Annotated in this window: 47 protein-coding genes (2 of these 47 running past the window's edge); 25 read left to right on the top strand and 22 right to left on the bottom strand. The window is 72.1% G+C overall.

What is annotated here, in order from left to right; genetic code table 11:
• From rhaI to ACGFZW_RS03730, 6 genes are all read left to right on the top strand, one after another.
• Window positions 1–868, top strand: partial view of an L-rhamnose isomerase gene (rhaI, locus tag ACGFZW_RS03755; protein WP_393891387.1) — the 3' portion only. Its footprint begins 329 nt before the window's first position; the window shows 868 of its 1,197 coding nt (coding positions 330–1,197); its start codon lies beyond the left edge, outside the window; it ends in the stop codon at window positions 866–868.
• Between the two features lie 44 nt (window positions 869–912).
• Window positions 913–3,000 (top strand): bifunctional aldolase/short-chain dehydrogenase, encoded by a 2,088-nt coding sequence (locus ACGFZW_RS03750; protein ID WP_393891386.1) that lies wholly within the window; start codon window positions 913–915, stop codon window positions 2,998–3,000.
• Between the two features lie 143 nt (window positions 3,001–3,143).
• Entirely contained in the window at window positions 3,144–4,535 is a 1,392-nt protein-coding gene (locus ACGFZW_RS03745; RefSeq protein WP_393891809.1) for a rhamnulokinase family protein, read from the top strand.
• A 55-nt stretch (window positions 4,536–4,590) separates the two neighbouring features.
• Window positions 4,591–5,346 carry a (Fe-S)-binding protein gene (locus tag ACGFZW_RS03740; protein ID WP_393891385.1) on the top strand — a complete coding sequence of 252 codons (756 nt, stop codon included), beginning with the start codon at window positions 4,591–4,593 and terminating at the stop codon, window positions 5,344–5,346.
• Window positions 5,343–6,833, top strand: coding sequence for a LutB/LldF family L-lactate oxidation iron-sulfur protein (locus ACGFZW_RS03735; RefSeq protein ID WP_393891384.1), 1,491 nt, complete (start codon window positions 5,343–5,345; stop codon window positions 6,831–6,833). The genes ACGFZW_RS03740 and ACGFZW_RS03735 overlap by 4 nt, the downstream gene beginning before the upstream one ends.
• On the top strand, window positions 6,830–7,474 hold the full coding sequence (locus tag ACGFZW_RS03730; protein WP_393891383.1) for a lactate utilization protein C: 645 nt from the start codon (window positions 6,830–6,832) through the stop codon (window positions 7,472–7,474). Before ACGFZW_RS03735 ends, ACGFZW_RS03730 begins: the two co-directional genes overlap by 4 nt.
• A gap of 37 nt (window positions 7,475–7,511) precedes the next feature.
• Here the strand turns inward: ACGFZW_RS03730 and ACGFZW_RS03725 are convergent, their stop codons facing one another.
• Both ACGFZW_RS03725 and ACGFZW_RS03720 read right to left on the bottom strand, forming a co-directional pair.
• Complete coding sequence (locus tag ACGFZW_RS03725; RefSeq protein WP_393891382.1) at window positions 7,512–8,534, bottom strand: LacI family DNA-binding transcriptional regulator; 1,023 nt, start codon at window positions 8,532–8,534, stop codon at window positions 7,512–7,514.
• A 226-nt stretch (window positions 8,535–8,760) separates the two neighbouring features.
• Window positions 8,761–10,041, bottom strand: coding sequence for a PAS domain-containing protein (locus ACGFZW_RS03720; RefSeq protein WP_393891381.1), 1,281 nt, complete (start codon window positions 10,039–10,041; stop codon window positions 8,761–8,763).
• A gap of 366 nt (window positions 10,042–10,407) precedes the next feature.
• Between ACGFZW_RS03720 and ACGFZW_RS03715 the strand changes: the two genes are divergently transcribed.
• The 5 genes from ACGFZW_RS03715 to ACGFZW_RS03695 all read left to right on the top strand — a co-directional run bounded on the left by ACGFZW_RS03715 (window position 10,408) and on the right by ACGFZW_RS03695 (window position 17,761).
• Entirely contained in the window at window positions 10,408–11,781 is a 1,374-nt protein-coding gene (locus ACGFZW_RS03715; protein ID WP_393891380.1) for an acetyl-CoA carboxylase biotin carboxylase subunit family protein, read from the top strand.
• A complete protein-coding gene (locus ACGFZW_RS03710; RefSeq protein WP_393891379.1) occupies window positions 11,778–13,790 on the top strand; it encodes a PEP/pyruvate-binding domain-containing protein in 2,013 nt (670 codons plus the stop codon). The genes ACGFZW_RS03715 and ACGFZW_RS03710 overlap by 4 nt, the downstream gene beginning before the upstream one ends.
• Window positions 13,790–15,127 carry an MFS transporter gene (locus ACGFZW_RS03705; RefSeq protein WP_393891808.1) on the top strand — a complete coding sequence of 446 codons (1,338 nt, stop codon included), beginning with the start codon at window positions 13,790–13,792 and terminating at the stop codon, window positions 15,125–15,127. Before ACGFZW_RS03710 ends, ACGFZW_RS03705 begins: the two co-directional genes overlap by 1 nt.
• Window positions 15,128–15,605: 478 nt before the next feature.
• Window positions 15,606–16,685: a sugar ABC transporter substrate-binding protein gene (locus ACGFZW_RS03700; RefSeq protein ID WP_393891378.1), complete on the top strand. Its 1,080-nt coding sequence runs from the start codon at window positions 15,606–15,608 to the stop codon at window positions 16,683–16,685.
• 158 nt (window positions 16,686–16,843) lie between these two features.
• Window positions 16,844–17,761, top strand: coding sequence for a virginiamycin B lyase (locus tag ACGFZW_RS03695; RefSeq protein WP_393891377.1), 918 nt, complete (start codon window positions 16,844–16,846; stop codon window positions 17,759–17,761).
• A gap of 98 nt (window positions 17,762–17,859) precedes the next feature.
• Here the strand turns inward: ACGFZW_RS03695 and ACGFZW_RS03690 are convergent, their stop codons facing one another.
• Window positions 17,860–21,081 (bottom strand): carboxyl transferase domain-containing protein, encoded by a 3,222-nt coding sequence (locus tag ACGFZW_RS03690; RefSeq protein ID WP_393891376.1) that lies wholly within the window; start codon window positions 21,079–21,081, stop codon window positions 17,860–17,862.
• Between the two features lie 95 nt (window positions 21,082–21,176).
• On the opposite strand from ACGFZW_RS03690, the gene ACGFZW_RS03685 reads away from it, so the two are divergent.
• Both ACGFZW_RS03685 and ACGFZW_RS03680 read left to right on the top strand, forming a co-directional pair.
• Window positions 21,177–21,809 (top strand): TetR/AcrR family transcriptional regulator, encoded by a 633-nt coding sequence (locus ACGFZW_RS03685; protein WP_393891375.1) that lies wholly within the window; start codon window positions 21,177–21,179, stop codon window positions 21,807–21,809.
• A gap of 2 nt (window positions 21,810–21,811) precedes the next feature.
• Window positions 21,812–23,473: an AMP-binding protein gene (locus ACGFZW_RS03680; protein ID WP_393891374.1), complete on the top strand. Its 1,662-nt coding sequence runs from the start codon at window positions 21,812–21,814 to the stop codon at window positions 23,471–23,473.
• Here the strand turns inward: ACGFZW_RS03680 and ACGFZW_RS03675 are convergent.
• Entirely contained in the window at window positions 23,421–24,149 is a 729-nt protein-coding gene (locus ACGFZW_RS03675) for an HAD family hydrolase (RefSeq protein WP_393891373.1), read from the bottom strand. The two genes, ACGFZW_RS03680 and ACGFZW_RS03675, sit on opposite strands and share 53 nt — an antisense overlap.
• Before the next feature lie 25 nt (window positions 24,150–24,174).
• A complete protein-coding gene (locus tag ACGFZW_RS03670) occupies window positions 24,175–24,654 on the bottom strand; it encodes an Lrp/AsnC family transcriptional regulator (protein WP_393891372.1) in 480 nt (159 codons plus the stop codon).
• A gap of 624 nt (window positions 24,655–25,278) precedes the next feature.
• Here ACGFZW_RS03670 and ACGFZW_RS03665 point away from each other — a divergent pair.
• The 3 genes from ACGFZW_RS03665 to ACGFZW_RS03655 all read left to right on the top strand — a co-directional run bounded on the left by ACGFZW_RS03665 (window position 25,279) and on the right by ACGFZW_RS03655 (window position 29,278).
• The gene (locus tag ACGFZW_RS03665; RefSeq protein WP_393891371.1) at window positions 25,279–26,352 is read left to right on the top strand and encodes a S1 family peptidase; all 1,074 of its coding nucleotides are present in this window, start codon (window positions 25,279–25,281) and stop codon (window positions 26,350–26,352) included.
• Window positions 26,353–26,609: 257 nt separating this feature from the next.
• Window positions 26,610–28,112 carry an FUSC family protein gene (locus ACGFZW_RS03660; protein WP_393891807.1) on the top strand — a complete coding sequence of 501 codons (1,503 nt, stop codon included), beginning with the start codon at window positions 26,610–26,612 and terminating at the stop codon, window positions 28,110–28,112.
• A 116-nt stretch (window positions 28,113–28,228) separates the two neighbouring features.
• A complete protein-coding gene (locus ACGFZW_RS03655) occupies window positions 28,229–29,278 on the top strand; it encodes a lactonase family protein (protein WP_393891370.1) in 1,050 nt (349 codons plus the stop codon).
• Window positions 29,279–29,329: 51 nt separating this feature from the next.
• Here ACGFZW_RS03655 and ACGFZW_RS03650 read toward each other — a convergent pair whose 3' ends face one another.
• The 7 genes from ACGFZW_RS03650 to ACGFZW_RS03620 form a co-directional block, all read right to left on the bottom strand.
• The gene (locus ACGFZW_RS03650; RefSeq protein WP_393891369.1) at window positions 29,330–29,698 is read right to left on the bottom strand and encodes a nuclear transport factor 2 family protein; all 369 of its coding nucleotides are present in this window, start codon (window positions 29,696–29,698) and stop codon (window positions 29,330–29,332) included.
• 321 nt (window positions 29,699–30,019) lie between these two features.
• Window positions 30,020–30,979, bottom strand: a complete 960-nt coding sequence (locus tag ACGFZW_RS03645; RefSeq protein WP_393891368.1) for a sirohydrochlorin chelatase — start codon at window positions 30,977–30,979, stop codon at window positions 30,020–30,022.
• A 98-nt stretch (window positions 30,980–31,077) separates the two neighbouring features.
• A complete protein-coding gene (locus ACGFZW_RS03640) occupies window positions 31,078–32,094 on the bottom strand; it encodes an N-acetylglucosamine kinase (RefSeq protein WP_393891367.1) in 1,017 nt (338 codons plus the stop codon).
• Window positions 32,075–33,151, bottom strand: a complete 1,077-nt coding sequence (locus ACGFZW_RS03635) for a phospholipid scramblase-related protein (RefSeq protein WP_393891366.1) — start codon at window positions 33,149–33,151, stop codon at window positions 32,075–32,077. Before ACGFZW_RS03635 ends, ACGFZW_RS03640 begins: the two co-directional genes overlap by 20 nt.
• 22 nt (window positions 33,152–33,173) lie before the next feature.
• Window positions 33,174–33,851, bottom strand: a complete 678-nt coding sequence (locus ACGFZW_RS03630) for a uracil-DNA glycosylase (RefSeq protein WP_393891365.1) — start codon at window positions 33,849–33,851, stop codon at window positions 33,174–33,176.
• 263 nt (window positions 33,852–34,114) lie between these two features.
• Complete coding sequence (locus ACGFZW_RS03625) at window positions 34,115–35,200, bottom strand: WD40/YVTN/BNR-like repeat-containing protein (protein ID WP_393891364.1); 1,086 nt, start codon at window positions 35,198–35,200, stop codon at window positions 34,115–34,117.
• A 90-nt stretch (window positions 35,201–35,290) separates the two neighbouring features.
• On the bottom strand, window positions 35,291–36,394 hold the full coding sequence (locus ACGFZW_RS03620) for an NADH:flavin oxidoreductase/NADH oxidase (protein ID WP_393891363.1): 1,104 nt from the start codon (window positions 36,392–36,394) through the stop codon (window positions 35,291–35,293).
• A 235-nt stretch (window positions 36,395–36,629) separates the two neighbouring features.
• On the opposite strand from ACGFZW_RS03620, the gene ACGFZW_RS03615 reads away from it, so the two are divergent.
• Both ACGFZW_RS03615 and ACGFZW_RS03610 read left to right on the top strand, forming a co-directional pair.
• The gene (locus tag ACGFZW_RS03615; protein WP_393891362.1) at window positions 36,630–37,115 is read left to right on the top strand and encodes a hypothetical protein; all 486 of its coding nucleotides are present in this window, start codon (window positions 36,630–36,632) and stop codon (window positions 37,113–37,115) included.
• A gap of 201 nt (window positions 37,116–37,316) precedes the next feature.
• Window positions 37,317–37,688 carry an ArsR/SmtB family transcription factor gene (locus tag ACGFZW_RS03610; RefSeq protein ID WP_393891361.1) on the top strand — a complete coding sequence of 124 codons (372 nt, stop codon included), beginning with the start codon at window positions 37,317–37,319 and terminating at the stop codon, window positions 37,686–37,688.
• 99 nt (window positions 37,689–37,787) lie between these two features.
• Here ACGFZW_RS03610 and ACGFZW_RS03605 read toward each other — a convergent pair whose 3' ends face one another.
• Window positions 37,788–39,272, bottom strand: a complete 1,485-nt coding sequence (locus ACGFZW_RS03605; protein WP_393891360.1) for an FAD-dependent oxidoreductase — start codon at window positions 39,270–39,272, stop codon at window positions 37,788–37,790.
• A gap of 187 nt (window positions 39,273–39,459) precedes the next feature.
• Here ACGFZW_RS03605 and ACGFZW_RS03600 point away from each other — a divergent pair, with 187 nt between their 5' ends.
• Window positions 39,460–40,650, top strand: coding sequence for a DUF6214 family protein (locus ACGFZW_RS03600; RefSeq protein WP_393891359.1), 1,191 nt, complete (start codon window positions 39,460–39,462; stop codon window positions 40,648–40,650).
• A 130-nt stretch (window positions 40,651–40,780) separates the two neighbouring features.
• Here the strand turns inward: ACGFZW_RS03600 and ACGFZW_RS03595 are convergent, their stop codons facing one another.
• A complete protein-coding gene (locus ACGFZW_RS03595; RefSeq protein WP_393891358.1) occupies window positions 40,781–41,443 on the bottom strand; it encodes a DUF305 domain-containing protein in 663 nt (220 codons plus the stop codon).
• 140 nt (window positions 41,444–41,583) lie between these two features.
• Between ACGFZW_RS03595 and ACGFZW_RS03590 the strand changes: the two genes are divergently transcribed.
• A complete protein-coding gene (locus ACGFZW_RS03590) occupies window positions 41,584–43,068 on the top strand; it encodes an LVIVD repeat-containing protein (protein WP_393891357.1) in 1,485 nt (494 codons plus the stop codon).
• Between the two features lie 33 nt (window positions 43,069–43,101).
• On the opposite strand, the gene ACGFZW_RS03585 is transcribed toward ACGFZW_RS03590, so the two are convergent.
• Complete coding sequence (locus ACGFZW_RS03585; protein ID WP_393891356.1) at window positions 43,102–43,749, bottom strand: TetR/AcrR family transcriptional regulator; 648 nt, start codon at window positions 43,747–43,749, stop codon at window positions 43,102–43,104.
• Window positions 43,750–44,197: 448 nt separating this feature from the next.
• On the opposite strand from ACGFZW_RS03585, the gene ACGFZW_RS03580 reads away from it, so the two are divergent.
• Together ACGFZW_RS03580 and ACGFZW_RS03575 are read left to right on the top strand one after the other, a co-directional pair.
• Complete coding sequence (locus ACGFZW_RS03580; protein ID WP_393891355.1) at window positions 44,198–44,791, top strand: TetR/AcrR family transcriptional regulator; 594 nt, start codon at window positions 44,198–44,200, stop codon at window positions 44,789–44,791.
• The gene (locus ACGFZW_RS03575; protein WP_393891354.1) at window positions 44,788–45,624 is read left to right on the top strand and encodes an alpha/beta fold hydrolase; all 837 of its coding nucleotides are present in this window, start codon (window positions 44,788–44,790) and stop codon (window positions 45,622–45,624) included. Before ACGFZW_RS03580 ends, ACGFZW_RS03575 begins: the two co-directional genes overlap by 4 nt.
• 58 nt (window positions 45,625–45,682) lie before the next feature.
• Here ACGFZW_RS03575 and ACGFZW_RS03570 read toward each other — a convergent pair whose 3' ends face one another.
• The 5 genes from ACGFZW_RS03570 to manD all read right to left on the bottom strand — a co-directional run bounded on the left by ACGFZW_RS03570 (window position 45,683) and on the right by manD (window position 52,220).
• Entirely contained in the window at window positions 45,683–46,816 is a 1,134-nt protein-coding gene (locus ACGFZW_RS03570; RefSeq protein ID WP_393891353.1) for a PP2C family protein-serine/threonine phosphatase, read from the bottom strand.
• A 131-nt stretch (window positions 46,817–46,947) separates the two neighbouring features.
• Entirely contained in the window at window positions 46,948–48,018 is a 1,071-nt protein-coding gene (locus ACGFZW_RS03565; RefSeq protein WP_393891352.1) for an L-idonate 5-dehydrogenase, read from the bottom strand.
• Window positions 48,015–49,412, bottom strand: a complete 1,398-nt coding sequence (locus ACGFZW_RS03560) for an MFS transporter (RefSeq protein ID WP_393891351.1) — start codon at window positions 49,410–49,412, stop codon at window positions 48,015–48,017. Before ACGFZW_RS03560 ends, ACGFZW_RS03565 begins: the two co-directional genes overlap by 4 nt.
• Before the next feature lie 109 nt (window positions 49,413–49,521).
• A complete protein-coding gene (locus ACGFZW_RS03555; RefSeq protein ID WP_393891350.1) occupies window positions 49,522–51,006 on the bottom strand; it encodes a mannitol dehydrogenase family protein in 1,485 nt (494 codons plus the stop codon).
• A gap of 5 nt (window positions 51,007–51,011) precedes the next feature.
• Window positions 51,012–52,220 (bottom strand): D-mannonate dehydratase ManD, encoded by a 1,209-nt coding sequence (gene manD, locus ACGFZW_RS03550; protein ID WP_393891349.1) that lies wholly within the window; start codon window positions 52,218–52,220, stop codon window positions 51,012–51,014.
• A gap of 176 nt (window positions 52,221–52,396) precedes the next feature.
• Between manD and ACGFZW_RS03545 the strand changes: the two genes are divergently transcribed.
• A complete protein-coding gene (locus ACGFZW_RS03545; protein ID WP_393891348.1) occupies window positions 52,397–53,110 on the top strand; it encodes a GntR family transcriptional regulator in 714 nt (237 codons plus the stop codon).
• A 103-nt stretch (window positions 53,111–53,213) separates the two neighbouring features.
• Here the strand turns inward: ACGFZW_RS03545 and ACGFZW_RS03540 are convergent, their stop codons facing one another.
• Window positions 53,214–53,834 carry an L-threonylcarbamoyladenylate synthase gene (locus tag ACGFZW_RS03540; RefSeq protein ID WP_393891347.1) on the bottom strand — a complete coding sequence of 207 codons (621 nt, stop codon included), beginning with the start codon at window positions 53,832–53,834 and terminating at the stop codon, window positions 53,214–53,216.
• Between the two features lie 270 nt (window positions 53,835–54,104).
• On the opposite strand from ACGFZW_RS03540, the gene ACGFZW_RS03535 reads away from it, so the two are divergent.
• Complete coding sequence (locus ACGFZW_RS03535) at window positions 54,105–54,368, top strand: UBP-type zinc finger domain-containing protein (protein ID WP_393891346.1); 264 nt, start codon at window positions 54,105–54,107, stop codon at window positions 54,366–54,368.
• Window positions 54,369–54,529: 161 nt separating this feature from the next.
• On the opposite strand, the gene ACGFZW_RS03530 is transcribed toward ACGFZW_RS03535, so the two are convergent.
• Window positions 54,530–56,752: an FUSC family protein gene (locus ACGFZW_RS03530; RefSeq protein WP_393891345.1), complete on the bottom strand. Its 2,223-nt coding sequence runs from the start codon at window positions 56,750–56,752 to the stop codon at window positions 54,530–54,532.
• Between the two features lie 528 nt (window positions 56,753–57,280).
• Here ACGFZW_RS03530 and ACGFZW_RS03525 point away from each other — a divergent pair.
• Window positions 57,281–57,671: the 5' portion of an Asp23/Gls24 family envelope stress response protein gene (locus ACGFZW_RS03525; RefSeq protein WP_393891344.1), read on the top strand. Its footprint extends 98 nt past the window's final position; only the first 391 of its 489 coding nucleotides appear in the window; it begins with the start codon at window positions 57,281–57,283; its stop codon lies beyond the right edge, outside the window.

Raw genomic sequence — 57,671 nt, 5'->3', positions numbered from 1 at the left:
CTACAAGCTGGGCAGTGTCACCAACCCGGACCCGGCGGTACGGCGCAAGGCGCTCGGCCATCTGCTGGAGTGCGTCGACATCATGGACGAGACGGGCTCCCGCGACCTGAAGCTCTGGTTCTCCGACGGCACCAACTATCCAGGCCAGGACGACATCCGCGACCGCCAGGACCGGCTGTCGGAAGCCCTGCAGGCCGTCTACGAGCGCCTCGGCGACCACCAGCGGATGGTCCTGGAGTACAAGTTCTTCGAGCCTGCCTTCTACGCGACCGACGTGCCCGACTGGGGCACGGCGTACGGGCACTGCCTCAAGCTCGGCGAGAAGGCGCAGGTGTGTGTGGACACCGGGCACCATGCGCCGGGCACCAACATCGAGTTCATCGTCGCGCTGCTGCTGCGCGAGCGGAAACTCGGTGCGTTCGACTTCAACTCCCGCTTCTTCGCGGACGACGACCTGATGGCGGGCGCGGCAGACCCGTTCCAGCTGTTCCGGATCATGTACGAGGTGCGGCGCGGGGGCGGTCTGGACGAGGGCTCGGGCATCGCGTTCATGCTCGACCAGTGCCACAACATCGAGGCGAAGATCCCCGCGGTCATCCGCTCGGTGATGAACGTCCAGGAGGCCACGGCCAAGGCGCTGCTCGTCGACCGTGACGCGCTCGCCGGTGCGCAGCGCTCCGGCGACGTCCTCGCGGCCAACGCCGTCCTGATGGACGCCTTCAACACCGACGTACGCCCGCTGCTCGCAGAGGTCCGCGAGGAGCAGGGCCTCGACCCCGATCCGGTCGCCGCCTACCACCGCTCGGGCTGGGCCGCGCACATCGCCGCCGAGCGTGCCGTCGGACAGCAGGCCGGCTGGGGCGCCTGACCCGCCCCCGTACGCACCTCTCTCTTCCCCTAAGGACTTTGCTCATGGCTTTCGCCCTCCACCCCCAAGACCCTCCGAAGGGCGCCGGTTCCGCGCGGATCCCCGAGCCGGCGGCCGCGTTGCTCGCGCGGGCGCACCGGCTCGGCGCCGATCCGCGCAACACCAACTACGCGGGCGGCAATGCCTCAGCGAAGGGCTCCGCAGTCGACCCGGTGACCGGCGGCGACATCGAGCTGATGTGGGTCAAGGGCTCGGGCGGTGACCTCGGCACGCTCACCGCCGACGGGCTCGCCGTGCTGCGTCTGGACCGGCTCCGCGCGCTGACGGAGGTGTATCCGGGTGTGGAGCGCGAGGACGAGATGGTCGCCGCCTTCGACTACTGCCTGCACGGCAAGGGGGGAGCGGCGCCGTCCATCGACACCGCGATGCACGGCCTGGTGGACGCGGCACACGTCGACCACCTGCACCCCGACTCGGGGATCGCCCTCGCCTGCGCAGCGGACGGCGAGAAGCTCACGGCCGAGTGCTTCGGCGACCGGGTTGCCTGGGTGCCGTGGCGGCGTCCGGGGTTCCAGCTCGGCCTGGACATCGCGGCGGTCAAGCGGGACAACCCGCAGGCCATCGGTTGTGTACTGGGCGGTCACGGCATCACTGCCTGGGGCGAGACCTCCGAGGAGTGCCAGCGCAACGCCCTGCACCTCATCCGTACTGCGGAGACGTTCCTCGCCGAGCGCGGGAAGGCCGAGCCGTTCGGTCCGCTGCTGGACGGGTACGCGCCCCTCGACGCCGAAGCGCGCCGGGAGCGGGCCGCGGCGCTCGCACCGGTGATCCGGGGGCTGGCATCCCAGGACCGGCCGCAGGTCGGCCACTTCGACGATTCCGAGGCGGTACTCGACTTCCTCGCGCGTGCCGAGCACCCCCGGCTCGCGGCCCTCGGTACGTCCTGCCCGGACCACTTCCTGCGGACGAAGGTCAGGCCGCTGGTCCTCGACCTGCCGCCGTCCGTGACGCTCGACGAGGCCGTCGCGCGCATCGAGGAGCTGCACGCCGGGTACCGCGAGGCGTACGCCGCCTACTACACCCGGCACGCCGAGCCCGACTCGCCGCCGATGCGCGGCGCGGACCCGGCGATCGTGCTCGTACCGGGCGTCGGGATGTTCTCCTTCGGCAAGGACAAGCAGACGGCGCGGGTGGCGGGGGAGTTCTACGTCAACGCCGTGAACGTGATGCGCGGCGCCGAGGCGGTCTCGACCTACGCGCCGATCGAGGAGTCCGAGAAGTTCCGCATCGAGTACTGGGCGCTGGAGGAGGCCAAGCTCCGTCGGATGCCCGAGCCGAGGCCGCTCGCCACCCGCGTGGCGCTGGTGACGGGCGGGGGCAGCGGCATCGGCAGGGCCGTCGCGCACCGTCTCGTCGCCGAGGGCGCATGCGTGGTGGTCGCGGACCTGAACGCCGACAGCGCGGCCGCCGTCGCCGAGGAGCTGGGCGGCGCGGACAAGGCGGTCCCGGTGACCGCGGACGTGACGTCCGAGGAGCAGATCGCCGAGGCGTTCCGGGCCGCGGCGCTGGCGTTCGGCGGTGTCGACCTGGTGGTCAACAACGCGGGCATCTCGCTGTCGAAACCGCTGCTGGAGACGACCGCGCGGGACTGGGACCTCCAGCACGACATCATGGCGCGCGGATCGTTCCTCGTCTCGCGCGAGGCGGCACGAATGATGCGGGCGCAGGGGCTCGGCGGTGACCTCGTCTACATCGCTTCCAAGAACGCGGTGTTCGCCGGCCCGAACAACATCGCCTACTCCGCGGCGAAGGCCGACCAGGCGCACCAAGTGCGACTGCTGGCAGTGGAGTTGGGGGAGGACGGGATCCGTGTGAACGGTGTCAATCCGGATGGCGTGGTGCGCGGCTCCGGGATCTTCGCGGGCGGCTGGGGAGCGCAGCGCGCGGCGACGTACGGCATCGAGGAGGACGAGCTCGGTGAGTTCTACGCCCGGCGGACCCTGCTCAAGCGCGAGGTCCTGCCGGAGCACGTCGCGAGCGCGGTGTTCGCCCTGACCGGCGGCGATCTGACGCACACGACCGGGCTGCACGTTCCCGTGGACGCGGGCGTCGCGGCGGCGTTCCTGCGCTGACACCGGCAGTTCCCCTGTCACGGCGGCCGCGTGCCACGGCGCGGCCGCCGTCCCGCCACGACGATTCCCGCGAGGACCCTGTGCCACCCACCGACTCCCTCCCGTTCGCCGCCGTCGACCTCGGCGCCTCCAGTGGGCGTGTGATGACGGTCCGGGCCGGCCCGGACGTCCTGGACCTGACGGAGGTCCACCGCTTCCCCAACCGCGCCGTGCGCACCGGCAGCACGCTGCACTGGGACGTGCTCGCGCTGTACGCGGGCGTCCTCGACGGGCTGCGGGCCGCCGGGCAGGTCGCCTCCGTCGGCATCGACAGCTGGGCCGTCGACTACGGCCTGCTCGACGCGGACGGGGCGCTGCTCGGCAACCCGGTGCACTACCGCGACAGCCGTACGGAACGCGCCGCGGAGAAGGTGTGGGCGCGGGTGCCGGCCGACGAGCTGTACGCGGCGACCGGCCTGCAGTACGCGCCCTTCAACACGCTGTACCAGCTGACGGCAGCTCGTGGAACTCCGCAACTCAACGCCGCCGAGCGCTTGTTGCTCATTCCCGACCTGCTGACGTACTGGCTGACCGGCCGCCCCGGCACCGAGCTCACCAACGCCTCCACCACGCAGTTGATCGATCCGCGCACCGGCGACTGGGCGTACGGCATCGCCGAGCGGCTGGGCATCGATCTCGGCCTGTTCGCGCCGCTGCGCCGCCCCGGCGATCCGGCGGGGGAGCTGCTGCCGCACGTGCTGGAGGAGACGCGGCTGACCGGCCCGGTGCCGGTGACCGCGGTGGGCTCGCACGACACCGCGTCCGCGGTGGCCGCCGTGCCCGCGGGGGCCACCGACCACTTCGCGTACATCTGCACCGGCACCTGGTCGCTCGCCGGCCTGGAGCTGGACGCGCCCGTCCTGAGCGAGGAGAGCCGCACCGCCAACTTCACCAACGAACTCGGCCTCGACCGCACCGTCCGCTACCTGCGCAACATCATGGGCCTGTGGCTTCTCCAGGAATGCCTGCGAGCCTGGGGCGGGCCGGACCTCGCCCCGCTGTTGCGGGAAGCGGCCGGGGCGCCGGCGCTGCGGTCGGTCGTCGACGCGGGCGACGCCGCCTTCCTCCCGCCGGGCCGGATGCCCGAGCGGATCGCCGCCGCCTGCCGGGCCACCGGCCAGCCGGTACCGGAGACCCGAGCCGCGACGGTCCGCTGCATCCTGGACTCGCTGGCGCTCGCCCACCGCCGCACCCTCGCCGACGCGGCCCGGCTCGCCGACCGCCCGGTCGACGTCGTGCACATCGTCGGCGGCGGCGCGCGCAATGCGCTGCTGTGCCAGCTGACGGCCGATGCCTGCGGGCTGCCGGTCGTCGCAGGCCCGGCGGAGGCCGCCGCGCTCGGCAACGTCCTCGTTCAGGCACGGGCGCACGGCCTGGTCGACGACCGGGCGGCGATGCGCGCACTCCTCGCGCGTACGCAGCCACTGGCACGGTACGAGCCGCAGGGCGACGCCGCCGCCTGGCGCGCGGCCGAGCGCAGGATCGAAGCGCGATGAGCCGCCCTGCCGCCCCGAACGAACCGAACGAACCGAACGAACCGAAGGGGCCGCGGTGCGTGCCGCCCTGTTTCTGACCTGTGTCAACGACACGTTGTATCCGGGAACGGGCCGGGCGGTGGTGAATCTGCTGTCCAGGCTCGGGGTCGAGGTGGAATTCCCGATGGGCCAGACCTGCTGCGGGCAGGCCCACTACAACACCGGCTACCGCCGCCAGGCGGAGCCGCTCGCCCGGCATTTCGCCGAGGTGTTCGCGGACCACGACGTGATCGTCACGCCCTCGGGATCGTGCGGTGCGACGGTGCGTGAGCTCTACCCGCGGATGGGGGAACGGGCCCGTGCGGAGGGACGCAGCGAGGACCTGGCGACGGCGCTCGCACCGGTGGTCCACAAGACGTACGAACTCACCGAGTTCCTGGTGGACGTGCTCGGCGTGACCGACGTCGGCGCCTGGTTCCCGCACACCGTGACCTACCATCCGACGTGCCACGGGCTGCGGTCCCTCGGGCTCGGCGACCGCCCGCGCCGGCTGCTCGAAGCCGTCCGCGGGCTCGAACTCGTGGAGCTGCCAGGCGCCGAGGAGTGCTGCGGATTCGGCGGCACCTTCGCCGTCAAGAACTCCGATGTCTCGGCCGCGATGGGCATCGACAAGGTGCGCAACGCCGAGTCGACCGGCGCGGGGGTCCTGTGCGCCGCGGACAACTCCTGCCTGATGCACCTCGGCGGCACCATGGCGCGGCTGTGTACGCCGCTGCGCCCGGTCCACCTCGCGGAGATCCTGGCGAGCACGGAAGAGGAGCCCCTGTCATGAGCGGCACGTATCTGGGCATGCCCGCCTTCCCCGACGCCGCGCGCGACGCCGTGCGCGACCGTACGCTGCGCGGCAATCTGCGGCACGCCACGCACACCATCCGCGACAAGCGCGCCCAGGCCGTCGCCGAGCTGACGGACTGGGCGGAGCTGCGCGAGGCGGGCAAGCAGATCAAGGACCACACCCTGGGCCATCTGGACCGCTACCTGGTGCAGTTGGAGGAGTCGGTCACCGCCGCGGGCGGCACCGTGCACTGGGCGGCCGACGCGGCCGAGGCCAACCGGATCGTGACCCGCCTGGTGCGCGAGACCGGCGAGACGGAGGTGGTCAAGGTCAAGTCGATGGCCACCCAGGAGACCGGTCTGAACGAGGCGCTTGAGGCCGAGGGCATCCGTGCCTACGAGACCGACCTCGCCGAACTCATCGTGCAGCTCGGCAAGGACCGGCCCTCGCACCTCCTCGTCCCGGCCATCCACCGCAACCGCGGCGAGATCCGCGACATCTTCCGCCGGGAGATGAGCGCGTGGGGCCGCCCGGCGCCCGAAGCGCTGACCGACAGCCCCGCCGACCTCGCCGAGGCCGCCCGGCTCCACCTCCGCGAGAAGTTCCTGCGGGCCAAGGTCGGCATCTCCGGTGCCAACTTCATGGTCGCCGAGACCGGCACCATGGTCGTCGTCGAGTCCGAGGGCAACGGCCGGATGTGCCTGACCCTGCCCGAGACGCTGATCTCCGTCGTCGGCATCGAGAAGACCGTGCCGACCTGGCGCGACCTGGAGGTGTTCCTCCAGACGCTGCCCCGCTCCTCGACGGCCGAGCGGATGAACCCCTACACCTCGATGTGGACCGGGACCACCGCCGCCGCGGAGGGGGACGGGCCGCGGGCCTTCCACCTCGTTCTCCTCGACAACGGGCGCACCGACACACTGGCCGACGAGGTCGGACGCCAGGCCCTGCGCTGCATCCGCTGCTCGGCGTGCCTCAATGTGTGTCCGGTGTACGAACGGGCGGGCGGGCACGCGTACGGCTCCGTCTACCCCGGCCCGATCGGTGCCATCCTCAGCCCTCAACTGCGCGGCACCCAGAGCGAGATCGATGCCTCGTTGCCGTACGCGTCCAGCCTCTGCGGAGCCTGCTACGAGGTCTGCCCCGTGGCCATCGACATCCCCGACGTCCTGGTGCACCTCCGCGAACGCGTGGTGCAGGGCGGCGAGGTCACCCGCCACGGGGCGAAGGTCACCTTGAAGCCCGCGAAGGGACACGCCGCCGAGCGTGCCGCGATGCGAGCCGCGCGCTGGGCCTTCAGCCATCCCGCGGCACTGCGGGCCGGCCAGCGGCTCGCCTCGCGCACCCGCCGCCTCCACCCCAGGACGCTACCGGGCCCCGGCCGGGCGTGGAGCGCGACCCGCGATCTGCCGCCGGTGCCCGCGGAGCCGTTCCGCGACTGGTGGCGACGCACCCGGCAGGCCGATGGGAAGGACAGCACATGAGCAGCAGGGAAAGGGTCCTCGGCCGGGTGCGCCGGGCGCTGGGCCCGGAGCGCGGACCGCAGGATCACACGTCGGCGGTGGAGCGCCGCTATCTGCGCGAGCACGGCACGCGCACCCCCGAGCAGACCGTCGCGCTGCTCGCCGAGAACCTGGCGGAATACCGGGCCGTGGTGCACCGTACGGACTCCCGCGGGCTGCCCGCGCTCCTGGCGCGGCTGCTCGCCGAGCGTGGTTCGCGGACGGTGGTGGTGCCGCCCGGTCTGCCGTCCGGATGGCTGCCCGAGGACGGCCCGACACGTGTCCACGACGCGGCGTCGCTCGCTCCCGCGCAGCTCGACGGCGCGGACAGCGTGGTGACGGGCTGCGCCGTGGCGATCGCCGAGACCGGCACACTCGTCCTGGACGGCGGCCCGGACCAGGGGCGGCGCCGGATCACGCTCGTCCCCGACCATCACGTCTGCGTGGTGCGGGCCCCGGGCCAGGTCGTCGCCTCGCTCCCGCTCGCGATGGAACTCCTCGACCCCAGGCGCCCCTTGACCTGGATCTCGGGCCCTTCGGCCACCAGCGACATCGAGCTGGACCGGGTCGAGGGGGTGCACGGCCCACGCACCCTGGAGGTGGTGCTGGTGGGCGGGGGCTGACCCGCCCGGAGGCTCTGCGGAGCCTGGCCGGAAGCGGTCAGTGCGGTGCCAGGCTGGAGCGCCGCACGACCAGTTCCGGCTGGAGAACCTCGCGCCGGTGCGCGTGGCCGCCCTCGTCCGCCGTCTCGATCTCCTCCAGGAGGAGTTCGGCCGCCATGGCGCCCATGGTGACGGCGGGCTGCCGTACGGACGTGAGCGGGACGGCCGCAGCTGCCGCGAACTCGATGTCGTCGTAGCCGACGATCGCGATGTCCTCGGGGACCCGGACTCCCGCCGCGTACATCTCCTGGAGGACGCCGAGCGCCAGCAGATCGTTGGCGCAGAAGACAGCGGTGGGCCGCTCGGTGAGGCCCAGGAGCCGGGCGCCCGCGTCCCGCCCGGCGGCCACGTCGAGACGCTTGCTGGGCAGCTCCCGCAGCGATTCGGCGGGGAGCCCGGCCTCCGCCAGGGCCTGGAGCGCGCCGGTGCGCCGGTCCTTGACCTGCTGGAGCGTGGACGGGCCGCTCACATAGGCGATGCTGCGGTGCCCCGCGGTGACCAGGTGGCGTACGGCGAGGGCGCCGCCGGTGACATCGTCGACGGAGACGGAGCATTCGGAGGTGCCCTCGGCGACCCGGTCGAGCAGCACGAAGGGGATGTCGTGCCGGCGGAAGGCCGCGATGTTGCGACCGGTCGCGTCGGCCGGGGTGAGGAGGACGCCGCGGACCCGCTGCTCGGCGAAGAGCGACAGGTACTCGGCCTCCTCTGTCGGGCTCTGGGCGCTGGTGCACACCATCACACCGAGCCCGGCCGCGCGCGCGGCCCGCTCCGCGCCGCGGGCGACATCGACGAAGAAGGGGTTGCCCATGTCGAGGACGAGCAGCCCCATGATGCGGCTGTGCCCCGCGCGCAGCTGTCGTGCGGACTCGCTGCGGACGTAGCCGAGGCGGTCGATGGCCGACAGGACCCGTTCCCGGGTGCCCGAGGCGACGGCCTCCGGGCGGTTGATGACATTCGAGACCGTGCCCACGGAAACCCCGGCGGCGCGGGCGACGTCCTTGATACCCACGGACGGTGCCATCGGGCGGAAACCTCCAGCGATGCGAGCTGCGTCGGGCACACGGGCACTGGTCCCACGGACCCTCGGAAGACCGGGCGGGCCACTCGCGTCCGTTGCGCCGTCCGTGCCCCTGCCCCGTCCCGGGTGAGTTTACGTGGGCCGAGGGCCGGCGGGAGCGCCGCCGCCCGTGCACCGTCCCCGCAGGTGAGCGGCGCTCCGCCCGGGAGCGGCCGGCCCGCAGCCGCGCTCAGGTGGGACTGAGGGGATGGGTGGCCGTGGCGGAGCGCGGCGGCCAGGCCTGGGGGGCGAGGATGCCCAGGACGTACGCGCGGGCGACCAGGGCGGGTCGGGTCGCCGCGCCGAGGAGATCGCGCAGGCGTCGCAGGTGGTAGTCGACGGTCTGCCGGGAGAGCCGCAGCGAGGTGGCGATCTCCCCGTTGCTGCGCCCCACGGCGAGCAGGGACAGGATGCGGATCTGGCTTGCCGTGAGCGGCGGTTGGATCTCGTGCGCGAGGCCCTGGTGGGTGACGACCGCCCAGACGTGTGCCGCGCGGGTGGACGTCCGGCCCACCGTCGTCAGATGCAGCCGGGCCCGCCGCTGCCGGCCGAGCGCGTCCAGGAACACCGCCGTGGTCTCGACCCTCCTGCTCCGGCGGGCTATCAGGTCGTTCCATCTGTGGTGCAGCAGGTCGAGCTCCGGGGCCGGGGCCAGCAGGGTGTCGGCGCGGCGGCCGATGAGGTCCGAGAGCCTGGTCTGGAGCAGTTCGGCGGCAGCGGCGCTCGCCTGTCTGATCCGTCCTCCGGCCGAGATCAGGGCGCAGGGCAGCCCGCTGTGGTCGCGCAGCGCGTGCAGGCTCTCCTCGGCCTCGCGGCGCTGGCGCAGCGCGCGGGTGGAGTCGGTGATGTCCACGTAGATGCCCGCCACGCAGGTCTGCGAGCCCTCCAGGACGGGGAAGCGGTGGCCCGCCGCGTGTCCGTCGGTGCCGTCCGAGCGGTGGTACGTCAGCGTGTGCCGCACCGGTCTGCCGTGGGCGAGGACCTCCCGGTCGAGCGCGAGGAACTGCACGGCGTCGTCGGGGGAGTCGAAGTCCTGGAGGTGCTTGCCGATGATGTCCGCGGGCGTGACGCCGTAGAGGTGCGCGTAGGCGTGGTTCGTCCACAGGTAGCGCCCGTTCCGGTCCCGGATGAAGGCCGCCGCGGGAGCCAGGTCGGCGAACGCGTCGTAGCGGCGCCGGGCGGCGGGCTCGGCGTCGACCTCCACCGCAAGTCCGCGGGTGCGGCCTCGGCCGGCGGCGCCGTCGAGGGGCCAGCTCACCTCGAAGACCCGATCGTCGAACCGGGCGTGCCACTGCCGGGGGCCCGCGGCGTTCGCCGCGAGATCGGGCCGCAGCGTGTCGAGGAACCGCTGTGCCGTCCGCGTGTCGCCGAAGGCGCCGCCGCCGCTGTCGATGACGTGCAGCTGCCCGTCGGTCTCCCACCAGGACACGGGGAGGTGCGTGAGCAGCGCTTTGAGACTGGTCTCGTCCACGAGGACCTTTCCATCAAGTTTCAACCGGTTGGCGCGATGTGACACCGCGATGCGTATCCCGTCCGGTTCCCGCGCAAGCCCGGTTCTCGGCCGACCTGGGAGGTCTGCGGCGGCGGCCCCGCGCCGACCTCCCTGCCATACGTCATCACGAATCCTTCACACCTGCCCAACGGCACCCACAACTCTGGCACTTGCCTGACCCTCTGCGGCCCGAAGCGGTTTCCGGGACGTCTCGGGGCTGCTTCGCTTGAGGGGTGGCAGGCGCCCGTTGGAGGCGCCCCTTCCGCCACCTTGACGCGCCGTCCGCCGGTGACGCCGTCCACCTTTGACGCCCCACCCCTTTTTCCGTGAAGGAGATGCATTTCTGTGAGCAAGGTGCTGTACGTGCATGCCAAGGGCGGCCCGCCCCTCGGCCATGCTCTGTCACGGGTCGCCGCGAGGTCGGCAGTGCACCTGCTGGCACTCAGCGCACTTCCTCCCACCCTGGCCGCGACCGCGCAGCGGCGCTGCGCCTCGGTCCTGGCTCCCACCGCACAGGAGCAGCACGACCTGGTGTCCCTGATCGTCGCCCGTGCCCAGGCCGTCGGCGCGGACGCGATCGTCACCTTCTCCGAGTACGCGGTCGTGGCCGTCGCCGAGGCGTGCGAGAAGCTCGGTCTCGCCGGCCCGGGCGCCTCCTGCGTCCTCGCCCGCGACAAGCGCATGATGCGGCGCACCTGGCGGGAAGCGGGCATATCCCAGCCCCGGTTCCGGCCGGTCGCCTGCGAACAGGACCTGCACGACGCGGCCTCCGCCCTCGACTTCCCGCTGCTGCTGAAGGCGGCCTGGAGCGCCGGCTCCACCGCCCACCAGATCATCCGCTCCCCGCGGGAGGTCCGAGCGGCCTGGGAGCGGTCGCGTGCGGTGATGGCCGAATCCGCTCAGCTGGGCTACGCCGAACTCCATGTGGCAGGCGCCGGCGCGGACTTCCTCGTCGAGGAGATCGTGACGGGCTCCGCCGAGGACTGGTTCGACGAGCCCGGGTGGGGCGACTACGTGAGCGTCGAAGGTGTCGTCGTCGACGGCGACTTCCGGCCGGTCTGCCTCAGCGGACGCATGCCGACCGTCGCGCCGTTCACCGAACGCGCCGGCATCACCCCGGCCCTGCTCCCGCAGGATGCCCAGGAACGGGTGGTGGCCCTCGCACGGGAGGCCGTGGACACGCTGGGCCTGGAGAACTGCGGTACGCACACCGAGATCAAGCTCGGCGCCGACGGCCGGATGTGGGTGATCGAGACGGCCGCCCGGTTCGGTGGCGCGATGACCATCCCGCAGATCGAGGAGGTCTTCGGTCTCGACCTCATCGGCATGCTCGTCGATCACCTGCTGGGACGCCCGGTGATCTGGCCGGGGCGGGCCCGTACGCCGCAGGAGGCGCGTGGCGCGGCAGGCTCCCTCGTGGTCCTGGCCGTCGACGGCGCCGGTGAGCCCTGGCCGGACCGGCGCGTCTGGGACTTCCCCGCGGTCGCCCGTGCCGTCCCCCTCGGCGACGGCAGCCGGCTGTCCGTGGTGGCCGAGAACTCCCTCCCCGACGGCGCGACGGTCCCGGTCTACGACCCGGCCGCCGGCGCCAACACCATGGCGGCGCTCTGCCTGCTCTCCGCCGCCGACCCGCAGACCGTCCTCGCCGACTTCCGCGCCCTGGTCGACGCCCTGCCGCATGTCCTGCCCGCCGCCGCCCCCGAGAAGGACCCGTCATGACCACCGACCTGCTCCCGCTCGGCGCGCCCTGCCCCCACACCGACCGCACCGTCGTCGGTGAGAACCTCTCACTGCCGCTGTTCCGCACCCTCTCCGGAGTGCTGGCCGGCCACCCCTATCTGAAAGTCGTCGTCGACCGCACCGAGAACACCTGGCACCTTCTCGACACGGCCGTCCACCCGTTCCACGTCAACTACGTCGCCACCCGGATCCTCGGCATGGAACTGTCGGCGCTGGACGCCACGCTCGACGCCTTCAACGCCTCGGTGTACGCCGATCCCGAGCGCCGCTTCCTCCTCGGCGTGCTCTCCCTGCACACCGACGAGGACTTCGACGGCCGCGAACGGCCCTTCCTCGTCCTGGAGACGACCGAGGCCGACACCATGCAGGGCGCTCTGCTCGAAGACTTCTACACGTTCGTCCGCAGCCGGGTCGACGGCCGGCTGCCCCTGCTGCTGAAGCCCGCGAACCACGGTCAGGAACACGAACTGACCGCCATCAGCGAGGTCCGGGTGCCCCGGATCCTCAGCCACCAGCTCTTCGGCAACCGCACCCGCACCCCGCTCAACCCGGGCGAGGCCACCGGCCGGCTGCGCTACTTCGCGACCGCCGAGGAGTACGAGGCGGCCGCCGCCGGCCTGGGCTGGTCGGACATCGTCGCCATGGCCTGCCTGCCCGACGACGTGCCGCGCGTCGCCGGATTCGTCAACACCGCGCCCATCACTCCGCTCTCCCACACCAACGTCCTCGCCTCCGGCTGGGGCATACCCAACGCGATCGTCCGGGACCTGCCGCAGCTCGTCGAGCAGGACGACCTGAACGGCGCCTGGGTCCGCTACCGCGTGCGGGACGACGAGATCACGCTCGCGCCGCTGGCGAACGCCCCCGCCCTGCAGGCCCCGACGTGGCACCAGCAGCGGATCCGGATGGAGCCGCCGCTGCTGGAGGACGTCCCCGCCCTGTCCCTGCACCGGCTGCGCCGCGCCGACCGGGACCGCTACGGGACCAAGGCCGCCAACCTCGGGGAGCTGCACCACGTCCTCGACAGCCGCAGCGCCGACCTCACCGCGTTCTACGGCCGGCCGCGTCCGCCCCGCACCGACCTGTACGGCCACCTCGCGGCCCGCCTGGGCACCACCGACGCCACCACCGCCGAGCTGCGGCAGACGGCGGCCGCGTTCGCCGCACGCACCGTCGCTGCCCCCGACGGAGTCGCCCTGCCGTTCGCCCTGCAACACCGCTTCCTCATCTCCTCGCCGGCCCTCCAACAGGGCATCGGCAAGCTCAAGATGGCGCTGGAACTCGGCGCGGTGGAGGCGCTCGACCCGCTCTGCCTGCACCTGCAGCACGTCGTCCGCAACACCCCGATGCCGGACGAGGTGACCCGGCAGATCACCCAGGCGTTTCCCGCGCCGCTCGCCGCGGGCAGCCGCCTGGTGGTGCGCTCCTCCTCCAACGCCGAGGACCTGCCCGGTTTCTCCGCGGCCGGCGTCTACGACTCGGTCACCACCGTCCGGGGCGCCGGCGAACTCCTGGACGCGGTACGCCAGGTATGGGCCTCCCTGCTGTCGCCGCGCAGCGTGCGCCTGCGTCACCAGGTCGGCATCTCGCTGGACGACACCTACATGGGGGTGATCATCCAGCAGTACGTCCCGGCGGACCTGGGAGGAGTGCTGGTGACCTGCAACCCGACCCGCCGTGAGGACTTCCGCAACGTCTACCTCAACTGCTCACCGGGCTCTCCCGAGACGGTCGTCGACGGGACGACGCTGCCGCAGCAGTACCTCTACAACACCGTGGAGGGCGGCGGCCGTACGGTGGCTCTCGGCTCGTCCGGTACGGACCTGCCCGCCGCGACCCGCGGACGGCTCGCGGACCTGGCGCTCACCGGCCGCCTGCTGCAGTCCCACTTCAGCGCGGACGACACGGAAAGCCCGCTCGACATCGAGTGGCTGATGACCGATCAGGGCGACTTCCGGCTCGTCCAGATCCGCCCCTACGCGCTGTGATCCGCCGGCTTCCCGGGCCCTGGCGCACCGCCCGCAAGCGCCCGTCGGGCCCGCCCCCGACCCCGGTGGCGCGCCAGGTCATCCGGCTCAACAACGGCTTCCAACTGCTGTTCAACCTGCTGTGGTGGATGCCGGTGTTCTACGCCTACCAACGGCAGGCGGGACTCTCGGACGGGCAGATCTTCGGGATCCAGAGCATCTACTACATCGCGTTCTGCCTGTGCGAGATCCCGACCGGGATGGTGGCCGACCGCATCGGTGCCCGAAACTGCCTGCGGGCCGGGGCGGTGGTGATGACCGCGGCGAACCTCGTCCCGGTGTTCGCCCCCTCCTATACGGGCTTCCTCGTGCACTTCCTGGCGATCGCCGCCGGCCGTTCCCTGACATCCGGCGCCGCCAGCGCCTACCTGTACGACGCCCTGGCGGCCGAGCGGTGCGAGGAGCACTATCTGAAGGCCGAGGGCACCTCCCGCGCCCTGGGGCTTGCCGCCAAGGTGATGTGCTGGCCCCTGGTCGGTCCGCTGATGGCCGTCGCCCACCCGACGCCGTACGTGCTGAGCGCCGTGAGTGCGGCGGGCTCCCTGGCCTGTGCCGTCGCACTGCCGCGCCTCGCCCCGTCCCGCCGGGAGCCAGAGCCGGGAGCCCGCGGCCCCGGTCACGACGACAGCCGTCGTTCCGGGCTCGTGCGCGACGCGGCCGTGGCTCTGCGCTGGGTGCGGGCCACGCCCTGGCTCGCACTGCTCATGGTGCAGGGCGTGGCAGTGTTCACTCTCTCCCGCATCTGCCAGGTCAATCTCTTCCAGCCCATCCTGCTGGACCACGGCATCGGTGAGAGCGCGCACGGCGGGGTGTTGGCGGCGATGACCGTGGCGGAGGCCGTGGCCTCGGCGCGTCCGCAGTGGCTCGGCCGCCGGCTGGCACCGGCGACATGGGTGACCCTGCTCAGCCTCGCGCTGGCGGGCACGCTGGCCGGCATCACCCTCGGCGGGCCGTGGACCGTGGTCGCGCTGCTGTGTGTGTTCGCGGCCGTCACCGGCTTCGCCTATCCCGTCCAGCGCAAGCTGGTCAACGATGCGATCCCGGTTCTCGCCCCGCGCGCCACTCTGCTGTCCGTCGAGAGCATCGTCGACCGAGGGGTGTGCGCGCTGGCTGCCGTGGCGGCTGGTGCCTATCTGTCGGCGGACCGGCTCGACGCGTTGCTGTGGCACAGCGCGATCGTGACCGCAGTGGTGATGACCACCGTCCAGCTGGCCCTGCGCAACAGGAAGAAGCGGCGGAAATCCGCCGTGCCGGTCGCGGCCCGGAGCGAGCGGCGCGGAGCGGCGCCCGCGAGTTGATCGGCACAGCGGCTGTTTCTCGTGGATCCGCTCCCTATGACCCCATCGGTATGTTTCCGTGGTCGCCCGTGGAGAAAGCCTGCCGGCCCGAGCCGGGGAAGGTGTGACGGAATGGCCACGGGCGGTGCGCATTCGGCCGCCGCGTAAATGTGGTGAATATGTGGACGTCGCGTGGGAGCGGATCGCGCACCGGTCCGACGGGGCGCATGGGTGCGTGGCGACGCCCGCCGCGCGGCCGTCGGCGGGGGTGACGATCGCCACGTCCGCGCCGGTTGATCCGCGGACCCCGAGGTGTCCCGCCCGTGACGGCCGCACTCCGGCGCGGACCGCGAACACCCCAATCACCTCGTTTCGGGTCGTCAAGGCACAAGTCGCTTTCGGATCGTTATTGCTTCGATTCTTGACTGCGGAGCGTGATTGACGTTCACTTCAGCCGTTCACGGGCCGGTCAGGGACGGCCCCTTTGGAGGTACCTGAAATGCATGCAATACTGCGCCGTGTCGCCATGGGTGCAATGGCGCTTTCGCTCACAGCGCCCCTTGCGGCCTGCGGAAATGACGATGACGGCGCAGCGGTGGATAACCGGTCCATTGGACTGCTTCTGCCGGAGAACAATGCATCTCGTTATGAGGAATTCGACCGCCGTATTATTTCCTCGCGGGTCGCTTCCCTGTGCCTCGAATGCGAATTGGATTACCGCAACGCCAAGTCGGATGTGGCCACGCAGAAAAAGCAGTTCGACGCCTTGGTGAGCAAGGGCGTGCGGGTCATCATTCTCGATCCGGTGGACGCCGCCGCCAGTCGGAGCTGGGTGGACAAGGCCGCCAAGAAGGGCGTCAAGGTCGTCGCCTACGACCGGCTCGCCGAGGGCGATGTCGCAGCCTACGTGTCGTACGACAACGAGGAGATCGGCCGCCTCCAGGCCAAGGGCCTCGCCGCTGTCCTGGGCTCCCGCGCGGCCACCTCCGACGTCGTCATGATGAACGGCTCGCCGAGCGATCCGAACGCGCCGTCCTTCAAGAAGGGCGCGCACGAGATCCTCGACCGCAAGGTCCGCAAGATCATTTACGAGAAGGACATCCAGGACTGGTCCGCGGCGGAGGCCAAGAAGAAGATGACCGAGGTCATCGACGACCTCGGGCCGGCCGGTTTCGACGCGGTCTACTCGGCCAACGACGGCATGGCGGGCGGCATTGCCGAAGCGCTGGAGTCGGCCGGTATCGAAAATGTGCCGCTCGGCGGCCAGGACGCCGAACTCCCGGCCCTGCGGCGGCTGGTAAGCGGCAGTCAGACCTTCACCATCTACAAGGAGGTCAGGCCGGAAGCGCAAACCGCCGCGGAGATCGCCGTCCGTCTTCTCCAGGGGAAGAGCATCAAGTCCCTCACCCCGACGACTGCGGACAGCAAGAGCAAGTCCGGTATCCCCGCAAAGCTGTTCGAGGCGCAGATCGTGACCAGGAAGAATTTGGAGGACACGGTCGTGCGGGACGGAGTCGTGCGCACCGACTGGCTCTGCAAGGACCTCACGGCGGCCTGCAAGTCCCTCGGCCTGGAGTGACCGAAGCGGAGTGACCGGGGCAGCCTCCCCGCACGGGGGGAGACTGCCCCGGCACGGTGTGCGGCCGCCCGCCCCCGGTCCTCCGAAAAACTCCTGCGTGCTTCCGGCCGCGATGACGTAGCCTCCCCCTGCCCACCGCGGAGAGGACTGCCACGCTGATGTCGCACCATGACGTCGTACTCCAGGAGTTCACCATCGCCGGGCCCGAGGCGGGTCCCTACGCGCTGACCGCAGGCCCCGACGGCGCGCTGTGGTGCACGTTGGTGCACGGCGGAGGCATCGCCAGGGTCACCACCCAGGGCGAGGTCACGACACACGACCTGCCCGGGGTGCCGAGCGGCCCGACGATGATCACCGCAGGGCCCGACGACGCCCTGTGGTTCACCGAGTTCACGGCGCACCGGATCGGGCGCATCACCACCGCAGGTGAGATCCGGTCGTTCCCGCTGCCCGACGCGAAGGCCGGGCCCCTCGGCATCGCCGCCGGCGCCGACGGCGCGCTGTGGTTCACCCAGTCCGCGACCGACCGGATCGGCCGGATCACCACCGACGGGGAGATCAGCGAGTATCCGTTGCCCCTCCGTGGCGGCTTCCCCTCGGTCATGGCGCCCGGCCCCGACGGGGCGCTCTGGTTCACCGTCAACCAGGCCGGCGGGCGGATCGGCCGGATCACCGTGGACGGGGACCTCACCCTCCATCAGTTGCCCACCCCGGAGTGCGGCCCGGTCGGCATCGCGCCAGGACCGGACGGCGCGCTGTGGTGTGTGGAGATCGCCGCCGGCCGGATCGCGCGGATCGCCACCGACGGCACCATCGAGGAGTTCCCGCTCCCGGACGGGGCTTCCCGCCCGCACGCCATCGTCGCCGGCCCGGACGGTGCCCTGTGGTTCACCGAGTGGGGCGCAGGGCGGATCGGCAGGATCACCACAGACGGCCGGATCGACGGCTACGACCTGCCGGACCGCGCCTCGGAACCGCACGGCATCACCCTGGGCCCCGACGGCGCCCTGTGGGCCGCGCTGGAGACGGGGTCGCTGGTCCGTATCGACCTACCGGGAGTCCGGGGCGGCGACTGACGAGCACCTGACGGTAAATCATCGAGCTTTCCGCAGAAGGGAGTCCGGTCGCCGCCCGGACTCCCGCCGGGCGCCCCGCCCGCCTGGTAGCCCGTTGACTACCAGGTGTCGACGAACGGCCGGCGCTTGGCGGCTGCCACGGAGGGCGCTGCCGTATCGTGCCCGGCGAGCGCCGACACGATCCAACTCCGGGTCCCCGCAGGGTCGATGACCGCATCGATCTCCAGCGCCGCCGCCGCGTTCACCGCCTTGCCGTGCTCGTACAGCTCGGCCACCCGCGCCTCGAACGCCTGCCGGCGCTCCTCCGGATCCGCCACCGCCGCCAGTTCCTTGCGGTAGCCGAGCCGCACCGCTCCCTCCAGGCCCATGCCGCCCAGCTCGCCGCTCGGCCAGGACGCGGTGGCCAGTGGCGCCCGGGTGGAGCCGCCCATCATCGCCATCGCGCCCAGCCCGTACGCCTTGCGCAGGATCACCGACACCAGCGGCACGGACAGGTTGGCGCCGGTGACGAACAGCCGGGAGAAGTGCCGTACGGTCGCGGTGCGTTCGGCGTCCGGGCCGACCATGAACCCCGGGGTGTCGCACAGGGACAGCACCGGCAGGCCGAACGCGTCGCACAGCTGCAGGAAGCGTGCCGCCTTGTCCGCGGCGTCCCGGTCGACGGCGCCGCCGAGGTGCTCCGGATTGTTCGCGAGCAGCCCCATGGGCCGGCCCTCGATGCGCACCAGCGCCGTGACCACGCCGGCCCCGAAACCGGCCCGCAGCTCCAGCACCGAGCCGGTGTCCGCGAGTCCCTCGATCACCGTCCGGACCGGATACGCGCGCCGCCGGTTCTCCGGCACCGCATGGCGCAGCAGCCGCTGATCGGGCGCCTCCCAACTCGCGTGCACGCCCTGGAAGTACGAGAGATAGCGACGGGCGACGCGCACCGCCGCCGCCTCGTCCGGCACCGTCACATCCACCACGCCGTTGGGCACCTGGACGGAGAGCGGTCCCACCTCCTCCGGGCGGTAGGTGCCCAGCCCGCCGCCCTCGATCATCGCCGGGCCGCCCATGCCGATCGACGCCTCCGGAGTGGCGATCACCAGATCACAGCAGCCCAGCAGCGCCGCGTTGCCCGCGAAACAGCGCCCGGAGGCGATCCCCACCAGTGGCACCAGTCCACTCAGACGACCCATCTGCCGGAACGTCATCACATCCAGGCCGGCGACCGAAGCGGTGTCGGTGTCCCCGGGCCTGCCCCCGCCGCCCTCGGCGAACAGCACGACGGGCAGCCGGCGCTGCTCCGCCACGGTCAGCATCCGGTCGGTCTTGCGGTGGTTCTGGTGTCCCTGGGTCCCGGCCAGCACGGTGTAGTCGTAGGACATGGCCACACAGGGCGCACCGTTCACCGTCCCGGTGCCGGTGACCATGCCGTCGGCGGGAGTGGCGACGATCAGCTCCGCCAGCGGGCGCCGCTGTTTCTGCGCCGCCACCGCGAGCGCCCCGAACTCGGTGAAGCTCCCCTGATCGCACAGGTCGTCGATGTTCTCGCGGGCCGTCCGACGCCCCAGCGCACGGCGCTTGGCGACGGCCTCGGGCCGCTGGGCGTCCAGCCCGATCGCCTGCCGCCGGAGGGCCTCGGCCAGGTCGGGGCGTATCGCGTCCGGATCGGCCGCCTCCGCCGCCTGCTCCTCCCACGCATCCTCGTCCGACGGGGCCAGCTCCACCAGCGGCCGGCCCTCGTCGACGGTCTCGCCCACCGCTACTCCCACGGACAGCACCGTCCCGGCGGCCGGAGCGCGCACCACATGCTCCATCTTCATGGCCTCCAGGACGAGCAACTGCGATCCGGCCCGTACGGTCCGGCCGGCGGCTACCTCGACGCTGACGACCGTGCCGCTCATCGGCGCGACCACCTCGCCGGCGTCGGCATCCATCGGTGCATCAATCGTCAAGTCGCCCTCGGACACGACGAGTTCGGGCCACCGTTCCTCGACCCAGGAGGTGTGGATGCCGCCCGCCGTGAACGCCGGATGAGCCAGTATCGCGCGCAGCAGCGGAATTCCCGTCCGCACCCCCTCGACCGCGAACTCGCCCAGAGCCCGGTGGGCCCGCGCGCAGGCCGCCGCCACGTCCGGACCGGGCGCCCGCGCCACGACCTTCGCCAGCAGCGGGTCGTAGCGCGCGCCGATCTCCAGACCGGCGCGGGCCGCGGTGTCCACCCGGACGCCGGGGCCGGTGGGCACCTCGAAGCGGGTCAGGGTGCCGGTGGCCGGGCGCACCACCCCGCCCGCGCCCGTCACCTCCGCGTTCACCCGGGCCTGCACCGCGAAGGAGCGCGGCCGGGGCGGCGGTTCCGACAGCCCCAGCTCCGCCAGGGTCGCGCCGGCCGCCAGCCGCAACTGGGCATCGACCAGGTCCACGCCCGTCACCTCCTCCGTGACGGTGTGCTCCACCTGCAGCCGAGGGTTGGCCTCGATGAAATGGAACTCCGGGCCGTCCACGAGGAATTCGAAGGTCACCAGGCCGGTGCAGTCCGCCTCGCGTGCCATGCGCAGCGCGCACTTCAACAGTTCGTCCCGCACGGTCTCCGGCAGGTCCGGCGCGGGAGCGATCTCGATGAGCTTCTGGTGCCGGCGCTGCGCGCTGCAGTCCCGCTCCCACAGATGGGTCACCGCGCCCGTCGCGTCCCCCGCCGTCTGCACCTCGATGTGCCGGGCGCCGCACACCAGTTGCTCCACGTACAGCTCGCCCCGACCGAAGCCCTGCAAGGCTTCCGAACTACACCGTTCCCATGCCGCCTCCAGATCGCGCGGATCGTGCACCGCGCGCATGCCGCGCCCGCCGCCCCCGCCGAGCGCCTTGACCATCACCGCCGCGCCCTCGTCGAGTCCGGCGAGGAATTCCCGTGCCTGCGCCAGAGTCGTCGGGCCCTCCGTACCGGGCGCCACCGGGACTCCCAGCGATCGGGCGAGCGCGCGCGCCGCCACCTTGTCGCCGAACAGATCCAGCACCTCAGGGGAGGGGCCGACGAAGGTGAGTCCGGCCGCGGCGCCGGCTCGCGCGAAGTCGGCGTCCTCGCTCAGGAATCCGTAACCGGGGTGCACGAAGCCGCAGTTGGCCCGCAGCGCCGCGGCTATGACGGCTCCGGCGTCCAGATAAGCGGCGGGGCCGGAGCCGGGCAGCGGGTACGCCTCGTCGGCGAGCCGGACGGCGGCCGCGTCCGCGTCGTCCTCGGCATGCACCACGGCCGTCCGCCAACCGGCCCCGGCCGCGGCGCGCAGCACCCGTACGGCGATCTCCCCACGGTTGGCGACGAGTACGGCAGCTGGCCCCATGGACAACCTCCACGTTCCCGAACGGCCCGAGCAGGCCGAGAAGACGGCACGGTCATGCTCATTGACATTGGCGTCAACGTCAATAAGGTCGGGGCGTGGCACGCAGACAAGAGCCCTGGGCGACCCGCACCGCACGCGACCGCACCGAGACGGTGGTCCGCGGCCGGCTGTTGGACGCCGCGGAGACGGTCTTCGCGCGACGCGGCTACGGCCCCGCCACGATCGCCGACATCGCCGCCGAGGCGGACCTGTCCCGGGCGAGCTTCTACGTCTACTTCGCGTCCAAGGAGGAGATCTTCCGCGTCCTCGCGGTGCGCGTACGGGACGCGTTCCTCGCCGCACAGGACGTCCCCGGAACCGACCCGGAGGACGTGCGCGCCGTCGCCGCGGCCTCCACCGCCGCCTTCATCGCCGCATACGCCCGACACCTGCCCCTGCTGCGGCTGTTGGAGCAGCAGGCCCAGGCGGACGCCGAGGTGCGCGCGTTGTGGGAGGAGATCACCGAACGGCCCGTGCACCGCACCGCCCGCTACATCCGCCGGATGACCGCCGCGGGGGCGCTCGCCCCGGTCGCCGCCCCGCTCGCGGTCGCCCGCGCGGTCGGCGGGATGAGCGTCCAGTTCGCCCGGCAGGTGGCCGCCGCTCCCGGCGAATTGAACGCCGCCGTCCGCGATGTCACCGCCATGTATCTGCACCTGCTCGGAATCGACGCGATACCGAAGGAGTAGCCGTGAGCCGCCGCACCCGCATCGAGGAGCACCTGCACGATCTGCGCGCCCGCCAGGCCCGCGCCCGGGAGATCCGCCGGCTGGGCACCGTCCCCGACCCGGCCGGCCCGGCGACCGTACCCGGCCTCGTCCACCACTGGGCGCGCACCGACCCCGGCCGCGCCGCCCTGGTCTTCGCCGGCGGCCCGTACGGCGAGGAGATCTACAGCTACGGAGCTCTCGACGACGCGGCCGACCGGCTGGCGGGCGCGCTCGATGCCCGCGGCGTCCGCCCCGGCGACCGCGTCGGCGTGCACCTCCCCAACTGCCCGCAGTTCCTGCTCTCGATGCTCGCCGTGCTCCGCCTCGGCGCCGTCCACGTGCCGGTCAACCCGATGTTCAAGACCGACGAACTGCGCCACGAACTGGCCGACTCCGGCGCCGTGCTGGTCATCACCGCAGCCGATCTCGCGCCCGCGCTCGACGACGCCCGCACCGGCACCGCCGTACGGGACATCCTCGTCACCCACACCGACGACTGGCACTCCGCACTCGCGCACGCCCCGCTCGGCCGCATCGCCGATGATCCGGACGCGCTCGCCGCCCTCAACTACACCGGCGGCACCACGGGCATGCCCAAGGGCTGCGAACACACCCAGCGCCACATGGTCTACACCGCGAACGCCATCGAGGCGGGCCGCGCACCCGACGAGCGCGTCCGGCCCCTGGTCTCGCTCTGCTTCCTGCCGGTCTTCTGGATAGCGGGGGAGAACCTCGGCATCCTCGCCCCGCTCGTCTCCGGCGGCACCGGCGTGCTGCTGCCCCGCTGGGAGCCCGCCGTGGTCCTGGCGGCCGTCGAGCGGCACCGCGTCACCACCATGGCCGGCACCGTCGAGAACTACCTCGAACTCCTCGACCATCCCGACCTGCCGCGCCGCGACCTGTCCACCCTCACCGCGCCGCTCACGGTCTCCTTCATCCGCAAGCTCACCCCGGAGATCCGCCGGCGGTGGCGCGCAGCGGCGGGCGGCGTGCTGCGCGAGGCGTCGTACGGCATGACCGAGACGCACACCAGCGACACCCACACCCTCGGCTTCCAGGACGACGACCACGACCTGACCACCGCGCCGGTCTTCTGCGGTCTGCCGGTTCCGGGCACGGACATCCTCGTCGTGGACTTCGTGACCGGCGAACCGCTGCCGCTCGGCGAGCGCGGCGAGATCATCGTCCGGGGCCCGTCCGTCCTCACCCGCTACTGGTCCGCCCCCGATGCCACCGCCCGTGCACTGCGCGGCGGCTGGCTGCACACCGGCGACATCGGAAGCCTGGACGCCGACGGCGCGCTGCACTACCACGGCCGCGACAAGGACATGATCAAGGTCAGCGGGATGAGCGTGTTCCCCACCGAGGTCGAAACGCTCCTCGGCCGGCACCCCGAGGTGCGCGCCGCGGCCGTCGTCGCCGTCGAGGACGAACGCCGCGGCCAGCGCCCGTACGCCTACGTGTGCACCGTCCCCGGCAGCCGGCTCACCGCCGACACCCTGCGGGACTGGGCGAGCGGCACCATGGCGAGCTACAAACTGCCGCACGTCGAGCTCGTCGACGCGCTGCCGACGACCGCCACCGGAAAGATCAGGAAGACCGAACTGGCCGCCCGAGCCAGTCGTACGCGGCCCGCGCCGTGAACTCGCCCTGACCACCCTCGAACAGCAGCCCCGCGCTCGCGAACGCCGGGTCCCGCACCGTCGCCGCCACATACGGGACCGCGATGCACCGCATCCCCGCCCGGTGCGCCGCCAGCGCACCGGGCGGTGCGTCCTCCAGCACCACGCAGTCCGCCGGTGCGACACCCATCCGACGGGCGGCCTCCAGGAACACATCGGGCTCCGGCTTGCCGTGCGCGACCTCCTCGGCCGACACCAGCGTGGTCAGCAGCGCGTCGAGCCCCGTACCGGCGAGCACCGCCTCGATGGCGGCCCGGGAGGACCCCGAGGCGACCGCCATCGGGTGTCCCGCAGCGTGCAGCCGCTCCACCAGGACCCGCATCTCCGGGAAGACCTCGGTGTGGGCCCGGGCCAGCTCCAGGTAGGCCCGGTTCTTGCCCGCGAGCAACTCGTCGAGCGGCGCGTCGATGCCGAACTCCCGGGCGAGGACCTCCAGCGTCTCGCGGGTGCCGATACCGATGAAGCGGGTGTGCTGCTCCCAGCTGAAGTCGGTCACCCCGTACCCGGCCAGCAGCCGGCGGCCCGCCTCGTAGTAGTTCGGCTCGCTGTCCACCAGGGTGCCGTCGAGGTCGAAGATCACCGGTGTGGGCGGGACGGGCGTGGCGGGTGCGACCGGGGAGGCGGGGGAAATGCTCATGCCCTCCAGCATGCCAAGGACCCGCTCACCGCTGTTGCGCGGTGCCGCCCACGTCGTCGACCAGCGGCAGCATCCGGTGCGGCACGCGCTCGCGCAGGGCCACCTCCGTACGGGTCCGCACCACACCCGGCAGGCTGATCAGCCGCTGGATCAGGTCCTCCAGATGCGCCGCGTCCCGCGCCACGACCCGGGCGAGCAGATCCCCGCCGCCGGTCGTCGAGAACGCCTCGATGATCTGCGGCACCTCCGCCAGCGCGTCGGCCATCTCCTCCAGATGGCCCTGCGTCACCTCGATGTGCACAAAGGCCAGGACGGGATGGCCGAGGGCCGCGGGCGACAGCCGCGGGCTGTAGGCAGTGATCACGCCGTCCCGCTCCAGCCGGTCCAGCCGCGCCTGGACGGTGCCCCGGGCGACACCGAGGAGGCGTGCGTACTCCCGCACGCTGGTGCGCGGCTGATCCAGCAGCAGCCGGAGAATCTTCGCGTCGAGGGCGTCCACGGCCATGACCCGGCGGCCTCCTCCCGATCGGCGAATCCGCTGCTCACTGTACCAATGGCACATCATGTGACGGCTGCCGTGAGCCACCGGTCGTGCCCGTCGCGCGGAGGCGACGCCCCCAGACGCGGTCGTCGTGGCGATCGCCGGGGGAGGGGCGGCGCGGCGGCGGTGGCGCGCTCGGGTGACACGGGAAGGGCGGCGGGCCGCGGTGCCTCGAACGGCCGGTGCGGAGCGGATCGGCCCCGTCAGGTCCGGGCCGTGCCGCACGGCGGGCGATGCGGTAGATGCGGCCGGACGCACCGGCCGTCCAGGTGATTCATACGGATATGTGGCCACGCGGGTGTAGCGCGCAGCAGGTGACGGCAAGAATAACTGCGCTCTGCCGCGCCACGCCCGCAGGTTTCCTGTCCTGGCGGGCGCCGAAGCCCTTGCGGGCCGGGCGCATCACGAAGCAACTGACGGACCGTGAAGGTGGCGCACGGTCCTCGCGCGATGCTCTGCGCCGCGCGAGGGTCCGGGCGCCCTGCCGAGGGACGTGGCGTGCACGCGACTTCGGCCAGGGCGGGCGCTCGTGCCTCCTCCAGGTCCGCTCACCCCCACTGCCGGCCCACCCCCACAAGAGGTCCCGAGTTGAAGCACACGAGCGTACCCACGCGTCAATCCGTCATCATCGGTACAGGTGTGGCGGCTGTGATCACTGCCGCCTTCACCCTGCAGAGTGCCCACGCCACTCCGCCTCCCGCCCCCGACCCATCGTCGGCCACCGCGGCCGCCCAGCGCGCCAAGGCCATCGGCACCACCCTCGGCGCCGACCACGCGGGCTCCTACTACGACGCCACCCGCCACAAGCTGGTGGTCAACGTCACCAACGAGAAGGCCGCGGGCAAGGCCCGCGCGGCCGGCGCCGAGGCGAAGGTCGTCAAGCACTCCCTCGCCTCGCTCGAGCAGGCCCAGGCGACCCTGAAGCAGAAGGCGGCGGTCCCCGGCACGTCCTGGGCGATGGACCCGAGAACGAACAAGGTGGTCATCGTCGTCGATCGCACGGTCAAGGGCGCCAACCTGGCGAAGCTCACCAAGGTCGCCTCCTCCCTTGGGGACCGGACCGCCATCAAGAAGTCGACCGGCACCATCCAGCCGCTGATCGCCGGTGGCGACGCCATCTGGGGCGGCGGCGCGCGCTGCTCCCTCGGATTCAACGTCACCAAGGGCGGCGAGGCGTACTTCCTGACCGCCGGGCACTGCACCAACGAGTCGCGCACCTGGGCGGCCACCCAGGGCGGCGGCGAGATCGCCGCGACGGAATCCAGCAGATTCCCCGGGGACGACTACGGGATCGTGAAGTTCACCGCCAACACCTCGCACCCCAGCGAGGTGAACCTCTACAACGGCGGCACGCAGCCCATCGCGAGGGCGGGCGAGGCGATCGTGGGCCAGATGGTGCAGCGCAGCGGCAGCACCACCCAGGTGCACGCCGGCAACGTCACCGCGCTCAACGCGACCGTCAACTACCAGCAGGGCACCGTCGACGGACTCATCCAGACCAGCGTCTGCGCCGAGCCCGGCGACAGCGGCGGCCCCCTCTTCGAGGGCGACACCGCACTGGGCCTGACCTCGGGAGGCAGCGGCAACTGCTCCAGCGGCGGCGAGACCTTCTACCAGCCGGTGCCCGAGGTCCTGGAGAAGACCGGGGCGCAGATCGGCTGACCCGCGCGGCAGGCCGGCGGCGCAGACCCGCTGCTACGCCGCCTGCCGCCGTCCCACCGCCGCCCGCGGCGGTGGTCCGTTGGCCTTCCCTTGGCACAACCCGCGAGGATGTGGCTGTACCAATGGCACAGCGATCCGGGCGTCCCTTGAGCCAAGGGACGCCCGGATGGTCTGATGTTCCCGTCGATGGCGCTGCGGATCCCCGCGGCGCCTTTTTCATGCGGAAGCAAGGGGGCGCGGAGGCCGTGCTGAAGAGGATGTTCGTGGCGCCGGATCCGGGGCGGCTGCGGCTGCGCAGCTCGGCCCGCGCCGTGCTGGGCATCGCACTGGCCGTGACCGTCTCGGGTCTCGCCGCCCACTCGCTCGTGGCGGCGATCGCCGGCGGACTCTCCGCGCTGCTCGCGCTCTTCACGGTCACCGACGCCACCGTCCGGGGACAGGCGGTCACCACCGCACTGCTGCCCGCCGTCGGCTTCCCGGTGCTCGCACTCGCGACCGTCCTGCACGCGCACCCGCTGCTTCGGGATGCCGCGTTCCTCGCCGTGGTGTGCGCCGGCGTGTACGCGCGCCGCTGGGGCCCTCGGGGGCACGCCCTGGGCGTGTTCGCGTTCATGACTTTCTTCATGGCGCAGTTCCTCCAGCCCGCGCCCGACCAGCTGCCCGAGCTCTACGCCGCCGTGGCGCTGTCGCTGATCGCCTCCTCCGCCGTCCGCTTCGGCGTCTGGTGCTACGAACGTCGTCTGCCGCCGCCCGCCGTCCCCGCTCCGCACCCCGCCCGCGGTCTTGCACGCACCACCACCCGCCAGGCGATCCAGGCGACCGTCGCTTGTGCCTTCGCGCTGGCAGTCGGCCAGATGCTGTCCGAGGACCGCTGGTACTGGGCCGTCGGCACCGTCTGGTGGATCTTCGTGAACACCGCCTCCCGCGGCGAGACCCTGGTCCGCGGCTTCCGCCGGGTCCTCGGCACGGTCGCCGGTATCGCCGCCGGGCTGCTGATCGCGATCCCGCTGCACAGCGCGCCGGCACCGACGGCCGCAATCGTCGCGGTCTGCGTCTTCGGGATCTTCTACACGGCCGCCGTCTCGTACTCCTGGATGATGTTCTTCGTCACCGTCATGGCGGGCCTGCTCTACGGCCTGCTCGGTGTGCTGCACCCCGGCCTGCTCGCGCTCCGCTTCGAGGAGACGGCCGTCGGCGCGCTCGGTGCCGCGCTCGCCGTCGCCCTCGTCCTGCCGATCACCACGCACGCCGCTACCGACGCCTGGATCCAGCGCGCCGTGCACTGCGTACGGGACTGCACCGCCGCCTCCGCCCGCCGGCTGGCCGGGGACGCGGCCGCCGACCCGTCTCCGCACGTCGCCGAACTCGAACTGCTGCTGGGCCGGGTCCGGCTCTCCCTGGTCCCGCTGCTGCACCCGCTCAACCCGCTGCGGCACCGCAAGGCGCGTGCCCGCCAGGTCATGAGCTGCCTCGACGACTGTGCCGCGCAGGTCAGGGGACTCGCCGAGGTCGCGGCCGACCCGGCCGCCTCGCACGACGCCCGGCTGACCGCCGCCTGCCAGCGCGTCGAGGCCGTCGTCGGCGCCCTCTTCGCGCCGGGAGCGGAGCCCGCGGCGACGCCCACCGCGCTCGCACCCGCTCCGCACCACCACCCCGGCGCCGAGCGCGCCCTGGCCCATCTGCACAGCCTGGAATCCGCGCTCACCGCTCTCGCCCACCCGGTCCGCAGCTCCCCGCGGGCACCCTTCGCGGCCTCCTGAGGCAGGCGCCGACACGCCCCTTGCACACGGGTGTCAGCCATCGCCCGAGGAGCCCCGCTCCCGGCTGTTAGCGTCGCCCGAGCAGCTCAACCGGCAGCGGGCGAAGGGCGGACCTGGTGGGGACGACGGACAGTGGCCGACGGGCGTACATCGGATCGTTCACGACGGCCGGCGGCCGCGGCGTCACCGCCGCGGCCGTCGACCCGAAGTCCGGTGCGCTGACCGCGCTGCGCTCCACCGACGCCGTTCCCAACCCCTCCTACCTGGTGCCGAGCCCCGACGGCAGATACCTCTACGCGGTCAGCGAGACCGTCGACGGAGCGGCCGCCGCGTTCGCCCTCACCCCCGAAGGACCGGCGCTGCTCGCTCCGGCCACCGCCGTGGACGGCGCCGACCCCACCCACCTCACCCTCGGCGCGGGGCACCTGGTCACCGCCAACTACAGCTCCGGCAGCGTCAGCACGGTGCCACTGCGGGCGGACGGCACGCTCGGCGACCGCGCCACCGTCCTCCGGCACGAAGGAAGCGGGCCGCGGACCGACCGTCAGGAGGGCCCGCACGCGCACGCGGTGCTGGCCGACCCCACCGGCCGCTGGGTGCTGAGCGTCGACCTCGGCACCGACTCGGTCCGGGTCTGCGCCCTCGACCCCGTGACGGGAGCGCTGACCGTGCGCGAGGAGGTCCCGCTGCGCCCGGGGAGCGGCCCGCGTCACCTCGCCTTCCACCCGCGCGGCACCCGCGCCTACGTCGTCAACGAGCTCGACCCGACGGTCACGGTCTGCCGCTGGGACGCCGGCCGGGGCTCACTCACCCCACTGAAGGAGACCTGGCTTCTGCCCGACGGGGCCTCGGCCGTCGGCACCTACCCCTCGGAGTTGGTCGTCTCCCCGGACGGCCGGTTCCTCTGGGTCGCCAATCGGGGGCACGACAGCATCTCCGTGCTCGCTCTCGGAGCGTCCGGGGACACCGCCACCCTCGTCACCACGGTGCCGTGCGGCGGCCACTGGCCGCGCGACCTTGCTCTGCACCCCGGCGGCCGGCATCTGTACGTCGCCAACGAGCGCTCCGGCGACGTCAGTTGGTTCACCGTCGACCGGGAGACCGGCATCCCGGCCCCGGCCGGATCCGTGACGGCCCCCGCCGCGTCCTGCGTGGTGTTCACCTGACCCGCCCCGCCCGGGGGTTCCCCACCGGCGGCCCAGGAGCCCCGCACGATCTCACGACTGCGGAAAGCGGCCCCCGAAGTAGACCTGGGTCTCGGTGACCTGGCACCCGCGCACCGTCAGCACCTCGACATTGCGGTGACGCACGCCGGTCGTGAGCTCGTACTCGTAGCGGACGAAGACGGTTTCGACGCCGGCGACACCGTCGACACTGTTGCCGGACGGGACGACGTCGAGCAGTTCCTGGGAGCGCAGACGGTCCGCGGTGGGGAAACACCGTTCGAGGAACGCCGCCTTGTCGATGTGGTCGTCCTGCGGACTGGTGAAGACGAAATCCTCGGCCAGCAGGCGCTCCATCGCCGCACGGTCCTGGGCGACGTAGGCGGCGAAACAGGCGCGGACGATGTCGGCGCTGGACGACATGGCGTGTCCTCTCGTAGGGCTGATGTGCCGCGTACGGAACGCTGTGCGCGTGCGGCCCGGTCTTCACCGTCGACTCCGGCCGGCAGGGGAACTCATCGGTCCGTTCGGCACGTGGGGCGCAACCACCCTGGGGGCGCCGCACACGGGCGCGCGGACCTCCGGGCACATTCACCCCGTCCCCGACTCTCCCGAGGCGGCAGAGGGGCGTATGTGCCGCTCAGGGTATCGAGCGAGCCGGCCGCCGCCGGTGAACACGCAAGGGCCGCCCCCGCGCGGTCGGCGCGAGGACGGCCCTTGCTCGTGTGCGTTCGCTCCCGAGTCCTAGCGGGCGGGTGCCGCCTGGCCGGGCGGCTGCAGCGTGATGCCCAGCGCCGCCGCGTAGTTCGACAGCACCAGCCGGCCCACCGTGCCGTACGCCCCCAGCGGCTCCGCCGCGGCGCAGCCCGCCTCCGCCGCGGCCGCCCCCACAAGGCCGTCGGCGATCTCAGGGCCGATCAGGTACGGGGCCAGCGCCAGCTGCTGCGAACCGGAGCCGCGCAGCTGCTCCGCCGTACGCGAGATGGCGCCCTCCTCGTCCAGGGCGGCGGCCAGCACCGGCACGGCGAGCCGCGCCGAGAGCAGCATGCCGGTGATCCCGGCGGCTTGCACGGCCTCGTCGCCGCCGACGGTGGCCAGGATGATGCCGTCCGCCGCCGTGGCGACGGTGAACAGCCGCGCGCGGTCGGCGCGCGCCAGACCGGCCTCGGAGAGCCGGACGTGCAGCGCCTCGGCGAGCAGCGGGTGCGGGCCGAGCACGTCGGTCAGCTCGGCGCCGGAGCCGCTGTTCATCATGGCCTGGCGTATCCGACGCAGCAGGGCGCTGTCCGGGCCGGCCAGCAGCGGTACGACCACCGCGGCGGGGCCGGGGTCCGCCGGCTGTCCGTCGTGGCCGATCCGCGCCCGCTGCTCGGCGGCGGCGCGGGAGAGCACCGCCTCCAGCGACGGGAACTCCTCGTCGCCACCGTCGACGTAGCCGATCCGGGCGTCGAGGCCGGGCAGCTCGGAGCGGGCGATGCTGGAGACCTCCTCCGCCAGACTGCGCGTCGCGGCGGAGGGGGTGCCGGGTACGGCCAGCACCAGGGCGGGTGCGCCCTCGGGTGCGGCGAGGGGTTCCGGCTTGCGGTGACGGCCGGACTGCCGCGCGCGCGGCATCCGTACAGGCAGACCGGGTGCGGCTCCCGGGCTCGGGGAATCGGCGTCAAAATGGGGCGTGCCAGGTGCGGGCCCAGTGGGGGAACTCATGGCGCCGCATGCTAATGCCTCCGACCACCCCGGCGCCGAGGGAGGGTTCCGTCGAGCGGTATCCGTCCCGATTTATCCCGCGCGTCACGGTGGCACGTTCACCCCACAGGGCATGTGATCTGCAACAACCTCGCGTCCGCGGGCAAAATGAGCCGTCCGCCCGCCAGCGCGGAGGCGATGACCAGGGCCCCGTCGAGCGGGCTGCCCGCCGCCTCCTCACGGACGGCTTCCGGAAGTCGCTCGGCGAGCGCCGTACGCAGCGGGGAGAGCAGCACTTCCCCCATGCGGAACAGACCACCCGTGAGCGCCACCGTGCTCGGACCGGGCGGGCAGACCGCGGCCGCCGCGTCCGCGACATGGCGTGCGGCGTCGCCCACGATGCTCTCGGCCACCGCGTCCCCCTCGGCGGCGCACCCGGCCACCTCGGGGGCGAAGGAAGCCAGTACGGCCGGCCGGTCGGACCGCGGATAGAGCCGGCCCGGCAGCCCGGTGACCGGACCGAACAGCGCCTGCGCACGAGCCAGCAGGAGGCCGGAACCGCCCGGCCGGCCGTCGTGGGCGCGCATCGCCGCCTCCAGCCCGGCACGACCGATCCAGGCGCCGCTGCCGCAGTCGCCCAGGAGGTGCCCCCAGCCGTCGGCGCGGCGCCAGCCGCCCGCCGGAGTCAGGTCCGTGCCCATCGCGATCATGCCGGTGCCCGCGGCGACCACGGCCCCCGGCCGCTGACCCAGCGCGCCCGCGTACGCGGTGACGGCGTCCGCCGCCAGGGCGAGATGCCGTACGTCGAACGCGGCGGCCAGTGCGCCCGGCAGCCGGGCGCGCAGATCGTCGCCCAGCGTGGCCATCCCGGCCGCGCCCACGCAGACCGCGGCCACTTCACCCCCACCCGCCGTGCGCCTCAACTCCTCGACGACGGGGAGGAGTTGCTCCAGCAGGTGTCCGGCGTCGATGCCCGTAGGGCCGGTGCGGACCGGCTGGTCACAGGCCCGCGTGGCCACCGGCCGGGCATCGGGGTCGTCGGCGCGGGCGACGGCGAAGCGCAGCCCGGAGCCGCCCGAGTCGACGCCCACGACGAGGCGGCCGCGGCCTGCGGGCTCACCCGAGGCCGCGGGCATCCTGCTTCAGGGCGGTGTCGACGGTCAGCGCCGTGGCGACAACCAGACTCAACAGGGGGTCGGGCAGCTGCCGGTGGATCTGCAGCACGTAGTTGTCCGCGGTGGTGAACATCGTCTTCGCCAGGCCCTCCCAGGTCTTGGTGATGCGGGCGACCTCGGCGTCGGTGTGGTCCACGATCGCGAAGTTCCAGGCGCGCCAGTTCTCCGCCTTGATGGCGCCGATCTGCTGGCCGTTGACCATGATCGCAAAGTTGATCTTGCCGATGGCGTTCTGCTGCACGATCTCGCCCACCGGCTGACCGTCCGGCCGCTCCACGATCACCTTCGACTTGATGATCTTCGCGGGCCGGGTCAGCACCAGCTGAGGCTGACCGTAGGCGTCCCGGATCTCCAGCTTGTGGGTCATGTACTGATCGAGGCTCGAGACCACGCGCAGCACCTTCTTCGCGGTGCTCTGGCCGACCTGCACGACCGCGCCGAGGGCGTTGCCGTGCTGGTCGAAGACGCCGTACTCGTTGGTGACCTCGATGAGCTTGGCCTTCTGGTTCACCACCAGCACCGGCTCGGTGAACAGGCTGCCGCCCCCCGGACCTCCGGGAGCCGCCCCGGCAGGAGGCTGCTGCGCCTGCTGCGGCACACCGGCCGGAGGCATGCCGGGCTGCCCCGTCATCTGCTGGGGATACGGCTGCTGCGCGGACTGACCGGGCGCCTGTTGGGGGTAGCCGTAGCCCTGCTGGCCGTACGGCATACCGCCCTGCTGCGGGGCCTGCGCCGGCTGCTGCTGGGGCGCGTACTGCGGGGACATCTGCTGCGGCGCCTGCTGCTGCGCGTACTGCTGCTGCGCGTACTGCTGGGGGGCCTGCTGCTGAGGTGCGGATTGCTGCGGGGCGGGTTGTTGCTGGGGCGCCTGCTGGGGCGCCTGGTTCGGGGCGGGCGAGGGTGCCTGCTGCCCCGGGTGGGTGTGCTCGGTCCACCGTGCCCCGTCCCACCAGCGCAACTGGTGGGGGGTGCCCTGAGGGTCGGCGTACCAACCCGCAGGGATGTTCGCTTGTGTCATGCCGGAACACTATCTCCCGGGGTCAGGGCAGCCTCCAGTCCACGGGCTCGGCGCCCTGTCGCGCCAAGAGATCGTTCACTCGGCTGAACGGCCGGGAGCCGAAGAAGCCCCGATCGGCCGACATGGGGGAGGGGTGCGCCGATTCGACCGACGGGAGATCGCCGAGCAGCGGCCGCAGATTGCGCGCATCGCGCCCCCACAGCACCGCCACCAAGGGCCGGCCACGCGCCACCAACGCCCGGATGGCCTGTTCGGTGACCTCTTCCCAGCCCTTCCCGCGGTGTGCGGCGGGCTTACGGGGCGCCGTCGTCAGTGCCCTGTTCAGCAACAGCACCCCCTGGTGCGTCCACGGGGTGAGGTCGCCGTTGGACGGCCGCGGCAGCCCCAGGTCGGAGTGCATCTCCCGGAAGATGTTCTCCAGGCTCCCCGGCACCGGACGCACATCGGGCGCGACGGAGAAGCTGAGCCCGACCGCATGCCCTGGGGTCGGGTACGGGTCCTGGCCGACGACGAGCACCCGCACCTCGTCGAAGGGCTGTTGAAAGGCCCGCAGCACATTGCTGCCGGACGGGAGGTATGTCCGTCCCGCGGCGATCTCCGCCCGCAGGAAGTCGCCCATCGCGGCGATCCGTCCGGCGACGGGCTCAAGTGCCTTGGCCCAGCCGGGTTCGACGATGTCTTGAAGAGGTCGTGCAGCCACGGGATCACCCTACTGGCCGCACACCGCCCTCCTTCAATCGATGGCCCGGGCCTTCCATGGGCTCGTGACCCGGACCGCGGCCGGTCTTCCCCGTCTGGGTCGTCCTCCCGGCTGTTGCTCGGCCGGTAATGGTGAACCCCAACTCACCGGCGGCGCAGGACATTTTCAGGTCGCGAGGCACGGCTGGACCGTGACCTGGTGATCCGTTCGCGTCGCGGTCCCGCCCCCCGTCCGACGACGGTCCGCGACGGTCTCGCGCCCGCTCACCCCACCACGGCGGCTCGCACGCACAGCACATCCGGCAGATGGGAGGCGAGCTGCTGCCAGCTGTCGCCGTCGTTCGCGCTCGCGTACACCTCGCCGTTGCGGTTGCCGAAATAGACGCCCGCGGGGTCGGCGTCGTCCACGCTCAGCGCGTCTCTGAGCACGGTGCCGTAGTGGTCCTCTGCGGGCAGGCCGTCGTCAAGGGGTTCCCAGGTCTCTCCCGCGTCCTCGGTGCGGTACACCCGGCAGCGGTGGTCCGCCGGCACCCGGTCCATATCGGCGGTGATGGGGAAGATATAGGCGACGTTCCCCCTCCGCGGGTGGGCGGCCACGGCGAATCCGAAGTCCGAGGGGAGGCCGCCGCCGATGTCCGTCCACCGGGCGCCGGCGTCGTCGCTGCGGTAGACGCCCCAGTGGTTCTGGAGATACAGCCGGTCGCGGTCCACCGGGTCCTGGGCGATCTTGTGGACGCACTGGCCGAACTCGGGGTGCTGATCCGGCAGGAAGACCGCCTTCACGCCGTTGTTCGACGGGGACCAGTCCGCCCCGCCGTCCACGCTGCGGAACACGCCGGCGGTCGAGACCGCGACGGTCACCGCGTCGGCGTCCCGCGGGTCGGTGATCACCGTGTGGACGGCGAGCCCGCCACCCCCGGGGACCCACTTCTCCCTGCTCGGGTGATCCCAGAGTGCTCGCACCAGCTCGAAGGTCTCGCCACGGTCCTCGGACCGGAAGAGTCCGCCGGGCTCGGTGCCCGCGTAGACGACATCGGGGGCGGCGGGGCCCGCCGGATGCAGCTGCCACACCCGCTCCAGTGAAGTCCCGGTGTAGGGCGGGTACTTGACGGCGGGCCGGGCCGGTTCGTGCCAGGTGTCGCCGAGGTCGTCGGAGTGGAAGACCGAAGGGCCCCAGTGGGCGCTGTCGGCCCCGGCCAGCAGCCGGGTCGTCGCGCGGCGGGTGTCGATCCCGAGGGAGTACACCGCCTGCGCGGGGAAATGCGGGCCGCCCCAGCGCCAGTCGCCGCGCCGCCTCCGGCCGATGAACAGCCCTTTGCGCGTGCCCACCGCGAGTAGTACGTCAGTCATGCCCGACACCTCCGGGACGCCGTTGTCTCAGATAGTCGTCAGTCTGCACCCGACCACTGACAATGGCGTCCCGGATGATATTCGTGCAGGTCAGACGGCCCGGTGGTACGGCTGGGGCACATGTACCCCAGCGCCCAGCTCGCGCGCCGCCTGCTGGGCGAAGCTCGGGGAGCGCAGCAGTTCGCGACCGATCAGCACCGCGTCGGCCTGACCGTCGGCGATGATCTTCTCGGCCTGCCGCGCCTCGGTGATCAGACCGACGGCGCCCACCGCGAGACCGGCTTCCCGCTTGACGCGCTCCGCGAACGGGACCTGGAATCCGGGCGATGCCTCGATCTTCGCGTCCGGTGCGTTGCCGCCGGTGGAGGTGTCGAGCAGGTCGACGCCGTGGGCCTTGAGTTCGCCGGCGAAGCGCACGGTGTCCTCGGCGGTCCAGCCCTCCCGTTCGTCGGCCGCGTTCTCGCTGAGCCAGTCCGTCGCCGAGATCCGGAAGAACACCGGAAGGTCCTCGGGCCACACCGCGCGGACGGCGTCCACGATCTCCAGCGCGAAGCGGGTCCGGTTCTCGTACGAACCGCCGTACTCGTCGGTGCGCCGGTTGGTGAACGGCGAGAGGAACTCGTTGATCAGGTAGCCGTGCGCACCGTGAATCTCGGCCACCTCGAAGCCGGCTGCCAGTGCGCGGCGGGCCGTCGTTGCGAACTGCTCGACGATCTCGCCGATCTGCGCCGTCGAGAGCTCCGCGGGAGTCGTGGACTTCTCGTCGAACGGCACCGGGCTCGGCCCCACGGGCGTCCAGCCGTGGTCCTGGCCCGGTGCGAGCGCGGCGCCGCGGTCGACCCACGTCCGCTCGGTCGACGCCTTGCGGCCGGCGTGCGCGATCTGGATGCCGGGCACCGTCCCCTGGGACTTGAGGAAGCCGGTGATGCGCCGGAACGCCTCGGTCTGGGTGTCGTTCCAGAGCCCGAGGTCGTAGGGGCTGATCCGGCCTTCCGGGCTCACCGCGGTGGCCTCGGTGAGGATCAGTCCCGTCCCGCCCGCCGCGCGTGCGGCCAGATGCTGGAAGTGCCAGTCGCCGGGCGCACCCTGCGCCGACCCCGCCGGCGCCGCCGAGTACTGGCACATGGGTGCCATCCAGAGGCGGTTCGGGATGGTCAGCGAGCGAAGGGTGATGGGCTCGAACAGTGCGCTCACGGCGGGCTCCTGTACGTGACGGCGGCTGCGGGCTCCGGATGGACCCACGGTCATACGATAGGAGTCGTACTACGGTGGATGTCAAACTACGAAGACCTTCGTACTAGCGTGCCGGGTGCGGCGGAAGAGGCCGTGGACCGTCACGTTCCCTCGTCTGCGCCTGTGGCATGGCAGGGCAACGGGCCGCTGGCTACGCTCGCCGAGGGGGCCGACCACCTGACCTCAGGAGACTTCGATGACGCAGGTGCCCGAACCGCGAGACGTGCCCCCGCGTCTTGTCACCGGCGCGTTCATTCTGAATTCCGGACTGAGCAAGTTGAAGGCGGACGAGGCGACCGCGCAGGGGCTGCACGGCATGGCCTGCGGGGCGTACCCCTTCCTGCGCAAGCTGGAGGCCGAACGCTTCACACGGCTCCTGGCGTGGACGGAGATCACGGTCGGGGGAGCGCTCCTCGCCCCCTTCGTGCCGACGCGGGTCGCCGGGTTGGCGCTCACCGGCTTCTCCGGCGGCCTGGTGGGCCTGTATCTGCGGACGCCCGGAATGCGGGAACCCGGCAGTGTGCGCCCCACGCAGGACGGCGTCGCGCTGGCCAAGGACTCCTGGATGCTGGGCATCGGCCTGGGTCTGCTGGCCTCCGGGGCGCGGTGGGGCTGTGCGGCCAAGTCCCGGCGCGGGCGGGGCTGCGGGCGAAAGCGCGGCCGGGGTTGGTGCCGTCACTGACGGTCGGCCCGGCGCCTGCGGGCGATGCGTTGCGGTAGGTGGCCGGCGGTCGGGTCACGGGAGCATGGCAAAATACGACGGGTCTCGTACAATGGCGCTGCGGGCGGCGCCCGCCACGCGTCGAGCAGGCCCTCGCGGCAGCAGCCGAGGGGCCGGGACGGTCGACGCCGATGCCGACCGAGCCGTACGTCAGGAGACCTCATGCCGACCGATACGACGTCCGTGGTCGCCGGACCAGGCTCCCGGGCGCTGGCGCACCCGGCCCGTGAGGACATCCGCCTCGCCGACGTTCTGCACGCACTGGCCGACCCGGTGCGGTTGCGGATCGTCTGCGTGCTCGCCGCCGCCGAGGGGGAGCTGAACTGTGCTGACATCGAGCTCCCGGTCAGCAAGTCGACCTGCACCCACCACTTCCGGGTGCTGCGGGAGCACGGCGTCATCGAGCAGAACTACCGGGGCACGGCCAAGATGAACGGGCTGCGCCGCGCCGATCTGGACGCGCTCTTCCCCGGTCTCGTCGACGGCGTCCTCAAGGCGGCCGAGCTACAGGCCCGACGGCTCGGCGACGTCTGACGCCGAGCCGCCGACCCGGCGAGACGCCTGACGCGGGACCGCCTGCGCGGCGGAGGGCGGCGACGGGTATGGGGTGCCCGTTTCGGTGTCCAGGACAGCTCACCCGGCCGCGCTCGCAGAACTCGCGTCCGGGGTGTCCGCAGGGCTCGTACCCGCCGCGCCGGCTGAGCTCGTATCCGCGGCCCCCGCTGAGCCTGCCGCACCCAACAGCCGTTCCCAGTCCGGGAGTTTGACCGTCCCGCGTCCGAGCTGATGCCCCCATGCCGCCTCGGCCGCCTCGATTCCCAGCCAGCCCGTCCAGGGGACCGGCTGCTGCCCGGCCCGGCGCAGCGCCTCCACGGGGTCGTCGGCCACCTCGCGCCCGGCCAGTGCGGCGGCATCCTCCAGGAGCGACAGTGCGGTCTCCTTCGCGCACGGCCGGTTGGTGCCGATCACGCCGGTGGGGCCCCGCTTGATCCAGCCCGCCACATACGCCCCCGGGTACGGCGCCCCGTCCGGCAGCAGTACCCGCCCCGCAAGGTGCGGCACCGTCCCGCGCTTCTCGTCGAACGGCAGGCCGGCCTGCGGCGTGCCCCGGTAGCCGACGGAACGCAGCACCAACTGCGCCTCGATGTCCTCGAATACACCGGTGCCCACCACCCCGCCGAGCCCGTCGGGAGCCGTCCGCTCGAAGCGGACCGCCCGCACGCCCGAGGCGGCGTCTCCCAGCATTTCGACGGGGCGCAGGAAGAACCGCAGGTGGATGCGGCGTGGACGGCCCGCCCCGGCCGCCGTCGGCTCCGGTGTCGCTCCGGCCGCCGCCGTCGGCTCTGCCGCCGACCCTTCCGCCCAGCCGCGCAGCACCTCGACATTGCGCCGTGCGGCGGCCGGCAGCGCACCGGGGTCGCGATACGCGGGGTCCAGGGCAAGCTCCTCCGGTAGCACCCGGACCTCCGCGCCCGGCAGCGTGGCCAGTTCCCGCAGTTCCTTGGTCGTGAACTTGGCCTGCGAAGGGCCGCGCCTGCCGATCATCCAGACATCCTCGACGCGGCTGTCCGCCAGCGCGCCGAGCGGTCCGTCCGGCATGTCGGTGGCGGCGAGTTCCGCGGCGCCGCGGGCCAGGATGCGTGCCACGTCGACGGCCACATTGCCCACGCCGACCACCAGCGCGGAGCGTGCGGCAAGGGTGAAGCGGATGGCCGCGGCATCCGGATGTGCGCTGTACCAGGCGACGAAATCCGTCGCCGGGTGACTGCCGGGGAGCTCCTCGCCGGGGATTCCGAGGTGCCGGTCGGTGGCGGCACCCACGCAGAACACCACCGCGTGGAAGATCTCCCGCAACTTCTCAAGGCTCAAATCCGCGGTGCCCACCTCGACATTGCCGAGGAAACGCACGCGAGGGTGCTCCAGTACCCTCCGCAGATTGCCCTGCAGTGATTTGATCTTCTCGTGGTCCGGTGCGACGCCGTAGCGGACCAGGCCGTACGGGCAGGGCAGCCGGTCCAGGACGTAGACCTCCACGTCCGGTACGGCCTGTTGTTCGACCAGGGACTGGGCGGTGTAGACACCGCTGGGTCCCGAACCGATCACTGCGACACGAAGCACGGGTGGCTCCTTCCGCGAAGTACCCCCAGCATCCCACCGGCGGGCGTGGGAGGGGAGATGCGCTATCGGGGTTGCTCGCGGTGCGCCAAGCGTGCCGCGCGGCGGGCCCCGGTGAGCTAGGGGCTACGTTTCCCTTGTGTCGGAAAGTGACTTTTATACCGTTAATGACCGATATAGGGCTCAGGGCGTGGCCGCGGAATGGCCTGTCTGGGAGCTGCAGGGCTACGGCTCCGCCGCGCCCGCCCCTGAGCCTGCCTCCTTCGGCGATCCGCTCGGAGATCAGGGCCCCGGGGCCTTGCCGCCCCGGCTCGATCCGCTGGGCCCTTGGTTCAGCGCCCGGCTCTCCTTCGCCGACGGCGCCAGGGTCGACGTGCTGGTGGCGGTCTTCAACGACCGCATCGCCGTCGAGGACGTACGCGCGGATCCGCCGCTGACGCTCGACGGGCTCGCCGCGCTGGCCCGCTGGATCGACGGGCCGCTCGACGACGCCTGCCGGACCGCCACCGGCCGGCCTCGAAAGGCGCGGCCGGGCGCGGACGCCCAACCCTTGGTGAACCCGTGGCAGGCGCGGTCCGAGGTGGAGCCGCCTGCCGGACGGGAGGGCTGCGCGCCGCGGCCGCAGGGGCGGGCGAGCGCATCACCTTCCGGGAGCGTCGTCCGTGGCGACGGTCCGTGGTGCGCGCCGGGCGTGTCGGACGCGCCGGGTGCGGACGTGCCGGAGACGTCGGGTGGTGCGGACACCGCGGGTATGGCGGACGTGGCGGGTGCGGCCGGAGTGACTGCCGATGGCGACGGATACGGCGCCCGGGACGGTAACGGGGCCGACGACCGAGGCGCCATCGGCCTCGACGCCCCTCCCCGCGCCACCGACACTCAGGCGCATTTCGCTGCCGAGCCCGAGGGGGCAGGAGCCCAGGGAGCCCTCTACGACGGCGGCTCGGAGGTCACCGAGCCCCTCGCGTCGGACGGGTCGACGTCAGGACCGCTACCCGTCGCCGGCGCTTCGTCCGATCGGGATGCCGAGGCTGCCCCCGACCCCCGCGTCACGATCTCCGACTCGATCTCCGAGGCCCCGTGCGAGCCTGCCGACCCATCGGGCCCTTCTCACGCTTCGTCCGCTTCCGACCCGTCCGATCCTTCCGACTCTTCCGATGCCTCCGGCGTCTCCGAGCCGAACGCCTCGCCCGCGCTCCTCGCCCGCTCACGGGCAACGGAACGCCGCAGGCTCGCAGCGGACGTCTACCGGGAGGCGCAACGTCAGGGGCGGGACCCGGTGGAGGCCGTCATGCAGGCCACCGGGCGCAATCGCCGAAGATCGCTGAGGCTGATCGCCGGGGCGCGCGACGAGGGATTCCTGACGCCGCGCCACAAGCGCTGATGGCACGGAGTCGCGGCCTCCCTCGACCGGCCATGATCGACGGTATGAGCAACCGGCACACCTGACCGACCGACACACGTGACCAGCCGGCCGACGGGCCGGCCCCGACGGACCGACCGGCGGCGGGCCATCAATCCCCCGTGCCCTCGCGCATCTTCTGCATCCGGGCGATCTCGGCGCTCTGCTGCGCGATGACGTCGTTCGCCATCTCCTCGACGAGGACGTTGTTGCCCTCCGAGAGGGCATCGGTGGCCATGGTGACCGCGCCGTTGTGGTGGGCGATCATCAGCTTCAGGAAGAGCTCGTCGAACTGCGTTCCGCGCGCCTTTCGAAGCCGGCCCAGCTCGGATGCGGTGGCCATGCCCGGCATCTCCGCATGCTGGTGCCCCTGTTGCTCGCGCGGACCGCCATACCGGCTCAACCAGCCGTCCATGGCGCCGATTTCGGGCCGCTGGGCAGCGGCGATCCGTTCCGCCACCCGGCTGACCTGCTTGTCGTCCGCGTGCCGCCCGGCCAGGCCGGTCATCACCAGCGCCTGCCGGTGGTGAACGATCATCATCTGGACGTAAGCGAAGTCGGCGGAGTTGGGGGAGTCGTCGCGCCTGGCCTGCTTGGCCTCGTCGGCGGTGAGGGTCTTCGCCGGCTCGCCCGGCTCACCCGGCGCCACCACCCTGGGGCCGCCGGTGTCGCTCGCCTCGGGCGTGTCATCGGACGAGCATCCGCTCAACGCGAGGGAGGCGGCCAGACCGAGGCCGGTCACGGTGAGGGCGATGACTCTCCTGGGACGCTTCAACGTGCGTACTCCTGTCCGCGAGGCGATCTGAACGGATTCGGTGTTACATCTTCAATCCCCTCTATTGATATGTACATGAGCAGCGCGATATCACCGGGTCCAGGACCGTTCACTTCCGAACGGACACTAGGGAGGACCTCGTGACGTCGTTGCACAGACCCCGCGTGCGGCGCAGATACCTCGGAGCGGTGGCCGGGACCTTCGGGCTCGTGGCCGCACTCCTCGCGGCCGGACCCGCGGCCGCGACCCCCGACCCCGGCGACAGCCCCTCCACAGCCAAGGAGGTGAGCCCCGGTCAGCGGAGCGACACCAAATCCGCGATGGAAGACGGTGACATACCCGGTGTGGACGAGATCGTGCACAGCGACAACGTCCGCCATCTGGCCAACATCCCCAAGCAGGCGCTCCAGAGCGTCAATTCCGACCTCGCCTTCCAGGGTAAGTACGCCTTCGCAGGCAACTACGACGGTTTCGTCATCTACGACATCTCCCGGCCCAAGGCGCCCAGGACGGTGAGCCAGGTGCTCTGCCCCGGCAGCCAGAACGACATCAGCGTCTCCGGGGACCTGCTGTTCCTCTCCACGGACTCCTCGCGGAGCGACAACTCCTGCAGCAGCGCCAGTCAGCCCGCCACGGAGAAGTCCTCGTGGGAGGGCATGAAGGTCTTCGACATCAGCGACAAGAGGAACCCGAAGTACGTCGCCGCCGTCGAGACCGCCTGCGGCTCGCACACCCACACGCTGGCCCCCGATCGCCGCGACGTCTACATCTACGTCTCCTCGTACTCGCCCAGCGAGACCTTCCCCGACTGCCGGCCGCCGCACGACGGCATCTCGGTCATCAAGGTGCCTCGATCGGCGCCGGAGAAGGCCGCCGTCATCGACTTCCCGGTCCTCTTCCCCGACGGCGGCAACCCCGGGGGCAGCGCCAACCCCGGTGTCTCGAAGACCACCGGGTGCCACGACATCACCACCTTCCCGAAGCTGAAGCTGGCCGCGGGCGCGTGCATGGGTGACGGCATTTTGATGGACATCTCCAACCCTGCCGCGCCGAAGGTCCTCGACCGGGTCCAGGACAACGTCAACTTCGCGTTCTGGCACTCCGCGACGTTCAACGAGCGCGGGAACAAGGTCGTGTTCACCGACGAGCTGGGCGGCGGCGGCGCGGCCACCTGCAACGAGGCGACCGGATCGACCCGCGGCGCGGACGGCGTCTACGACATCGCCGGTAAGGGCGACAAGCGCAAGCTCGTCTTCAAGAGCTACTACAAGATTCCGCGCCACCAGGCCGACACCGAGAACTGCGTCGCGCACAACGGTTCGCTGATCCCCTCCAAGAACCGCGACATCATGGTCCAGGCGTGGTACCAGGGCGGCGTCTCGATCTGGGACTTCACCGACTCCCGGCACCCGAAGGAGATCGGCTACTTCGAGCGCGGCCCGATCTCCACGGACTCGCTGGTCACCGGGGGTGCCTGGTCGGCGTACTACTACAACGGCCACATCTACTCGAACGACATCGCCAAGGGCTTCGACGTCCTCGCGATCGACGACCGCCGCACGGACAGCGCCGAGTCGGTCCGGATGCGCGAGCTCAACGTCCAGACCCAGCCCGACTACCGCTGAGCCCCGCACCGGTCACGCCCCGGCCGAGGCCGGCTACGGCCGGGGCGCGCTCGGTGCCCGCGTCCCGCCGGGCGGATCCTCGGCCGGCGGGACGCCCAACTCCCATACCAAGCCGTATCGTTGGAACAGCTCGGCGCGCAGCCGGGCCTGCGGCATCGGTGCCCCTGGCAGGAGCAGGGGCACCACCGAGCCCATCAGCAGCGCGCGGAGCAGCGGATAGTCGGCGTCCGGATCCGGCGACCCGTACGCCGCGACCGTCTCGCGCAGCAACTGGGCCAGCCGCTGCTGCTCGGGGCACTGGATGAAGCCCTCGGCCGTCAGGACGCCGGCCATGTGGGTGCGCATGAGCAGCGGGTGGTCGTGCGCCAGCCCCAAGATCGCGTCGATGGCGCGGGCCATCAGCTCGTTCCCCGCATCCGGCCCCGTCGGCCGCGGCTCACGCAGCAGCGCCGCCTCAAGGGTCAGATGCATCAGGCGGTGGACCGCCGACTGCAGCAGCTGACGCTTACCGGGGAAGTAGTACGAGACCAGCCCGCGGGCCGCTCCCGCACGCTGCGCGATGTCACCGAGCGTCGTCGCCTCGTACCCGCGCTCGCCCACCAACTCGACCGCGGCCTGCAGCAGTCGCTCGCGAGAACGCCGCCGCAACTCTTCATTGACCGATGCGCTGCGGGGGGACATGCTGTAACTCCTGCGTTGACTGGCTGAGAGCCAATATACTCAGCGGACCTCCGGATGTCCGCCTGCCTTCGGCGGCGAACCCGGTAGGAGCCCCTGATTCGGGCGACGCGGGGGATCGCCCGAGTCGGGGGTCTTTACCTTTCTGACCTGCGGTTTTTGTCGCCGGCCGACGGGCGGGGCACGCTCGGGCCACTCTCGGGTCGCTTGCGGAGGAGTCCGCCACCGCCGCCCCCGTGCGCTCATTTCGTCCGGAACCGCACCCGGCGCGCCTCGCCGTCGCCCGAGCCGCCCCGCGCCGCTGGGCCGCCTCCGCCGCCCTCCCCTCGGTCGTATCCCGCCTGAATCGCAGCTCCCGAAACGTGGCGATGCTCGCTTCGGGTGCGCCTGCCGCTTGTTTTCCTAGGGGTCTTAGTTTATACCTAGGACCCCTAGGAACGGAGCAGCGTGCATGGTGCGGGCAGGGCTGACGGCGGAGCGGGTGACGATCGCGGGCGCCGAGCTGGCGGACGAGGTCGGGCTCGATCAGGTGACCATGTCGCAGGTGGCGCGGCGGCTCGGCGTGAAGGACGCGAGCCTCTACACGCACGTGCGCGGCCTGGAGGATCTGCGCGGACGCATCGCGCTGCTGGCGGCGGACGAGAAGACCATCCGCATCGCCGAGGCGACCGCCGGGCGGGCGGGGAAGGACGCGCTGGTCGCGTTCGCCGACGCCTGGCGGGAGTACGCCCGCAACCATCCGGGCCGCTACATGGCGACGCAGACCCCCATCCAGATCGACCCCGCGCTGGCCGCCGAGGCGCCAGGACCGCGGCGCGCGGTCGAGCTGACCTACGGCATGCTCCGCGGCTACGGCCTGGCCGAGCCCGACCTGACCGACGCGGTCCGTTTGTTGCGCAGCACATTTCACGGGTTCGTCGCCCTGGAGGCCGCCGGAGGGTTTGCACACGCGCGTTCGCCGCAGCACTCCTGGGTCCGCGCACTCGACGCCCTGCACATCCTCCTGGAGCACTGGCCCACGTCCCGAGAAGGAGACTCCTCATGACCGTCCCGACCATCGGCAACCTGCGTGTGGATGGCGCGACCCTGCACCACGTGGTGCGCGGCCGGGGCCCGCTCCTGCTGCTCATCCCCGGAGGGGCGGGCGGCGCGGCCTCCTTCGACGGCATCGCCGACGACCTGGCCGCCGAATACACCGTCGCGACGTACGACCCGCGCGGCATGTCCCGAAGCACGCTGGACGACCCCGAGGCCGAGCAACGCGTGGCCGAGCACGCCACCGATGCCCTGCGGATACTGGATCTGCTGTCGCCCGGCGAGCCCGCCCGGGTGTGCGGCATCAGCTCGGGCGCGATCACCGCCCTGCATCTGCTCACCGCCCACCCCGAACGCGTCGAACGCCTCGTGGCGCACGAGCCGCCCGTCGTGGAGGTCCTGCCGGACGCCGCCGAACATCGCGCGCTCCTCGCGCGTGTGCAGGAGGCGTTCCGCACCCAGGGGCTCATGCCGGCGACGGCCGTCTTCGCCGCCGGTCTGAAGAAGGAAGGCGACACCGTCGAACCGGAGGCCGCGAGGAAGCTTCCGCCGCAGGCAGCCGCGCGGGCCGAGTCGACGATGGCCAACCTGCCGTACTTCGTCGGGCGCATCGTCCCCCGGTTCATGTCCTACGCCCCCGACATCCACCGGCTGCAGGCGCTCTCGGACCGGCTCGTCCTCGCCGGCGGCCAGGACTCACGAGGCGAGCTGCCCTACCGGTCGGCCGCCTTCCTGGCAGACCTTCTCGGCACGGAACTCCTGCACTTCCCCGGCGGGCACACCGGCCTGACCACCCACCCCGTGGAGTTCGCTGAACTCCTTCGGAAGGCATTGCGTGCTTAGACCTGTGGCGGTCGACGGCGCGGGAGGATGGTGGCCGCCGGGCCCCCGCCGAGCGAGGTCAGAGCGGATGGGCGAGCAGGTCCTTGCGCGGCAGGGGCCGGTGCAGGGCCAGGAGGGCCTGGTCGTCCTGGGGAGCGCCGTCGCTGTGGCGGCTCACGTCGCGGACGAGGAAGTCGAGGACGGTGGTCAGGTCCGGGAGGTGGCCGGTCTGGCGCAGGTAGGACTGCATCATGCGGGGGACGCGGTCGGCGGGGTCGAAGAAGGTGCCTGCGCGGTCGCGGGCCTCGGTGACGCCGTCGGTGAAGCACAACAGCGTCGCCCCGGGTGGGAAAGGGTGCGTTTCCACCGGTGATTTCCAGCTCCCCAGCGCGGTGATGCCCAGCGGCGGCGCTTCCTCCGGCGGCTCCAGTACGCGGGCGCTGCCGTCCCTGTGCAGCAGGAGCGGGGCGGGGTGGCCACGGTTGATGAGGTGGAACTGGCTGAGGTCACCGGCGAACTGCACGATGAGGGCGGTGGTGAACCCTTCGATCGAGTCCAGCCCTTCGCGGCGCTGGCTCTCCCGCAGCAGCGCCCCTTCCATGCACTCCACGAGGCTGGGCAGGTCGGGCTCGTGGTCGGCGGCGTAGCGGAAGACCCCGATGTCGACGCTGACCGCCGTCACGGCGGACAGCCCCTTGCCCCTGACGTCGCCGACCATGGCACGCACCCCGAAGGGCGTCTCCTGCACCACGTAGAGATCGCCGCCGATCAGTGCCATGTCCTCGGCGGGCACGTAGCGGGCGGCGATCTGCAGGCTGCCCAGCCGGCTCGGCGGACGGGGAAGAACGGCCCGCTGGGCCACCTCCGCTGCGTAGCGTGCCCGGCTGGCGCTGACGTGCTGTGTGCGCAGCGACCGGTTCAGCCCGATGGCCAGCGCGGTGACGGCCGCCAGGGTGATCTGAACCGCGGCGTCGTCCTGCCAGCCGTAGGTTCCGTCGACGTAGCCCAGGCCCGCCTGCACCAGCATCGCCGTGAGGCCGATGCCGACGATGCCGGCCGGACTGAGCAGGGAAACGGCCGTCACCGGCGCCACGGCCAGCAACGGAGCCGAGGACACCGTGGGAGGTGTCAGCAGATCTACCAGGGCCGCGAGGGCGATCACTACCGCCGGAATCCAACGGCGTACCCGTGACCACACTGGCAACACCCTCATCAGGCCATTCTGCCCTGATCGGCAACAGAACGCCCCCGCCCCCGTCCCCGCGCCGCGTGGCAACGCCCGCCCCGCCGAGCCTTCGGTCGGTGGAGCGGGCGTTCGTGCCGCAAGCACGGGCGTCGTGGACCTCACCCAGGCGGTCGGTCGCCTCCACCGGCCGGCCCGGACGGTGCCGTGCCGAGGCGCAGCATGACCTTGCTGCTGCCGCTGGTGGGGTCGGCGGCGACGGCCAGTGCCTCGGCGGCCCGCTCCAGGCCGAAGCGGTGGCTGATGACCGGTGAGACGTCGAGGCCCTGGTGCATGGCCAGGAGCGCGTCGTCGATCTCCTCGACGAAGCGGTACGAGCCGATCCAGGTGATCTCGCGTGTCACGAGATCTCCGAGGGCGGCGGTGACGGCCGTGCCGGGCAGGTTGCCGACCTGTACGAGGGTGCCGCCGCGCGCGGTTGCCCGCAGCACCGGCCCCAGTGCGGCAGGGGCGCCCGATGCCTCGAAGGCCAGCTCCACGTCCTGCGGGAGGGGCTCCCCCCGGCCGAGGTCGACCGTTTCGTCCGCGCCCATGGCCTTGGCGACCGCGAGCGACGCCGCCGAGAGGTCCGCGGCGATCACCCCTGCGGCCCCGCGGTGCCTGGCGGCGGCCACCACCAGCGACCCGATCGGGCCGGCGCCGTTGACCAGCACCGTCTTCCCGCTCAGGTCACCGGCGCGGTGCACGGAGTGCAGGGCCACCGCGAGAGGTTCGGCGAGGGCGCCGTGCTCGGTGGTGACGTTCTCCGGCAGCGGCCGTACCTGGGCCGCGCGGACCACCCGGTACTCGCTGAAGCCGCCGTCGGTGTGCGGATGGAGCGCGGCGGAACCGAAGTAGCGGATGCAGGGGTGGAGGTTCGTACGGCCGGCGATCCGGTCGGGCAGCCGGTCGTCTCCCACCGGCTCCGCCGGGTGGACGGTGACCGGCTGCCCCTCCGCAAGTCCGGTGACATCCTTGCCGACGCCGGCGATCCGGCCGGCGACCTCGTGGCCGAGCACCAGCGTATCCTTGAGCGCGGCCGTACCGGATGTCCCGTGCTTGAAATAGGCGACGTCGGAACCGCAGATCCCGCCCCACTCCATGGCCAGGAGGACCTCCCGCGGGCCCGGCACCGGTGCGGGACGCTCGTCGATCCGGAGGTCGCCGGGGCCGTGGGCGACAACTGCCTTCATGCCGCGTCCTCCAGACGCACCAGGTCACGCCCGCGTGTCTCGGGGGCGAGGACGATGGACACCAGGGTGATGAGTGAGTAGACGACCAGCATCGCCGCGACGGGCCACCAGCTGCCGGTGACGGCGGTGAGGGTGGCCGCGACGACCGGTCCGACGGCGGTGGCGAGGATGCCCCCGATCTCCTTTGCCAGCGCCAGCTGGGTGAAGCGGGTGCGCGCGCCGAACAGTTCGGCCATCGTGACGCTCTCCAGCGAGAACAGGCCCAGGACACCCACATTGAGCCCGACGATCATGCCGGCCATCACGCCGGCCGTGCTGCCGGAGGCGATCAGCAGCATCACCGGGAACGCGAGGACGATGGTCAGCACGGTGAGGGCGAGGTAGAGGGGACGGCGGCCGAAGCGGTCGCCGAGCAGGCCGATCAGCGGCACGGTGGCGAACCCCAGCAGCGAGCCGTACACGATGGCGTCGGTGGGGACGGACCGGTCGGCGCCCAGCGTGGTGGCGATGTAGCCGACGAGGAACGTCTGCATCAGTCCCGAGTTGCCGGCCTGCCCGAAACGGAGGCCGAGCGCGAGGAAGAACGCCTTGCCCTTGCGCTGCCGGATGCCTGCTTCCAGGACGCCCTCCTGCTGCGCGTCGGTGGTCTTGCTCGCGACCGCGGTGGCGACCTCGGCGCGGGACATCGCCACCCCGTCCACGACGTCGGCCCGCTCCTCGAACACCGGGCTCTCCTTGAGGTTCCGACGCAGCCAGACCGCGAAGACCATGAGGGCGAAGCTCAGCAGGAACGGAAGACGCCAGCCCCAGGTGATCAGCTGCTCCTCGCTCAGCGTGGCGAGCAGCACCGCCCACAGGCCCGAGGCGGCGAGGGTGCCGGAGTTGGTGCCGAGGGAGACCAGCGAGGAGATCAGGCCGCGGCGCCGGGCGGGGGCGTACTCGGCGAGCATGACCGTGGCGCCGGCGATCTCGGCACCCGCGCCGAAGCCCTGCACCAGGCGCAGGACGACCAGCAGGATCGGCGCGAGGATGCCGATCGCTCCGTACGTGGGGAGCACGCCTATCAGCGTGGTCGAGGCGCCCATCAGCAAGATGGTGAGGAACAGGACCTTCTTGCGCCCGATGCGGTCGCCCATCCGGCCGAAGTAGAGGGCGCCGGCGAGCCGGGCGACGTATCCCACCCCGTAGGTCGCCATGGCGGCGATGAGGCCGATCGCGGGGCTGACGTCGGGGAAGAAGATCTTGTTGAAGACGATGGCGGCGGCCAGCGAGTAAAGCTGGAAGTCCATGAATTCCATGGCGGTGCCGAGCCAGCCGGAGACGGCTGCTCTGGTGAGATCGCGGGTCGTTCTTCTCGCGGCGCTCATCGGCTCCGTCGCTTGCGTTTCCGTCATGAGGAACTCCATTGTTCTTCGGCCGTGCGGGAGCGGTGGGACGGGGGAGTGGCTCCCTGGGTGGGGCGGTCCTTGGGGAAGGGCGGTCGGGGGCGGACCTCGGTGCGGGTCAGACCTCGATGCGGCCGGCGCGCAGCGCGGGTAGCCGGGCCGCGACGGCGGTGATCAGGGCGTTGTCCTCGGCCAGATCCGGGGCACCGAGCGCGTGCAGCAGACGGCGGACGGTGTCCTCCCCGTCGGAGTGCGTGCCGTCGCGCCAGCAGCGGTGCAGGGCGGGGGCGGCGGGGTCCGTCGTACCGAACAGCTGCCCGCCGTCACCGCCGGGCCGTGTGGCGTTCGCCCAGGCGGCCAGCGAGAGCTCCAGTACGGGGGTGGCGGCAGCGGCGGCCCGCAGCTCACGCAGTGTGTCGAGCCACCGCTCGGGAATCTTCAGGGATCCGTCGGAGCCGATCTGCCGGAGCAGATGCCGCACGCCCGGATTGCGGAACCGCTGCACCAGACCCTCGGCGTAGGCCGCCGGTGCGGGGCCGCCGGCGGGCAGCGTCGGGGCGATCTCGGTGCACAGGGCACGCACCAGCTGCTCGCCCCAGTCGGTCGCCAGGGTGTCGGCGATGGTCGTGCAGCCCGCCGCGGCGCCCGCGTAGGCCAGCGCGGAATGACAGCCGTTGAGCATCCGCAGCTTGGTGAGCTGGTACGGCACGACATCGGGGACGAACAGGGCACCGTCCAGCTGCCACGGGGGCCGCGGCCCGGCGAAGGAATCCTCCAGGACCCACTGCCGGTACGGCTCGCCGACGACCGGCAGCGCGTCGAGCACGCCGAGCGCGGCCTGCGCCGCCTGCCGGTCCGCGTCGGTGGTCGCGGGCACGATGCGGTCCACGATCGTCGAGGGGAACGTCACCGACGTGGCCAGCCAGTCGAGGACGGCCTGCCGGTCCGGCCACGGCGCGGCCTCGACGAAGTCGCGGACGACCCGGCCCAGCGCGGCGCCGTTGGCCGCCATGTTGTCGCAGGAGACGATGCTGACGGGGGCGCCGCCGGAGCGCATCCGCGCGGCGAGTCCCGCGGCGATGCGTGCGATGACGGTGGTGAGCACGCCGGTCCCGCCGGCCGCGAGATCGGCGGCGATGCCCGGCGCCGCGGTGTCCAGCGCGCCGGTGTCCGGGCGGCGGTGGTAGCCCTTCTCGGTGATCGTCAGGGTCACCACGGAGACGTCGGGGGAGGCGAGCAGCCCGTTGATCCGCGCCGCGTCCGGCTGCATTCCCAGGGCGTCGACGATCGCCCCGGACACCTGGGTGACCGTGCCTTCCGGACGCAGTTCGGTCACAGAGTAGAGGCAGTCCTGCGACCGCAGCGCGTTGGCCGTGGCGGCCGAGCGCGGGGCGACGACGACGGTCCCCCAGGGCTCGCCGGACCGGGCGGCGGCGGTCTCCGTGTAGCGGGCCTGGTGCGCCCGGTGGAAGGCGCCGAGGCCGAAGTGGACGACGCGCGGACGCAGGTCGCCGGGGTCGACGGCCGGGCGCAGGGCCGGGGGGACCCGGTCGAGGGTGTGGCGGCTCAGCAGGGGAGCGGCCGGGTGCGAGGGCAGGTTCATGCGGGTCACCAGTCGTGCACCGAGCCGTCCAGGCGGCGCGCGACGGGCAGGTAGCGCGCCTGGTACGGGAAGCGTTCGGCGGCCTTCTCGTCGTACTCGACGCCGAGACCGGGCTCCTCGGACGGGTGCAGCATGCCGTCGGCGAACGTCACCCCGCTGCGGAAGACCTCGGCGGTCTCGTCCGCGTGCTCCATGTACTCCTGGATGCCGAAGTTGGGGACCGCGGTGTCGAGGTGGACGGCGGCGGCGAGAGTGACCGGGGAGAGGTCCGTCGCCCCGTGCGAGCCGGTCCTGACCTGGTAGAGCGCGGCCAGGTCGAAGATGCGGCGCAGGTGAGTGATGCCGCCGGCGTGCACGACGCTGGTGCGGACGTAGTCGATGAGCTGCTCGGTGATCAGGTGCTGGACGTCCCAGATCGACGTCAGCACCTCCCCCACGGCGACCGGCGTCGTCGTGTGCTGCCGGATGAGCCGGAACGCCTCCTGGTTCTCGGCCGGCGTCGGGTCCTCCATCCAGAACAGCCGGCAGTCCTCGACCTGTTTGCCGAAGCGGGCCGCCTCGATGGGGGTGAGCCGGTGGTGCACGTCGTGCAGGAGGTGGAAGCCGAAGCCGAAGCGCTCCCGGACCGCCTCCAGGTAGGTGGGGGCGAACCGCAGGTAGGCCTCGGTGTCCCAGGGCTGCTCGTCGGGCAGCGAGGTGGCTGCCGGTTCGTAGACCTTGCCCTTGCGCACGCCGTAGGTGCCGCCGACGTCCGGGACGGCGGCCTGCGCGCGCACGGCGCGGTAGCCGAGGTCCAGGTAGCGCTCGACGTCGTCGAGCAGCGACGCGGTGTCCGTGCCGCTGGCGTGCCCGTAGACCATGACGCCGTCGCGGGATCGGCCGCCGAGCAGCTGGTGGACGGGTAGTCCCGCGACCTTGCCCTTGATGTCCCACAGGGCCGTGTCCACGGCGGCGATGGCGGTCATCGTGACCGGCCCGCGGCGCCAGTACGCGCCGCGGTACAGGTACTGCCACAGGTCCTCGATACGCGCCGGGTCCTTGCCGATCAGCAGCGGCACCAGGTGGTCCCGCAGGTAGCTCGCCACGGCCAGCTCGCGCCCGTTCAAGGTGGCGTCGCCCAGCCCGACCACGCCGTCCGAGGTGGTGATGCGCAGGGTGACGAATGTCCGGCCGGGGGAGGCGACGAACACCTCGGCACGTTCGATCTTGCTCACGGAAATCTTGCTCCTTCGGTATGCGCACCGTGCCGGTCGGCGGGGTGCGGCCGACCCGGGCAGCTGGTCGACCAGCACTGGTATACAAGCACTGGTCGTACAGGTGCGCAATACTTTCGAAACATCGATTGACCAGCATGGGCAGTGCGGTCTGCGGGCCCCGATACGATGAGCGCATGGCTCGATCGAACCGGCAACGAACCAGCCGCCTGGCCGTCTACGAGACGCTGCGCCGCAAGGTTTTGGCCCTGGAACTCCCACCGGGCGCGGCGCTCTCGGAGAACGAGCTCGCGGCGTCCCTCGGGGTGAGTCGCACCCCCGTACGGGAGAGCCTCATCCTCCTGTCGCAGGAGGGGCTGGTCCAGATCTTTCCGCAGGTCGGGTCGTTCGTCTCGCGCGTCGATCCGGCCAGGGTGGCCGACGCGCAGTTCCTGCGGGAGGCCGTGGAACTCGCCGCGCTCGACGACCTCCCCGCCGAACTGGACCCCGAGCAGGTCGAGGAACTGCGGCGCAACCTCGCCGAGCAGCAGCGGCCCGGCCTGGACCTCGAGGAATTCTTCGCGCTGGACGAGGCCTTCCATCACGCCCTGCTGCGGCTGAGCGGACACGGCAGCGCCTGGGCGACCGTGGTCTCGGCCAAGGGGCATCTGGACCGGGCGCGCCGGCTCGGTCTCTACGACACCGCCTCACCTGCGGGCTTCGCCGCCCAGCACGTCGAGATCTTCGACGCGGTGCTCGCGGGCGAAGCCGCACAGGCACGCTCGGCCATGCGCGCCCACCTCCGGGCGGTGTTCGACGACGTCGAGCGCGTCCGGACACGCTCGCCTGAGCTGTTCGCCAAGGACACCGGGTCGGTGCCGGTCCGCCGCAACGTCGTCGTCTGGGACTGACGGGTCCACCGTCAAAGGCGGCGTGCCTCGTTCTGCGCGCAGGCACGGATACGGGCACGGGCGGCTGCGCGGCCCGTGCCCGTATCCGCGGGCATGTTCGCGGCTACTCGAAGCGCGAGGGGTCGCCGGCTCCTCGGCGGACGATTTCCAGCGTGTCGCCGGAGAAGTCGATGACCGTGGTCGGCTCGGTGCCGCAGTCGCCGGAGTCGACCACCGAGTCCACGACGTGGTCGAGCCGCTCCTTGATCTCCCAGCCCTGGGTCATCGGCTCCTCCTCGTCGGGCAGGAGCAGGGTGCTGGAGAGCAGCGGTTCACCGAGCTCGGTGAGCAGCGCCTGGGCGACGGGGTGGTCGGGGATCCGGACTCCCACCGTCTTCTTCTTGGGGTGCATCAGCTGTCGGGGCACCTCCTTCGTCGCGGGAAGGATGAAGGTGTAACGGCCGGGCGTCGCTGCCTTGATCGCGCGGAACACGTCGTTGTCGATGTGCACGAACTGCCCCAGCTGCGAGAAGTCCTGACACACCAGCGTGAAGTGGTGGCGGTCGTCGAGGTTGCGGATCGACCGGATCCGGCCGATGCCGTCACGGCTGCCCAGCCGGCACCCCAGCGCGTAGCAGGAGTCCGTCGGGTACACGACGAGCGCGCCGGAGCGGATGCTTTCAGCAACCGTGCTGATGGTGCGCCGCTGGGGATTTTCGGGGTGCACGTCGAAATACTTCGCCATCCGCAGAGTCTAGGTGATCGGGGCCGTGCGCATCGGTGGCCCGAACGGGCGTCGCCGGCCCACGGGAGCATGGCACCGGAAGCGGTCGCCCGCCGACCGGACGGGGGTTACGTTGGTCAAGGTCGATGTCGACCGTGCTCCCGCCCTGGCGCAGGGGTTTCAGGTCCGGGCCGTGCCGGCTCCGCCCCTGCTCGACGGCGGCGAGGTGCTCCGCGTGGACGTCGTCGAACGACGCCCACCGACGGCGTCGGAAACGGAAGGGCAATCGCCATGTCGACTCAATCCGACCCGCACCTCGCGATGGTGAAGCCGGTGACGCCGCGGACCCCCGAGGGCTGCGAGGAGTGCCTGCGCCTCGGCTCTCCCTGGGTGCATCTGCGACTGTGCCTGACCTGCGGGCACGTGGGCTGCTGCGACTCGTCGCCGCTCAAGCACGCCAGTCAGCACGCCAATGATGACGGCCACCCGATCGTGCAGTCCTTGGAGCCGGGTGAGGACTGGCGCTGGTGCTACATCGACGAAGCGATCGTCTGAGGGACGCCGACGCCGACGCCGCAGACCGCGGGAGGCGACCCGCGAGAGTTCGGCCCCGTAACCGACGTCCTTCCCCCGGCCCCTGATGACGGCGAATCAGATCGCCAGTGTCTGCCGCGACATGAGGTGCGCGTCGTGTGCGTCCTGACCTGCCGGGCGGTTCAGTCGGCTTCCGTGGGCGGCGCGGGCGGACCGGTACCCCGACCCCGCCGCGCACCCTCCTCGCCGCTCGTTCCCGACGGGCCTTCCGCAGGCTGCGCTTCCCGTTCCGCACGCGCGTGCCGCTCCTGCCGCGAGGACTCGATGTCCCGCTCCAGCGGCGAGGTGTCCATGGCGGCCGTCAGATCCTGCAGCGCCCGCAGCAGGAGCTCCGCTCCGCGTCGCACCACCGGATCCATGCCGGAGCCGGCTCTCTCCCAGGCGTCGAGAGCCTTCTCGGTCCTGCCCCACACCGGGGCCCGCCACCCTCGCAGATCCCGTGCCCCGCGCTCGATGTCCGCCTGGAGCGATGCGGCGAACTCCTCGGCCTCCGGGACGGGCCGCGCTTCGCGTTCCGGCAGATGCGCCTCCAGGAGCATCGCCGCACGCCCCAGTGCCGTGAGCGCATCCTGGGCCTCCTGGGCCGCCTCGCGCGTGAGCCCGCCACGGTGCCGTACGGGCTCCTGCTTGGCGCGCTCGAAGGCTTCCTCCCACGCGGTTTGGTCCTCGCGGGCGGCCAGCAGCGCCCGGCGCACGTCCTTGCGGTGCCGGCCCGTGGGATCCGCGTAGCTGCCGACCACCGCCGCCGCGTACCGCCCGCTCGCGGTGAGCCAGTCCGCCAGCCGGTCCAGCAGCCGCGGAGTCTCCCAGGCCGGGAACACCAGGTAGGCGACCATCGCGAGCAGACCGCCGAGCAGGGTGAGCAGGACCCGGTCGCGCACCGTCTGGTGCCACTCCGCGCCGCCCATCCCGAGCAGGAAGACCACATACGCCGCGGCGAAGGACTGGGAGACCGCGTACCCGGTGCGCATCAGGAGGTACATCAGCGCGGCGGACAGCACGGCCAGGCACCCCGAGAGCGAAGCGTCCGGGTGGGCCAGCTGCACCACCCCGGTGGCCAGCGCCACGCCCACCAGGGTGCCGGCGAACCGTGCCACGGCGCGGGAGTAGGTCTGGTGGAAGTCCGGCCGCATCACCAACACCGAGGTGATGGGCACCCAGTAGCCGTGGCCGAGGGGGAGAGCGGTGCCGAGCAGGTAGCCGAGCGACGCCACCGCAGCGAGGCGTACGGCGTGCCGCAGTACGGGGGAGTCGCGGTCGAGTTCGCGGCGCAGCGCCCGAAGGATGACCGGTACCAGCCGGAACAGCGTCGGACGCAGCAGGGCCGGGGAAGCCGCCGCGTCGTGGGACCCGTCGGACGTGTCGTGGGTCCGTCCACTGCCGGCGATCTCCGCGACCTCGTCGAGCTGACCGGCCAGCCGGACCGCGGCCTGCCGCGCCGGCCCCTCCAGCGGATCGTCCTCCGTGACGCGTACGCCCTCCGCGGGCATCCGGACCGGGCCGTCGCGACGGATCGAGCGGGCCGCGCCGTCCAGAATGCCCGCGGCCGAGTTCAGTACTTCCCGGGCCCGGTCACGCCCCGGCCCTTCCTCCGGGGCTCCCACCCGGGGGTCGGCGAGGGAGGCCAGAACCGGTCGGATGCGCTCGGCCAGACCCCGGGGGCCGTGCAGCGCGGCAGGCCGTCTGCGTGCCTGCGACGGCGTGACGGTGGCGGCGCTGCGGGCCGTCATCATCGGCTCCGGGTCGAACGGCGCCACCGGGTCGTGGCGAAGCCGCCTGGCGTAGTCCGCCACCGCGGCGAAGGCGTCGGCGAGCGCGTCGCGGTGCTCGCCCCATCTGCGGATCGGGAACAGGAGGATGAGCGTCGCCTGCACCGCTCCGCCGAACGCGATGACCGCGGCGTGCTCCAGCGCGTCGGCCACGCTCGTGGGCAGGGTGACCGTCACCAGCATCATGGCCACCGTCGTCGCGGCCACGATCCCGGCGGTCGGACCGACGGACCATGCCATCCCGGCGAGGAAGGCCCAGAGGGCGAGCAGCAGCAGGAACGGCAGGGTGTACGCCGCCGCGAGATAGCCGAGGAAGGTACTGAGAGCCAGCCCGGCACCGGCGGCGAGCGCCACGACCTTTCGCGGGCGCCAGCTCCGCTGGAAGGTGGCGGTGCCTGCGGAGAAGGCGCCGAACGCGGCGGACGCGGCGAACGCCGGGGAGACCAGCGACAGCGCGAGGCCGATCACGATCGCCACGCCGGCCGCCGCGCGCAGCGCGACCAGGGGTTCGAGCCGCGTCCGCTCGATCGTCAGCCCGGAGCGCACGATCTCCCTCAGCGCCCGCAGCCACGTCACCCGGCCGAGCTTAGGACGGAAGCGGGCGCTGTCCGCAGGAGCCGCACCGGGGAGCGCCGGAGTCGGCCCCGCGTTGTCTGATGCAGCATCAGGCAGCCCCGTTCCGCGGCGGCGTGGCCATTCCGTGCCCCTCGGCCGCGTCGTTCCTCCGGCCCGGAGCACCGTCCGGCCATCGCGTCCGGCGAGAGCCCGGGGGAGCCTCCTCGGGCGCGGAGTGATGCCTCCCGGGGCACCGCCGGCTCGGGAGGCAGACACACAGCGCGAAGGCCCCTCGCCGCCGGTGGCCACGTCCGCTGTCGCCCTCATCGGCGGGGACGAGCCGATGGGGCGGCAATGCGCCACGCAGACCCGCAGCCCTGCCGTCCGTACGGGGCAAACCGACGGCTCAGCGAGCGCGATGCCTGTTCACAGCGGTGCGGTCGCCGCGCGTGGCAGGTCGCAGGAAACTGGAGGGAACGGGTGCATTCACCGTGTTCCCTGTGCTCTCGGATCCGGTGGGCCCCGGTCTTGTCGAGGAGGTGGCCGCCCATGGCGGAGCAGACCAGAAGCAGCTCGTCCGGTGCCGGACGAAAGGGAGAGGCGACGTTGCAGTCCGGCGAGACCGGGCCCGGCACGCCGCCGGGGAGCCGGGGGAAGACCACCCTCGCCGACGGCGTGGTGGCGAAGATCGTCGGTACCGCGGCACGGGAGGTGCCGGGCATCCACGCACTGGGCGGCGGACTCGCCCGCACCATGGGGGCCGTACGCGACCGGGTACCGGGCCGAGGCGGGCAGGTGACCCGCGGGGTGAATGTGGAGGTCGGTGAGCGCCAGACCGCCGTCGACCTCGACGTGGTCGTCGAGTACGGCACACCCATCGCCGAGATCGCCGCCGAGACCCGCGAGAACGTCATCGCCGCGGTGGAGCGCATGGCGGGCC

Source organism: Streptomyces sp. NPDC048248, assembly GCF_043201875.1.
Classification (GTDB): Bacteria; Actinomycetota; Actinomycetes; order Streptomycetales; family Streptomycetaceae; genus Streptomyces.
This window is presented reverse-complemented; position numbering and strand designations above follow the sequence as displayed.

Excerpts from the sequence above, each read along its gene's own strand:
- ACGFZW_RS03650 (WP_393891369.1), bottom strand. The coding sequence starts at position 29,698 with ATGTCGTCCAGCGCCGACATCGTCCGCGCCTGTTTCGCCGCCTACGTC.
- ACGFZW_RS03640 (WP_393891367.1), bottom strand. The coding sequence starts at position 32,094 with ATGCCCGCGGCCTCGGGTGAGCCCGCAGGCCGCGGCCGCCTCGTCGTG.
- ACGFZW_RS03615 (WP_393891362.1), top strand. The coding sequence starts at position 36,630 with ATGACGCAGGTGCCCGAACCGCGAGACGTGCCCCCGCGTCTTGTCACC.
- ACGFZW_RS03700 (WP_393891378.1), top strand. The coding sequence starts at position 15,606 with ATGCATGCAATACTGCGCCGTGTCGCCATGGGTGCAATGGCGCTTTCG.
- ACGFZW_RS03635 (WP_393891366.1), bottom strand. The coding sequence starts at position 33,151 with ATGACACAAGCGAACATCCCTGCGGGTTGGTACGCCGACCCTCAGGGC.
- ACGFZW_RS03580 (WP_393891355.1), top strand. The coding sequence starts at position 44,198 with ATGGTGCGGGCAGGGCTGACGGCGGAGCGGGTGACGATCGCGGGCGCC.
- ACGFZW_RS03560 (WP_393891351.1), bottom strand. The coding sequence starts at position 49,412 with ATGACGGAAACGCAAGCGACGGAGCCGATGAGCGCCGCGAGAAGAACG.
- ACGFZW_RS03585 (WP_393891356.1), bottom strand. The coding sequence starts at position 43,749 with ATGTCCCCCCGCAGCGCATCGGTCAATGAAGAGTTGCGGCGGCGTTCT.
- ACGFZW_RS03735 (WP_393891384.1), top strand. The coding sequence starts at position 5,343 with ATGAGCGGCACGTATCTGGGCATGCCCGCCTTCCCCGACGCCGCGCGC.
- ACGFZW_RS03540 (WP_393891347.1), bottom strand. The coding sequence starts at position 53,834 with ATGGCGAAGTATTTCGACGTGCACCCCGAAAATCCCCAGCGGCGCACC.
- ACGFZW_RS03695 (WP_393891377.1), top strand. The coding sequence starts at position 16,844 with ATGTCGCACCATGACGTCGTACTCCAGGAGTTCACCATCGCCGGGCCC.
- ACGFZW_RS03730 (WP_393891383.1), top strand. The coding sequence starts at position 6,830 with ATGAGCAGCAGGGAAAGGGTCCTCGGCCGGGTGCGCCGGGCGCTGGGC.
- ACGFZW_RS03725 (WP_393891382.1), bottom strand. The coding sequence starts at position 8,534 with ATGGCACCGTCCGTGGGTATCAAGGACGTCGCCCGCGCCGCCGGGGTT.
- ACGFZW_RS03660 (WP_393891807.1), top strand. The coding sequence starts at position 26,610 with ATGTTCGTGGCGCCGGATCCGGGGCGGCTGCGGCTGCGCAGCTCGGCC.
- ACGFZW_RS03645 (WP_393891368.1), bottom strand. The coding sequence starts at position 30,979 with ATGAGTTCCCCCACTGGGCCCGCACCTGGCACGCCCCATTTTGACGCC.
- ACGFZW_RS03750 (WP_393891386.1), top strand. The coding sequence starts at position 913 with ATGGCTTTCGCCCTCCACCCCCAAGACCCTCCGAAGGGCGCCGGTTCC.
- ACGFZW_RS03625 (WP_393891364.1), bottom strand. The coding sequence starts at position 35,200 with ATGACTGACGTACTACTCGCGGTGGGCACGCGCAAAGGGCTGTTCATC.
- ACGFZW_RS03565 (WP_393891352.1), bottom strand. The coding sequence starts at position 48,018 with ATGAAGGCAGTTGTCGCCCACGGCCCCGGCGACCTCCGGATCGACGAG.
- ACGFZW_RS03555 (WP_393891350.1), bottom strand. The coding sequence starts at position 51,006 with ATGAACCTGCCCTCGCACCCGGCCGCTCCCCTGCTGAGCCGCCACACC.
- ACGFZW_RS03675 (WP_393891373.1), bottom strand. The coding sequence starts at position 24,149 with ATGAGCATTTCCCCCGCCTCCCCGGTCGCACCCGCCACGCCCGTCCCG.
- ACGFZW_RS03545 (WP_393891348.1), top strand. The coding sequence starts at position 52,397 with ATGGCTCGATCGAACCGGCAACGAACCAGCCGCCTGGCCGTCTACGAG.
- ACGFZW_RS03690 (WP_393891376.1), bottom strand. The coding sequence starts at position 21,081 with ATGGGGCCAGCTGCCGTACTCGTCGCCAACCGTGGGGAGATCGCCGTA.
- ACGFZW_RS03535 (WP_393891346.1), top strand. The coding sequence starts at position 54,105 with ATGTCGACTCAATCCGACCCGCACCTCGCGATGGTGAAGCCGGTGACG.
- ACGFZW_RS03710 (WP_393891379.1), top strand. The coding sequence starts at position 11,778 with ATGACCACCGACCTGCTCCCGCTCGGCGCGCCCTGCCCCCACACCGAC.
- ACGFZW_RS03745 (WP_393891809.1), top strand. The coding sequence starts at position 3,144 with ATGACGGTCCGGGCCGGCCCGGACGTCCTGGACCTGACGGAGGTCCAC.
- ACGFZW_RS03670 (WP_393891372.1), bottom strand. The coding sequence starts at position 24,654 with ATGGCCGTGGACGCCCTCGACGCGAAGATTCTCCGGCTGCTGCTGGAT.
- ACGFZW_RS03570 (WP_393891353.1), bottom strand. The coding sequence starts at position 46,816 with ATGAGGGTGTTGCCAGTGTGGTCACGGGTACGCCGTTGGATTCCGGCG.
- ACGFZW_RS03575 (WP_393891354.1), top strand. The coding sequence starts at position 44,788 with ATGACCGTCCCGACCATCGGCAACCTGCGTGTGGATGGCGCGACCCTG.
- ACGFZW_RS03610 (WP_393891361.1), top strand. The coding sequence starts at position 37,317 with ATGCCGACCGATACGACGTCCGTGGTCGCCGGACCAGGCTCCCGGGCG.